Annotated in this window: 49 protein-coding genes and 1 pseudogene (2 of these 50 running past the window's edge); 24 read left to right on the top strand and 26 right to left on the bottom strand. The window is 70.9% G+C overall.

All coding sequences use genetic code 11. The annotated features are described in order from the left end of the window. The 6 genes in view from ACFSDF_RS07815 to ACFSDF_RS07790 are tightly spaced (at most 37 nt apart) and all read right to left on the bottom strand, a layout consistent with a single transcriptional unit that may run on beyond the window. Positions 1-1,916, bottom strand: the 5' portion of a protein-coding gene (locus ACFSDF_RS07815; RefSeq protein WP_167251689.1) for an Ig-like domain repeat protein. 10 nt of this gene lie to the left of the window's left edge; the window shows 1,916 of its 1,926 coding nt (coding positions 1-1,916); it begins with the start codon at positions 1,914-1,916; its stop codon lies beyond the left edge, outside the window. Positions 1,917-1,953: 37 nt separating this feature from the next. Next, positions 1,954-4,101: a hypothetical protein gene (locus tag ACFSDF_RS07810; RefSeq protein WP_377156980.1), complete on the bottom strand. Its 2,148-nt coding sequence runs from the start codon at positions 4,099-4,101 to the stop codon at positions 1,954-1,956. After that, complete coding sequence (locus ACFSDF_RS07805) at positions 4,098-5,249, bottom strand: hypothetical protein (protein WP_377156978.1); 1,152 nt, start codon at positions 5,247-5,249, stop codon at positions 4,098-4,100. The genes ACFSDF_RS07810 and ACFSDF_RS07805 overlap by 4 nt, the downstream gene beginning before the upstream one ends. Next, complete coding sequence (locus tag ACFSDF_RS07800; RefSeq protein WP_167005291.1) at positions 5,246-6,046, bottom strand: heme ABC transporter ATP-binding protein; 801 nt, start codon at positions 6,044-6,046, stop codon at positions 5,246-5,248. The genes ACFSDF_RS07805 and ACFSDF_RS07800 overlap by 4 nt, the downstream gene beginning before the upstream one ends. Further along, the gene (locus ACFSDF_RS07795; RefSeq protein WP_167005288.1) at positions 6,043-7,113 is read right to left on the bottom strand and encodes a FecCD family ABC transporter permease; all 1,071 of its coding nucleotides are present in this window, start codon (positions 7,111-7,113) and stop codon (positions 6,043-6,045) included. Before ACFSDF_RS07795 ends, ACFSDF_RS07800 begins: the two co-directional genes overlap by 4 nt. Further along, positions 7,110-8,207: a heme/hemin ABC transporter substrate-binding protein gene (locus ACFSDF_RS07790; protein ID WP_377156975.1), complete on the bottom strand. Its 1,098-nt coding sequence runs from the start codon at positions 8,205-8,207 to the stop codon at positions 7,110-7,112. Before ACFSDF_RS07790 ends, ACFSDF_RS07795 begins: the two co-directional genes overlap by 4 nt. Before the next feature lie 220 nt (positions 8,208-8,427). Here ACFSDF_RS07790 and ACFSDF_RS07785 point away from each other — a divergent pair, with 220 nt between their 5' ends. Both ACFSDF_RS07785 and ACFSDF_RS07780 read left to right on the top strand, forming a co-directional pair. Then, a complete protein-coding gene (locus ACFSDF_RS07785) occupies positions 8,428-9,078 on the top strand; it encodes a biliverdin-producing heme oxygenase (RefSeq protein WP_167005281.1) in 651 nt (216 codons plus the stop codon). A gap of 103 nt (positions 9,079-9,181) precedes the next feature. After that, positions 9,182-10,555 carry an NAD(P)H-quinone dehydrogenase gene (locus ACFSDF_RS07780; RefSeq protein ID WP_167005278.1) on the top strand — a complete coding sequence of 458 codons (1,374 nt, stop codon included), beginning with the start codon at positions 9,182-9,184 and terminating at the stop codon, positions 10,553-10,555. A gap of 89 nt (positions 10,556-10,644) precedes the next feature. On the opposite strand, the gene ACFSDF_RS07775 is transcribed toward ACFSDF_RS07780, so the two are convergent. The 7 genes from ACFSDF_RS07775 to ACFSDF_RS07745 form a co-directional block, all read right to left on the bottom strand. Next, positions 10,645-11,562 (bottom strand): DUF559 domain-containing protein, encoded by a 918-nt coding sequence (locus ACFSDF_RS07775; RefSeq protein ID WP_167005275.1) that lies wholly within the window; start codon positions 11,560-11,562, stop codon positions 10,645-10,647. A 155-nt stretch (positions 11,563-11,717) separates the two neighbouring features. Further along, entirely contained in the window at positions 11,718-15,095 is a 3,378-nt protein-coding gene (locus ACFSDF_RS07770) for a pyruvate carboxylase (RefSeq protein ID WP_377156969.1), read from the bottom strand. 65 nt (positions 15,096-15,160) lie between these two features. Further along, positions 15,161-15,571 (bottom strand): universal stress protein, encoded by a 411-nt coding sequence (locus ACFSDF_RS07765; RefSeq protein ID WP_167005269.1) that lies wholly within the window; start codon positions 15,569-15,571, stop codon positions 15,161-15,163. A 48-nt stretch (positions 15,572-15,619) separates the two neighbouring features. Further along, positions 15,620-16,810: a hypothetical protein gene (locus ACFSDF_RS07760; protein WP_377156966.1), complete on the bottom strand. Its 1,191-nt coding sequence runs from the start codon at positions 16,808-16,810 to the stop codon at positions 15,620-15,622. Then, positions 16,807-17,481 (bottom strand): hypothetical protein, encoded by a 675-nt coding sequence (locus tag ACFSDF_RS07755; protein ID WP_167251696.1) that lies wholly within the window; start codon positions 17,479-17,481, stop codon positions 16,807-16,809. Before ACFSDF_RS07755 ends, ACFSDF_RS07760 begins: the two co-directional genes overlap by 4 nt. After that, complete coding sequence (locus tag ACFSDF_RS07750; RefSeq protein ID WP_377156964.1) at positions 17,478-18,800, bottom strand: hypothetical protein; 1,323 nt, start codon at positions 18,798-18,800, stop codon at positions 17,478-17,480. The genes ACFSDF_RS07755 and ACFSDF_RS07750 overlap by 4 nt, the downstream gene beginning before the upstream one ends. 6 nt (positions 18,801-18,806) lie before the next feature. After that, positions 18,807-20,588, bottom strand: a complete 1,782-nt coding sequence (locus ACFSDF_RS07745) for an acetyl/propionyl/methylcrotonyl-CoA carboxylase subunit alpha (RefSeq protein ID WP_377156962.1) — start codon at positions 20,586-20,588, stop codon at positions 18,807-18,809. A 93-nt stretch (positions 20,589-20,681) separates the two neighbouring features. Here ACFSDF_RS07745 and ACFSDF_RS07740 point away from each other — a divergent pair, with 93 nt between their 5' ends. Then, the gene (locus ACFSDF_RS07740) at positions 20,682-21,140 is read left to right on the top strand and encodes a helix-turn-helix domain-containing protein (RefSeq protein ID WP_377156960.1); all 459 of its coding nucleotides are present in this window, start codon (positions 20,682-20,684) and stop codon (positions 21,138-21,140) included. Continuing rightward, complete coding sequence (locus ACFSDF_RS07735) at positions 21,133-22,140, top strand: serine/threonine-protein kinase (protein WP_377156958.1); 1,008 nt, start codon at positions 21,133-21,135, stop codon at positions 22,138-22,140. Before ACFSDF_RS07740 ends, ACFSDF_RS07735 begins: the two co-directional genes overlap by 8 nt. Before the next feature lie 18 nt (positions 22,141-22,158). Here ACFSDF_RS07735 and ACFSDF_RS07730 read toward each other — a convergent pair whose 3' ends face one another. Then, positions 22,159-24,138: a vWA domain-containing protein gene (locus tag ACFSDF_RS07730; protein ID WP_167251698.1), complete on the bottom strand. Its 1,980-nt coding sequence runs from the start codon at positions 24,136-24,138 to the stop codon at positions 22,159-22,161. 324 nt (positions 24,139-24,462) lie between these two features. Here ACFSDF_RS07730 and ACFSDF_RS07725 point away from each other — a divergent pair, with 324 nt between their 5' ends. The 5 genes and pseudogenes from ACFSDF_RS07725 to ACFSDF_RS07705 all read left to right on the top strand — a co-directional run bounded on the left by ACFSDF_RS07725 (position 24,463) and on the right by ACFSDF_RS07705 (position 29,153). Then, positions 24,463-25,605 carry a glycosyltransferase family 4 protein gene (locus ACFSDF_RS07725; RefSeq protein WP_167005249.1) on the top strand — a complete coding sequence of 381 codons (1,143 nt, stop codon included), beginning with the start codon at positions 24,463-24,465 and terminating at the stop codon, positions 25,603-25,605. A 19-nt stretch (positions 25,606-25,624) separates the two neighbouring features. Then, positions 25,625-26,794 carry an acyl-CoA dehydrogenase family protein gene (locus tag ACFSDF_RS07720; RefSeq protein ID WP_167005246.1) on the top strand — a complete coding sequence of 390 codons (1,170 nt, stop codon included), beginning with the start codon at positions 25,625-25,627 and terminating at the stop codon, positions 26,792-26,794. Between the two features lie 11 nt (positions 26,795-26,805). Continuing rightward, on the top strand, positions 26,806-27,369 hold the full coding sequence (locus ACFSDF_RS07715) for a GNAT family N-acetyltransferase (protein WP_167005243.1): 564 nt from the start codon (positions 26,806-26,808) through the stop codon (positions 27,367-27,369). 16 nt (positions 27,370-27,385) lie between these two features. Continuing rightward, positions 27,386-27,718 (top strand): annotated as a pseudogene (locus ACFSDF_RS07710) (GNAT family N-acetyltransferase); the annotation flags it as partial. A gap of 34 nt (positions 27,719-27,752) precedes the next feature. Further along, entirely contained in the window at positions 27,753-29,153 is a 1,401-nt protein-coding gene (locus tag ACFSDF_RS07705; RefSeq protein WP_167005236.1) for an HNH endonuclease, read from the top strand. Positions 29,154-29,183: 30 nt separating this feature from the next. Here ACFSDF_RS07705 and ACFSDF_RS07700 read toward each other — a convergent pair whose 3' ends face one another. From ACFSDF_RS07700 to ACFSDF_RS07685, 4 genes are read right to left on the bottom strand one after another with little or no spacing between them, the layout of a single operon-like run. Then, positions 29,184-29,777: a Maf family protein gene (locus ACFSDF_RS07700; protein WP_167005233.1), complete on the bottom strand. Its 594-nt coding sequence runs from the start codon at positions 29,775-29,777 to the stop codon at positions 29,184-29,186. 22 nt (positions 29,778-29,799) lie between these two features. Further along, a complete protein-coding gene (locus tag ACFSDF_RS07695; RefSeq protein ID WP_377156954.1) occupies positions 29,800-30,414 on the bottom strand; it encodes a hypothetical protein in 615 nt (204 codons plus the stop codon). A gap of 10 nt (positions 30,415-30,424) precedes the next feature. Then, on the bottom strand, positions 30,425-30,688 hold the full coding sequence (locus ACFSDF_RS07690; RefSeq protein WP_167005227.1) for an acyl-CoA carboxylase subunit epsilon: 264 nt from the start codon (positions 30,686-30,688) through the stop codon (positions 30,425-30,427). Beyond that, entirely contained in the window at positions 30,685-32,283 is a 1,599-nt protein-coding gene (locus ACFSDF_RS07685) for an acyl-CoA carboxylase subunit beta (protein ID WP_243843020.1), read from the bottom strand. The genes ACFSDF_RS07690 and ACFSDF_RS07685 overlap by 4 nt, the downstream gene beginning before the upstream one ends. A gap of 66 nt (positions 32,284-32,349) precedes the next feature. Between ACFSDF_RS07685 and ACFSDF_RS07680 the strand changes: the two genes are divergently transcribed. Genes ACFSDF_RS07680 through ACFSDF_RS07670 form a run of 3 tightly spaced genes read left to right on the top strand, consistent with a single transcriptional unit; the run spans position 32,350 to position 34,675 of the window. Next, on the top strand, positions 32,350-33,180 hold the full coding sequence (locus tag ACFSDF_RS07680; protein ID WP_167251701.1) for a biotin--[acetyl-CoA-carboxylase] ligase: 831 nt from the start codon (positions 32,350-32,352) through the stop codon (positions 33,178-33,180). A 12-nt stretch (positions 33,181-33,192) separates the two neighbouring features. Beyond that, a complete protein-coding gene (locus ACFSDF_RS07675) occupies positions 33,193-33,696 on the top strand; it encodes a PH domain-containing protein (RefSeq protein ID WP_167251702.1) in 504 nt (167 codons plus the stop codon). A 1-nt stretch (position 33,697) separates the two neighbouring features. After that, entirely contained in the window at positions 33,698-34,675 is a 978-nt protein-coding gene (locus ACFSDF_RS07670; RefSeq protein ID WP_167005219.1) for an adenylate/guanylate cyclase domain-containing protein, read from the top strand. Between the two features lie 4 nt (positions 34,676-34,679). On the opposite strand, the gene ACFSDF_RS07665 is transcribed toward ACFSDF_RS07670, so the two are convergent. Continuing rightward, positions 34,680-35,141, bottom strand: a complete 462-nt coding sequence (locus ACFSDF_RS07665) for a GtrA family protein (RefSeq protein WP_167005216.1) — start codon at positions 35,139-35,141, stop codon at positions 34,680-34,682. Positions 35,142-35,245: 104 nt separating this feature from the next. Here ACFSDF_RS07665 and ACFSDF_RS07660 point away from each other — a divergent pair, with 104 nt between their 5' ends. From ACFSDF_RS07660 to ACFSDF_RS07650, 3 genes are all read left to right on the top strand, one after another. After that, positions 35,246-36,442 (top strand): 5-(carboxyamino)imidazole ribonucleotide synthase, encoded by a 1,197-nt coding sequence (locus tag ACFSDF_RS07660; protein WP_167005213.1) that lies wholly within the window; start codon positions 35,246-35,248, stop codon positions 36,440-36,442. Then, a complete protein-coding gene (purE, locus tag ACFSDF_RS07655; RefSeq protein ID WP_167005210.1) occupies positions 36,324-36,947 on the top strand; it encodes a 5-(carboxyamino)imidazole ribonucleotide mutase in 624 nt (207 codons plus the stop codon). Before ACFSDF_RS07660 ends, purE begins: the two co-directional genes overlap by 119 nt. 129 nt (positions 36,948-37,076) lie before the next feature. After that, positions 37,077-38,078 (top strand): lipase family alpha/beta hydrolase, encoded by a 1,002-nt coding sequence (locus tag ACFSDF_RS07650; protein WP_167005207.1) that lies wholly within the window; start codon positions 37,077-37,079, stop codon positions 38,076-38,078. 10 nt (positions 38,079-38,088) lie between these two features. Here the strand turns inward: ACFSDF_RS07650 and ACFSDF_RS07645 are convergent, their stop codons facing one another. Next, positions 38,089-38,730: a pyridoxamine 5'-phosphate oxidase family protein gene (locus ACFSDF_RS07645; protein WP_167005204.1), complete on the bottom strand. Its 642-nt coding sequence runs from the start codon at positions 38,728-38,730 to the stop codon at positions 38,089-38,091. Between the two features lie 73 nt (positions 38,731-38,803). Between ACFSDF_RS07645 and ACFSDF_RS07640 the strand changes: the two genes are divergently transcribed. After that, positions 38,804-39,958, top strand: a complete 1,155-nt coding sequence (locus ACFSDF_RS07640) for an acyl-CoA dehydrogenase family protein (protein WP_167007067.1) — start codon at positions 38,804-38,806, stop codon at positions 39,956-39,958. A gap of 185 nt (positions 39,959-40,143) precedes the next feature. After that, positions 40,144-40,569, top strand: coding sequence for a peptidoglycan-binding domain-containing protein (locus tag ACFSDF_RS07635; RefSeq protein WP_167005201.1), 426 nt, complete (start codon positions 40,144-40,146; stop codon positions 40,567-40,569). Between the two features lie 28 nt (positions 40,570-40,597). On the opposite strand, the gene ACFSDF_RS07630 is transcribed toward ACFSDF_RS07635, so the two are convergent. Next, complete coding sequence (locus ACFSDF_RS07630; RefSeq protein ID WP_377156948.1) at positions 40,598-42,397, bottom strand: hypothetical protein; 1,800 nt, start codon at positions 42,395-42,397, stop codon at positions 40,598-40,600. Positions 42,398-42,534: 137 nt separating this feature from the next. Further along, the gene (locus tag ACFSDF_RS07625; RefSeq protein ID WP_377156946.1) at positions 42,535-43,749 is read right to left on the bottom strand and encodes an LCP family protein; all 1,215 of its coding nucleotides are present in this window, start codon (positions 43,747-43,749) and stop codon (positions 42,535-42,537) included. Positions 43,750-43,886: 137 nt separating this feature from the next. Between ACFSDF_RS07625 and ACFSDF_RS07620 the strand changes: the two genes are divergently transcribed. Beyond that, on the top strand, positions 43,887-45,347 hold the full coding sequence (locus tag ACFSDF_RS07620; RefSeq protein WP_167005197.1) for an LCP family protein: 1,461 nt from the start codon (positions 43,887-43,889) through the stop codon (positions 45,345-45,347). Positions 45,348-45,353: 6 nt separating this feature from the next. Here ACFSDF_RS07620 and ACFSDF_RS07615 read toward each other — a convergent pair whose 3' ends face one another. From ACFSDF_RS07615 to cofD, 3 genes are read right to left on the bottom strand one after another with little or no spacing between them, the layout of a single operon-like run. After that, positions 45,354-46,061, bottom strand: coding sequence for a TIGR03089 family protein (locus tag ACFSDF_RS07615; RefSeq protein ID WP_167005195.1), 708 nt, complete (start codon positions 46,059-46,061; stop codon positions 45,354-45,356). 9 nt (positions 46,062-46,070) lie between these two features. Next, positions 46,071-47,057, bottom strand: a complete 987-nt coding sequence (gene cofE, locus ACFSDF_RS07610; RefSeq protein WP_167005193.1) for a coenzyme F420-0:L-glutamate ligase — start codon at positions 47,055-47,057, stop codon at positions 46,071-46,073. Further along, a complete protein-coding gene (cofD, locus tag ACFSDF_RS07605; protein WP_377156942.1) occupies positions 47,054-48,031 on the bottom strand; it encodes a 2-phospho-L-lactate transferase in 978 nt (325 codons plus the stop codon). The genes cofE and cofD overlap by 4 nt, the downstream gene beginning before the upstream one ends. Positions 48,032-48,163: 132 nt before the next feature. Between cofD and ACFSDF_RS07600 the strand changes: the two genes are divergently transcribed. The 4 genes from ACFSDF_RS07600 to ACFSDF_RS07585 all read left to right on the top strand — a co-directional run bounded on the left by ACFSDF_RS07600 (position 48,164) and on the right by ACFSDF_RS07585 (position 54,397). Continuing rightward, positions 48,164-49,465 carry a hypothetical protein gene (locus ACFSDF_RS07600; RefSeq protein WP_377156940.1) on the top strand — a complete coding sequence of 434 codons (1,302 nt, stop codon included), beginning with the start codon at positions 48,164-48,166 and terminating at the stop codon, positions 49,463-49,465. 245 nt (positions 49,466-49,710) lie between these two features. Beyond that, a complete protein-coding gene (locus ACFSDF_RS07595; RefSeq protein ID WP_167005184.1) occupies positions 49,711-49,959 on the top strand; it encodes a WhiB family transcriptional regulator in 249 nt (82 codons plus the stop codon). A gap of 110 nt (positions 49,960-50,069) precedes the next feature. Continuing rightward, positions 50,070-52,880 (top strand): glycosyltransferase family 2 protein, encoded by a 2,811-nt coding sequence (locus ACFSDF_RS07590; protein WP_377156938.1) that lies wholly within the window; start codon positions 50,070-50,072, stop codon positions 52,878-52,880. Further along, positions 52,877-54,397 (top strand): DUF5719 family protein, encoded by a 1,521-nt coding sequence (locus ACFSDF_RS07585; protein WP_377156936.1) that lies wholly within the window; start codon positions 52,877-52,879, stop codon positions 54,395-54,397. The genes ACFSDF_RS07590 and ACFSDF_RS07585 overlap by 4 nt, the downstream gene beginning before the upstream one ends. A 42-nt stretch (positions 54,398-54,439) precedes the next feature. Here the strand turns inward: ACFSDF_RS07585 and ACFSDF_RS07580 are convergent, their stop codons facing one another. Beyond that, positions 54,440-54,895, bottom strand: a complete 456-nt coding sequence (locus ACFSDF_RS07580) for a metallopeptidase family protein (protein WP_167005176.1) — start codon at positions 54,893-54,895, stop codon at positions 54,440-54,442. A gap of 107 nt (positions 54,896-55,002) precedes the next feature. Here ACFSDF_RS07580 and ACFSDF_RS07575 point away from each other — a divergent pair, with 107 nt between their 5' ends. Both ACFSDF_RS07575 and ACFSDF_RS07570 read left to right on the top strand, forming a co-directional pair. After that, positions 55,003-55,353: a DUF3499 domain-containing protein gene (locus ACFSDF_RS07575; RefSeq protein ID WP_167251707.1), complete on the top strand. Its 351-nt coding sequence runs from the start codon at positions 55,003-55,005 to the stop codon at positions 55,351-55,353. Positions 55,354-55,356: 3 nt separating this feature from the next. Then, a protein-coding gene (locus tag ACFSDF_RS07570) for a phosphomannomutase/phosphoglucomutase (RefSeq protein WP_208322430.1) crosses the window boundary here: on the top strand, positions 55,357-56,046 show its 5' portion. It continues 702 nt past the right edge of the window; the window shows 690 of its 1,392 coding nt (coding positions 1-690); its start codon is at positions 55,357-55,359; its stop codon lies beyond the right edge, outside the window.

The raw sequence follows: 56,046 nt of genomic DNA, 5'->3' as shown, positions 1-56,046 counted from the left end.
ACCTTGACCTTCACGGTCTTCTTGGAGCCCGCGTGGGTGCCGGTCGTGGCGAACGTCGCAGTCACCTTGTAGGTGCCCTTCTTCGCCAGCTTGGGCAGCTTCACGACGACCTTGCCGTTCTTGACGGTGGCGCGGACGGTCTTCTTGATGCCCTTGCCCTTGATGACGAGCGTGACCTTGCCGTTCGCCTTCGGGGAGCCCGAGACGGTGACCTTGGCCTTGCCGGCCTTCTTGCGGGTCGGCTTCTTGGTGACCTTCACGGCGGTCTTGGTGGCGACCTTGGTGATGGTGAGGGTACGAGCCGCCGAGGTGGACGGCTTCACGACCGCCGCGTTGCTCGAGACGAAGCGCGCCGACAGACGGTGCGCGCCGACCTTGAGGTTCTTCGGGAGCGCGAACGACGCCTTGCCGGAGGCGACCGGACGGGTGCCGATGACCTTCGCGCTGTCGAGCAGCTGGATCGAGCCGGCGACGGCCTTCGGCGCCTTCACGGCGACCGTGGCGGTGCCGGTACGGCCGTACACGAGCTTGGCGGGGGCGGTCAGCGTCGTCGTGGAGGTGACGGCGGCAGGCGCCGGGTCCTTGAACGCGATCGGAGTGAACGTCTCGTACGCGGCCTGGGTCGCACCGCCGGCGGCGTAGGTGTAGACGCCGAGGTTCGCCAGCTTGTCAGGCGCGGCGTCGACCGCTGACTTGGAGACGGTGAAGGTCGTCGAGAACGTGCCGTCGGCCTTCAGCTCGATCGCGCCCGCGCCAGGACCACCGATGGTGGCCATGTCGCCGGCGAGCACGGCCCACTTCTGGGAGATGGCCTTGCGGGCGGAGGACGTCGCGCCCGCACTGGGCTTCCAGGTGTCGGCGACGGTGCCGAGGATGACGTAGGTGCCGACAGGCTTCCCGGCGAGCGGCGGACGGGTGCCGGTAGCCAGCGACGGATCGAAACCGGAGCCGGTGACGGTGATCTCGTGCTCACCGGTCGTCGGGATCGTCGTCTTGCTGACCGTCACCTTCGCCGGTGCCGGGTCGGGCGCGACGGTGTAGTCGACGGCGATCGGGTTGGCAACCTTCGCGATGTCGCGCTGACTCCCCGTCGAGTACCAGTACGACGACTGGCCGGTGAGGCCGTGGAAGTCGACGAAGCTCTGCGGGAACGAGCCCCACGACGCGCCGGTCGTCGTCTGCGCCGCGGCCCCTGCCGGAGTGGTGACCGAAACGCCTCGATAGGTCGGCGTGATGTCGATGCCGGACGCGGTGACGTCCACGCCCGCGAGTGTCGCCAGCGTGACCGTGCGCGACGGCACCGCCGTCCACTGGGTGGGATCGTCCATGTCCGCGGCGTACCCGGAGGCGGTCGCGGTGACCGTACCGGTGCCGTCGGTAGCGACGGTCAGCTTCGGGTCGGTCGCCGTCCAGTACGTCCTGCCGGCGTAGAAGGCGACGGTGAAGGCGCCGTCCCACTGGATCGTCGCCGTACCCGCGGCCGGGTCGACGGTGCCCTCGCCGTCGGTGATGACGACCTTGTTCTCGCTCGTCGATGCGGGGTTGGCCGCGATGACGGGGGCGCCGGTGCGATCCAGGCACTTGGTCGCCCAGGTGGGAGCGACTTCATCGCCGGCGGCGTTCGGCTTGACGATCGAGACGTTGCCGGCGGTCGTCTGGTAGAAGCTGTCCGTCTCGGTCCAGGGACGCGAGGATCCCGTGCTGCCGGCCTCACCGGCCGAGAGGAAGTTGCAGCTGCCGTCGTAGGCGCCGCCGCCGGCCTCGTTGGACAGGGCCCACGTGAACGTGGCGTCGTCGATCAGCTTCGGTGCCGCGTGCGCGGGGCCGGCTGCGAGAGCCAGGGTGCCGGCCGCGAGGGCGGTCGCGGCGGTGGCGGCGACGAGGCGCCGGAACCGCCGGGGGAGGGACGTGGACATGGGTGGTGCTTCCCTTCGTGTGGGGGGGTGAGACAGATCAGGAGGCGCGTCGGGTCAATGCGCGCGAGCCGGCGGTGACGAGCAGCGCGCAGAGAGCCATGGCGCCGCCGGCCCACCAGGGCCAGGTCGAGGATGACCCTCCGAGGGGTTGGGCGACCGGGCGGATGCCTTTGGTGGTGCCGACGGGCACCGTCGGGCCGACGACCGTACGGGCGCCTGTCGCGGCCGGCGGCAGAGCTGCGGATCCGAACGGGGCGGCGAGCGTGCCGAGCCCCGAACCGGTGGAGCCGGTCGACGTCCCGGAGCCGGCGTCGTCCTCACCGCCGGTCGGGCCGCCCCCCTTCGGAGCGCTCGCGGGCTTGTCGGCGTCGTAGCTGAAGGTGATCGGCAGGGCCGACTTGAAGCGATCGGTGGAGGCGCCGCTGCTGTACCAGTACGAGGCCGTCCCGACCTTCTCCTGGAAGCGGACGAACGACGTCGGGAAAGCCCCCCAACCCGACGCGTCCCGGTTCTGAGCGACGGCGCCGCCCGGAGCCTCGTACCGGACACCGGTGAACCGCGGCGTCACCGTGAACCCGCGGGCGTTCGACAGGCCCCGGACCGAGGCGTCGGCGAGCCGGGCCGACGTCGGCAGCAGCGGCTTCCAGACGGAGGTGTCGTTGCGGTCGGAGGCGTACCCGCCGAGCGTGCCGTCGAGACGGGCTGCGCCCTTGCTGACCGTGAGCACCGGATCGGTGATCGTGAAGTAGGACATGCCGCTGTAGAGCAGCACCGTGAAGGTGCCCGTCCAGCGGATCATCGCCGTCTTCTTCGTCGGGTTCACCGTGCCGGTGCCGCCGTCGATGACGACCGTGTGATCGCTGAGGAGGCCGTTGGTGGTGGCGCCGAGGGGCTGACCGTTCGGCGTCGTGCGGAGGCCGTCCCAGGTCGCCAGGTGGTGGCCGCCGTTCGCCGTCTCCTTCTCGATCCGGACGTTGCCCGCGCGTGCCTTCCAGCTGCCCTCGGGCACCGTCTGGCCACCGCGACCGGGGTTGGGAACCGTGCCCGCCGAGAAGAAGTTGTACGTCCCCGGGGCGAATGCGGAGTTGCTCATCTCGCTGTTCAGGCCCCAGCGGAGCTGTGCGTCGGAGACCTTGAACGTCTTGGTCGCCTTGTCGTCTCCTGAAGGAGCCGGCGACGGTGCCGGGTTCTCGGGTGTCGGGGTGGTCGGTGTCGGGACCTGAGGATCGGGATCCTCCGGCACGCCAGGGTCCTGCGGATCCGTGTCGAGCACGTCGCCGAGCTCCCACGCGACGTGGACGGGCAGCGGCGGCTTGTTGGCATCGACCGCACCGCCCGAGGAGTACCAGTACGAGCCGGAGCCGGCACCGGCGAGCCACGCGACGAACGACGTCGGCCACGAGCCCCAGCCTGGCTTCGTGACGTTCTGGTCGACCGCGCCGTTGCGCACCCCTTCGTACGAGGGCGTCGCCGTGGTGCCGTCGGCGCCGAGCTGGACCTTCGGGAGCGTCGCGAGCGTGACCTTCTTCGCCGCCACGGGCTTCCACACCGACGGGTCGGCGAGGCTGGAGCCGAAGCCGCTGAGCGTTGCGGTGAGCACGCCCGTACCGTCCCGGTCGACGCTCAGTGCCGGGTCGGACACGGAGAAGAACGACATCCCTGAGTAGAAGACGACGGTGAAGGATCCCCGCCACGAGAGCGAGGCACGACCGGTGTCCGGATCGACCCAACCGGAGCCCTCGGACAGCACGATCTGGTGGTCGGTGAACGTGCCGCTGGTCGGCGAGGCGATCGGGGATCCGCTTGGGGAGGTCGTGAGCCCGCTCCATGTCGCGGGTGCGTACGAGCCCGAGGCGGTCTTCTTCTCCAGCGCGACGTTGCCCGACGAGGCCTTCCAGCCCGCAGGCTTCCCGTTCGACCACGAGTCGGAGGAGATGATCGTCTGGCCGCCCTTGCCGGGGTCAGAGATCGTGCCTGCGGACATGAAGTTGAAGGATCCGGGAGCGAACGCCCTGTTGTTCACCTCGTTCGAGAGGCCCCAGCGCAGGGTGGCGCCGGTGACCTCGCGGGCGGTGGTCTGGCTCGCGCCGTCGGCGCCGTCAGCGCCGTCAGCGGCGGCCGGGACGAGCGGGGTGGCGAGGGCGACGAGAGCGATCGAGGCGGCCACGGCCAGACGGCGGGTCATCGGACCGCCTCCGCGGGATCGGTCGACGGTGCCTGTGCTGTCGACGACGCCTGGGTCGCCTGGGCGCGACGCGCGCGCCGTACGCGCAGGACCGCGCCGACGACGGCGGCGAGCAGGAGGACGCCGGCGACCGCGAGGAAGACCCAGGCGGCAGTCGTCGGGCCCTCGTCAGCTGCCTCGGCGGCCGTCGCGTCCACGACCGGCGGCGCCGCCGCGATCGCGAAGGTGACCTCCGGGACGGCTCCGCTGGCCGCGCCGGTCAGCCGCAGGACGTGCGTGCCGGGCTCGATCGTCGCCGGGAGCTGGAGGACGCCGGCGACCTCGCCGGACTGGCCCGCGGCGAGCGGACCGACCGCGGCGACCCCGTCGTCGAGCGTCGCGACGACCTGCTCGCCGGGCTGGAACGACGTGCCGGTGAAGGTGAGGACACGGCCGACGACGGCGGTGGCGCGATCGACGGCGACCGCCGCCGTGCCCGTACGCGCGGGCGCGGTCGGGGTGGCGACGGTCGGAGCGGCGTCGGCCGGCGTCGCGGCGCCCGCCGACGGCTGGGTCACCGTGCTCCCGGACGAGGCCGCGAAGCGTACGGGGGTGAAGGTCTCGTTGCGGGGGCTCTTGATGCCGTGGGCGCCGATCGTGAGGACACCGCACGTGACTTCGGTGCAGTCCACCTCGACGGCCTTGCCGGAGCGGTCGACCGACGAGAAGCGTGCGCCCGGCACGCTGAGCGTCGTCGTGAACCCGCCCGAGGCGCTGAGGGTGCCGTTCGCCGACGACGCCGTGTCCGAGCCGGGGAAGGCGAGGAAGCGCTGGTGGCCGGCGTTGTCGGCGGACTCGCTGTCCGGCACGTAGCGGTAGTCGTCGCCGGTCGCACCGCCCTGCGACGGTTTCCAGGAGTCGCCCGTCGGGTCGGAGACCCAGCCGAACGCGACATAGATGCCGCCGGCGCCGCCCTCGATCGACTGGAACCCGCGACCCTTGACGGTCAACGTGGTCGCGCCGTCGGTGGCGGCGGTCGCCTTGCCTCCGGAGCTGGTGACGGTGATCCGGGCGGCGGCGTGGGCGGGCGCCGCGGTGAGCGCGACCATCGGGCCTGCCAGCGCGAGCGCGGTGGCGCCGGCGAGGCCACGGCGGAGCAGCGGGTTCATCGGACGACCTCCTCGACGGGGGTACGGAGCGGCGTGACGATCAGGTCGCCCGTCCGCGGGTGGGTGAAGACGTCGACCGGGTGGCCGTACACGTCGCTGAGCAGGTCCGGACGCAGCACGTCGGCCGGAGGTCCGTCGGCGCGGACCTGGCCGCCGGCGAGGATGCAGACGCGGTCGGCGTACGCGGCCGCGAGCGACAAGTCGTGCAGCACGGCGACGACCGAGTGGCCCTCGCGTGCGAGTCGGCGCGCCTCGGTGAGCAGGGCTTCCTGGTGGGCGATGTCGAGCGCGGCGGTCGGCTCGTCGAGCAGCACGATCGGCGCCTCTTGGGCCATCACCCGTGCGAACGAGGTACGGCCCTTCTCGCCGCCGGAGAGCGTGGGGAACTTGCGTGTTGACAGCCGCTCGACGTCCGTACGGCGCATCGCGTCGGCGACCACCGCGTCGTCCGAGTCGGACTCGTCACGCCCGTGCCACGGTGCGCGGCCCATCGCGACGACCTCGGCGACGGTGAAGGGGAACGACAGCCGGTGCTCCTGCAGGAGGACCGAGCGGCGCCGCGACAGCTCTCCGGCGCGGCGCGACCCGAGGGGCTCGCCGTCGAGGAGCACCTTGCCCTGCGACAGCGCCACGTCGCCCGCGAGGACGCCGAGGAGTGTCGACTTCCCCGCGCCGTTGGGGCCCACGAGCACGAGCAGCTCGCTCGGGTGCACGTCGAGGTCGACCTCGCGCAGGATCGTGGCCGGCCCGTACGAGACGGAGCCGCCGAGGACCTGCAGCGTGGCGCGCGCGGTCATGCCCAGCCTCCCGAGGTACGACGGGTGCGGCGCAGCAGCCAGAAGAACATCGGGCCTCCGATGAGCGACGTCAGCATCCCGATCGGCAGCTCGGCGTAGGGGACGGCGGTGCGGGCGACGAGGTCGGCGGCGAGCAGCAGAACCGCGCCGCCGAGGACGCTGGCCGGCAGGAGCAGCCGGTGGCCGGGACCGACGACCATGCGCATGAGGTGCGGGACGACCAGGCCGACGAAGGCGATGATCCCGCAGAACGCCACGGCCGCCGCGGTGAGCAACGCGACCAGGGTGATCGCCCCGATGCGCAGGCGCTCGACGTCGACTCCGACGTGGCGCGCCGCGCGGTCGCCGAGGGCGAGCAGGTCAAGCTTGCGGCTGAGCAGGAACGCCCCGGCGATGCCGATGACGGCGAGCGGTGCGACCACGCCCACGTACTCCCAGCGGGTGCCGTTGAGGCTGCCGAGCTGCCAGAACACGATCTCCTCGCGTGCCTGCGTGTCGGCGAGGAACATCATCAGCGCGAGCAGGGCTCCGGTGACCGCGTTGACCGCGATGCCCGTGAGTACGAGGGTGACGACCTCGGTACGGCCGTCGGAGCGCGACAGCAGGTAGACCGCGACCGTGGTGATGAGGCCGCCGACGAAGGCGAGCGCCGGCACCGTCCACGTACCGAGTGCGGTGAAGCCGAAGACCATCGCGCAGGCAGCGGCGACCGCCGCACCCGAGGAGACTCCGATCACGCCCGGCTCGGCGAGAGGGTTGCCGAACACGCCCTGCATGAGCGCCCCGGCCGCCGACAGCGCTGCGCCGACGAGGATCGCCATCGCGACCCTCGGGAAACGGATGCTCCACAGCGCGGCATCGCCTTGCGGGTGGGCGGGCATCGGTCCGACGTCGATCCCGAGCCGGTGCAGGAACGAGCCGAGCACCTCCGCGGGCGGGATCGCGAGCTGGCCGGTCCCTGCCGAGACCAGCGCGAGCACGACGAGCGCGACCGCGAGGCCGGCGAAGAGGATGACAGTCGCGCTGAGGCGGAACCGGGCCGAGATCGTCGGGTCGACGGTGGTCATTGCAGCGACTCCGGGGCGTACATCGCGACGGCGAGTGCGTTGATCACGTCGGCGCTGCGCGGCCCGAAGCTGAGGATCTGGCTGTCCGGCATCGTGAGGAAGCGACGGTTCTTGCCGGCGGGTGTGTTGGCCAGCGACGGGTAGCGCTCGAGCAGCCCGTCGACGCCGCCGGCGGACTCCAGGCCCTTGGTCATCATGATGATGGTGTCCGGCTGGGCGGCGACGATGCCCTCGTCGTTGAGCGGTTTCATGCCCTTCCAGCCGATCTCCGCGGAGACGTCGTACGCTCCTGTGGCCGAGATCAGCGCGTCGGCCCCGGAGTCCTCGCCGAACATGTAGTAGACGCCGCTCTGCCCCCGTACGTACAGGAAGATCGTGCGGAGCTTGTCCTGGACGGCGCTCGGCGCCTTCTGGTCGACGACGGTGCGCACGGCGGCGACCTCGTCGGCGGTCCGCTTGGCGAGCGCCTTGCCGGCCTCGGGCACGCCGAGCGGCGAGGCGACCTGGGCGATCAGCGCGGCGATGTTGTCGAGGTTGCGCTTGCTGTCGACGACGACGACCGGGACACCGGCGTCGCGGACCTGCTCGATGACGTCCCACGGGCCGAGCGAGGTGTCGGTGATGATCAGGTCGGGGGAGAGGTCGAGGATCGCCTCGCCGTTGAGCTCGTGACCGTTGTGGGTCACGAGCGGGAGATCCTTGGCCTGGGTGAACTGCGTCGAGACGTCGCGTCCGACGAGTGTGTCGCCGAGACCCAGCTCGTACACGATCTGCGACAGCGTGCCGTACTGGTCGAGCGCGAGGACGCGGTCTGCGGACTTCACCGCGACGCGTGTGCCCTGGCTGTCCTTGACCGTGACGGGGAGTGTCCGGGTCGGATCGGTGGTGACCGGCTCGGGCTCGTCGGCACCGAGGTCGACACTGATCTCGCCGGTCAGGTCCTTGGGCGACGCCGAGACCTCGACGTCGGCGAGGGAGGGGATGGTGGTGATCGCGTCGATCGCGCCCGCCTCGCCGTCGACCCCGGTGGCGCAGCCCGAGAGGAGTGCGCCGGCGCACAGGAGCGAGACGAGCGAGAGAAGGCGGCGACGCACGGGGGCACTCCGATCTGACCACGAGGCTGCCTCTGAATGAGGCTCACCTAACCTCGCTGGTATCCAGCATAGGTAAGCCTTGCCTGGCTGTGATCTCCGGGGTTAAAGTGACGCATCGTCAGGTTGGTTCTGACGCGATGTCCTATCGATTCTGACGGTGTGTCATATTATTGGGACTGCTCGACGACCGTCCCTCGAACGCCCCGTGGAGGCCCTCCCCATGACCGTCACCGCCGCACCCGAGACTCTTGCGCAGGACGCGCTCTCGACGTTGATGCGTGAGGGGTCGCGCGCCGAGCACACGTCCGCGGAGAGCTCGACGTTCATGAGCGAGCTTCTCGAGGGCCGCTCGTCCGTCGAGGCCTACACGGTGTTCCTGCGCCAGCTCGCTTCGGTGTACGACGCCCTGGAGACCGTTGGTCTCGATCTGGCCGGTGATCCGGTCGCCGCTGCAGTCGTCGACGAGGCGCTGATGCGTGCCGACGCGATCGACGCCGATCTGCGTGTGCTGGCCGGTGACTCGTGGCGCGACCTGCCGGTCGGCCCGGCCGCCACCGCCTATGCCGAGCGGATCGCGGCGACCCGCGACGACGCCGTGCTCTATCTCGCGCACCACTACACGCGCTACCTCGGTGACCTCTCGGGCGGGCAGGCGATCGGGCGCATCCTGCAGCGGGAGTACGGCCTGGTCGAGGGTGGCGTGTCGTTTTACGACTTCCCGGAGATCCCGAAGCCGAAGCGCTTCAAGGACGGCTACCGCGCGAACCTCGACGCGCTCCCGTTCGACTCCGCGACCAAGCAGCGCGTCGTCGACGAGGTCAAGGTCGCGTTCGCGCTCAACGAGGCGTTGTTCGCGGAGATGTCCGCCTGACCTTCGCCGGTCTCCCGACCCCCGCTGTGGCGTACGCGACAGCGGGGGTCGTCCGTACCCGGCCGCGACGTGCCCGACGTCCCGGGTGCGAGACAATGACCACGTGAATCGTGTCGTGATCGTCGGTGGTGGACCTGGTGGGTACGAGGCTGCGCTAGTCGCGGCACAGCTCGGGGCGGAGGTCACCGTCGTCGAGCGCGACGGGCTCGGCGGCTCGACCGTCCTCACCGACTGCGTCCCCAGCAAGACGCTGATCGCCACGTCCGACCTCATGACCGACGTGTCCGGTTCCAGCGAGCTCGGCATCCGTACGACGTCCGCGTCGGTCGTCGATCTGCGCCAGGTCAACCAGCGCGTCAAGCGGCTGGCCGTGGCCCAGTCCGACGACATCCGCCGCCGGATCGAGCGCGAGAACGTCCAGGTGATCGCCGGAACCGCTCGGCTGGACGGGCCCGAGACGGTGGTTGTCGAGCGTGCCGACGGTGGGACGGAGGAGCTGTCGTCCCAGATCGTCCTGCTCGCCACGGGCGCGCACCCGCGTGTGGTCGACACGGCGATCCCCGACGGGGAGCGCATCCTCACGTGGGAGCAGGTCTACGAGCTCGACGAGCTGCCGGAGCACCTGATCGTCGTCGGGTCCGGTGTGACGGGCGCGGAGTTCGCCGGGGCGTACAAGGCGCTCGGCTGCGACGTGACGCTGGTCTCGAGCCGTGATCGCGTGCTCCCCGGCGAGGACCCGGACGCCGCAGTCGTGCTCGAGGAGGTCTTTACGCGTCGCGGGATGAACGTCCTGTCGCGCTCGCGGATGGAGTCGGTGGAGCGCAAGGGCGACCGCGTCCTCGTACGACTCACCGACGGGCGCGAGGTCGAGGGCTCGCACTGCCTTCTCGCGCTCGGCTCGATCCCCAACAGCGAGGGGCTCGGGCTGGACACGGCCGGAGTCACGGTCGACTCCGGCGGGTTCATCCAGGTCGATCGCGTGTCGCGGACGTCGGTGCGCGGTGTGTATGCGGCCGGTGACTGCACCGGTGTCCTGATGCTGGCCTCGGTCGCGGCGATGCAGGGGCGGATCGCGATGGCGCACGCGCTCGGCGACGCGGTCCACCCGCTGCGCCTGCGCACGGTCGTGAGCAACGTCTTCACCGCTCCCGAGATCGCGACCGTCGGCGTGACCCAGAAGGAGGTCGACGCGGGCGAGATCGACGCGGAGGCGGTGACGCTGCGGCTGTCGGGCAACCCGCGGGCCAAGATGCAGGGCGTGCGCGACGGTTTCGTGAAGCTCTTCTGCCGCGCCGGCGGTGGCGCGGTGATCGGCGGCGTCGTCGTCGCACCGAGGGCCTCCGAGCTCATCCACTCGGTGTCGCTCGCGGTCTCGACGGGACTCACGACCGACCAGGTCGCGAACGCGTTCACGGTCTATCCGTCGATGAGCGGGTCCGTCGCCGAGGCCGCCCGCCGCCTCCACCAGCCCCGCTGAGGCCCCGTCCGCGATTCGGGCAGTTCTCCACCCATCCGGCGGATCAGTTCGGTGCGGAACTGCCCGAATCGGGGACGGGACATCGGGTGTCACACGAACCAGCGGGTCCACATGGCGTTGAAGTGCGGGCGCGGTCCTTCGTATCCGTTGTCGCGGAGTGCTCCGTAGACGCGCCATACGATCGCCTTCTTGTTGGTGAGGTCGTCCTCGAGGACCACGATCACGGTCCAGCCGAGTCGCTCGAGTGCCTCGCGCCTCGTACGGTCGCGTGCGCGCTGCTTCTTGGAGCGTTCGTGCCACGCGCCGTCGTACTCGACGATCACGCGGTAGTCCCAGTAGACAAGGTCGCAGCGTGCGACGAACCGGCCGAGGTTGTCGAGGATGTCGGGGTTCGGGTTGGGCTCGGGGAGACGGGCGAAGACGAGCATGAGCCGTACGAGGGTCTCCATCGGCGACTCGACACCTTCGCGGACGTAGGTGAAGGCGCGCCGTGCGCGGACGACCCCGTCGATGTGGGTCGCTCCGACGTACGTCGAGAGCTCCGCGAGCGTGGTGTGGCCGGCGTGGATCAGATGTTCGGCGGCCTGGACGAGCTCGACAGCGTTGAGGATCGTGGCGCAGTCGACGTATGTCCGGTCAGGCCCCGTGCACGCGAGGAACTGGCGTACGTACGCGCGCAGTCGGCCGCGGCGGCGGTGGAGGCGGATCTCGTCGCGTCGGATGCGCGCCACGGTGTTGGTCGAGAAGTGGAGCGGAAGCAGCGAGCGCAGCTCGAGGCCCCAGAGACGCAATGCGGTCAGGTGGCTCGCGACGGCGTCGTCCGGGAGCAGGAGCAGTGCGGCACGGATCCAGACGACGAGTGTGAGCCTCGTCCCGGCGGTGACGTATGCGCCACGGAACAGTCGTACGAAACGGTTCCCGTCGAGCTGGCGTCGTGACACTCCGACGGACTTGGCGTCGCGCGGGGTGAACGGACGTTCGAAGAGCAATGCGGGGATGGCTTTCACGCATGCAGGGTGGGTCCGTTCGCGCGGTGCCGACGCCGCTCTCCACAGCCCCGCCCGTCCCGTCCCCGATTCGGGCGGATTTCCACCGTCTTCCCTGGACGAAAGAGTGGCGAAGTGCCCGAATCGGGGACGGGACGGGGCGGGGGCGGGGCGGGCTAGCCGAGGACGAGGAGGAGGTCGCCGCCCTCGGACTGGCGCGGGCCTTCGATCAGGAGCCGCGAGACCGTGCCGCCGTTCGGCGACGTGATCGAGGCCTCCATCTTCATCGCCTCGATCGTCGCGACCTGCTGTCCGGGCTCGACCGTGTCGCCGACGGCCACGGAGGGCGTGACCACCCCGTCGAACGGCACCGCGACGTGCAGCGGGTCGGACGGATCAGCCTTCTCCGCAGTCACGACGTCGCTGGCCACTGAACGGTCGCGCACCATGACCGGACGCAGCTGCCCGTTGAGCGTGCACAGCACGTTGCGCAGACCGCGCGCATCGGCGTCGGAGATCGCCTCGAGCCCGAGGATCAGCGTCTTGCCCTCCTCGAGCCTCACCTCGACGTCGGCGTCGGAGCGCAGTCCGTACCAGAACGCGTCGGTCGGCAGCACCGACACGTTGCCGTACTCCCCGCGTGCGTGCTCGAAGTCGCGCGTCGGCCCTGGGAACAGCAGCCGGTTGAGCGTCGGCCGCGGATCCGCCGCGAGCCCCGCGCGGTCCTCCGCGCCCAGCTCGGTCTCGCCGATCTTGACCGTACGGCCTTCGAGCGCGCGGGTACGGAACGGCTCGGGCCATCCGCCGGGCGGGTCGCCGAGCTCGCCGGCGAGGAAGCCGATCACCGAGTCCGGGATGTCGTACGCCTGTGGGTTCTCGGCGAACTCCGCGGGATCAGCGCCGACCGCGACGAGGTGCAGCGCGAGGTCGCCGACGACCTTGGACGACGGCGTGACCTTCACGATGTCGCCGAGGATGTCGTTCGCGGCGGCGTACATGTCCTCGATCTGCTCGAACCGGTCGCCGAGCCCGAGCGCGATCGCCTGCTGCCGCAGGTTGGACAGCTGCCCGCCCGGGATCTCGTGGCGGTAGACGCGCCCGGTCGGCGACGGCAGTCCGGCCTCGAACGGCGCGTACAGCTTGCGGACGGCCTCCCAGTACGGCTCGAGGTCGTTGACGGCGCGCAGCGACAGCCCGGTCGTCCGATCGGTGTGGTCGGTGCTCGCCACCAGCGCGGACATCGGCGGCTGCGAAGTCGTGCCCGACAGCGACGCCGAAGCGGTGTCGACCGCGTCCACACCGGCGTCGATCGCCGCGAGCAGCGTGGCGAGCTGACCGCCGGCGGTGTCGTGGGTGTGCAGGTGGACCGGGAGGTCGAAGCGCTCGCGCAGCGCCGTGACGAGACGCGCGGCCGCGGGAGCGCGCAACAGCCCGGCCATGTCCTTGATCGCGAGCACGTGCGCGCCCGCGTCGACGATCCGCTCGGCGAGCCGCAGGTAGTAGTCGAGCGTGTAGATCGGCTCGTCCGGGTTCATCAGATCGCCGGTGTAGCAGAGCGCGACCTCGGCGACGGCCGTCCCGGTCGCGCGCACGGCCTCGATCGCCGGCCGCATCTGCGCGACGTCGTTGAGCGCGTCGAAGATGCGGAACACGTCGATGCCCGTCGCGGCCGCCTCCGTGACGAAAGCGTCGGTGACCTCGGTCGGGTACGGGGTGTAGCCGACCGTGTTGCGGCCGCGCAGCAGCATCTGCAGGCAGACGTTCGGGATCGCCGCGCGCAGCTCGGCGAGCCGCTTCCACGGGTCCTCCTTGAGGAAACGCAGCGCCACGTCGTACGTCGCGCCGCCCCACGCCTCGATCGACCACAGCTGTGGCGTGGACCGCGCGACGACGGGCGCCGCGGCGAGCAGGTCGTACGTGCGCACGCGGGTCGCGAGCAGCGACTGATGGGCGTCGCGGAACGTCGTGTCGGTGACGGCGACCTGCGTCTGCTCGCGCAGCGCCCGCGCGAACGCCTCGGGCCCGACCTCGAGGAGCTGCTGGCGCGTGCCCGAGGGTGCGGCTGCGCCGAGGTCGACGGCGGGCAGCTTCTCGCGCGGGTCGAGCACGTCCGGCGAGACGCCGTGCGGACGGTTGACGGTCACGTCGGCGAGGTAGGCGAGCAGCTTCGTGCCGCGGTCGGCCGACGGCGCGCCCTCGAGGAGCTCGGGGTGCCGGTCGATGAACGACGTCGTGACGCCGCCGGCGACGAACTCCTCGTCGTTCAGCACCGCCTGCAGGAACGTGAGATTGGTCGTGACGCCACGGATCCGGAACTCGGCGATCGCGCGCCGCGCTCGCTCCACGGCCGCCTCGAAGTCGCGACCGCGACAGGTGAGCTTGGTGAGCAGCGAGTCGAAGTACGCGCCGATCTCAGCCCCCGCGTACGTGGTGCCGCCGTCGAGGCGGACGCCGGCGCCGCCGGGGGAGCGGTACGTGGTGATCCGGCCGGTGTCGGGCCGGAACCCGTTGGCCGGGTCCTCGGTCGTGATCCGGCACTGCATCGCCGCACCTCGTACGGTGATCGCGTCCTGGCGCAGCCCGAGGTCGGTGAGGGTCTCGCCGGACGCGATCCGCAGCTGTGCCTGGACGAGATCGACGTCGGTCACCTCCTCGGTGACGGTGTGCTCGACCTGGATCCGCGGGTTCATCTCGATGAAGACGTACGACCCGTCGGGCGCCAGCAGGAACTCCACCGTCCCGGCGCAGGTGTAGCCGATCGCGCGCGCGAACGCGACGGCGTCGGCGCACATGCGCGCGCGGATCTCCGGGTCGAGCCGCGGCGCGGGCGCGATCTCGATGACCTTCTGGTGGCGCCTCTGGACCGAGCAGTCGCGTTCGTACAGGTGCACGACGTCGCCGGTCGCGTCCGCGAGGATCTGCACCTCGATGTGGCGCGGGTCGACGACGGCCTGCTCGATGAAGCACGTCGGGTCGCCGAACGCGCCCTCCGCCTCGCGCATCGCGGCCTCCACCGCGTCGCGCAGCTGCGTCGGGTCGTCGACGCGCCGCATCCCACGGCCTCCGCCGCCGGCGACGGCCTTGACGAACAGCGGGTACGGGAGGGCGTCCGCGGCGGCGACGAGCGTGGCGGCGTCGCGGCTCGGCGGCACCGACGCGAGGACCGGGACGCCCGCCGCGCGGGCAGCCTCGATCGCCCGGGCCTTGTTGCCCGTCAGGCGCAGGACCTCCTCGGACGGCCCGACGAACGTGATGCCGGCCTCGGCGCAGGCGCTCGCGAGGGCGGGGTTCTCGGACAGGAACCCGTAGCCGGGATAGACGGCGTCGGCACCGGCGCGGACGGCGGTGGCGACGATCTCCTCGGGGTCGAGGTAGGCGCGGACCGGATGGCCGACCTCGCCGATCTGATAAGCCTCGTCCGCCTTCAGACGGTGCTCGGAGCCGCGGTCCTCGTACGGGAACACGGCGACGGTGCGCGCGCCGAGCTCGTACGCAGCGCGGAAGGCACGGATCGCGATCTCGCCTCGGTTGGCGACGACGACCTTGCGGAACATGGGGAAACTCCGATCGGGAGCGCGTCAGGTCCGGTCGGTCGCCTCCTTGGTGGGACGACCGGACCTCACCGTAACGGGTGCTGTCCCGGCTTCGCCGCGAAGACCGGCAGCTGGGCATCGAGCAGCAGCTGCTGGGCGACGCTCCCCATGATGAGCTTGCCCACTGCCGACCGGTGGCGGATACCGATGACGAGCAGGTCGGCGTTCTCCTCGGCCGCGGTCTCGAGCACGAGCTCGGCGACACCGGCCCCCACAGGCTGGCGGACATCGTGCTCGCGCAACCCCTCCGACCCGAGCCGGTGCTGGAGCTGCTCGAGGTCGTATCCGGAGACGACGTCGTGGTGCTCGTGGAACTGGGAGTCCTTCGCCACGTTGATCACCACGAGACGTGCGTCGCGGTCGCGCGCCCACGCGATCGCGTGCTCCAACGCAACCTCGCCGTACTCGTCAGGGGTGTAGGCCACAGCGATCGTCATGGGGAGCACGATGGCACAGCGGCGGTGTCACGTCGCGTCGGCGCGCGGTCAGCGGCGCGTACGGTGCAGCTGCGTGACGAGGTCCGGCTCGAGCGCGCCGTAGCCGGTCGACGCCCAGGGCTCGACGCCCGAGTCGAAGTAGTGCACGGGCCTGCCGTCACGCACGACGTCGAGGATGTCGGGGCGGCGGTGGGCCTTGAGATCGCGTCGGCACTGCGTGCAGAGCGGGACGACCACCTTGCCGCTGTCGGTGGTCAGGGGCGTCATGGCGGCGGCGGTGCCGTGGAGCGGATGGAGATAGCAGGGACGCGCCGGAGCGTACGGCCTGCCTGCAGAGGCCGCCTCGAGCGCGTCGCGGCCCCGTCCCACCAGGACCAGCGCGCCGACGACGTCCAGGACGTCGGGGCGCGCGGACTCGCCCCGTACGCGCTTGGCAGCGTCGTAGTGGTCCAGCGCCGCCTGCCACGCCGCGGTGTCGCCGGCGAGGTCCGTCTCGTCGATCGCCTCGCCGAGTGCGAGCAGCTCGCGGTCCGCGCGGGCGATCAGCGCGCTGTCGTGAGCATCGCGGACGCGTTCGACGACCGAGGCAGGGAGGGTGAACGCCTTCGTGCGGTTCGGGATGTCGCCACGCTCCCTCTTGAAGCGTCGCCACGACAGGGCGAGCCAGACGGCCACGACGACGAACGCGACCGCCAGCGACGCCCCGACGATCACGCCGGTGCTGCCGCCGTCGTCGTACGAGGTCGAGGAGGTCGACTGCGAGGACTCGCGCCTGGCGGCGGCCGCCTCCTCGAAAGCCGCGTAACCCTCGGCGACAGTCCCGTCCGCCATCATCTGCGTCGCGGCGACGAGCTGGTCGCCGAGGTTGTCCGGCTCCTTGTGGCCGGCTGCGTAGCCGGCCTGGGAGACGCCGTAGTCGTCGGTGTCGGTGTCCCACGACTTGCCCCCGATGCGGACCTCGCCGAACTTCGTGTCGGTCGCGAGGTAGATCCCGGGCTGCGGGTCATGGTCGTGCAGCGTGGCGACGAGGTCGTCGACGCCGCCGTTGAACTCGTCGTCGTAGTTGAGCGGGTACGCGATGACGAAGACCGGCTCGTCGATCCGCGCGACGTTCGCCTGGATCTGGCTCACGTGCTCCGGCGTGACCTTGGAGGCCAGCGAGGGGTGGACGTACACGCCGGAGTCCGTCAGCGCGGCCCAGATGGCGTCAAGGTCGGCACGCGAGGATTCTGTGGTCATGCGGTGCTCCGGAAGAAGTCGCGCCAGCGTCCTGGCAGGAGGAACGAGGCGCCGCCGAGGGCGCGGACGGTGCCGAGCAGCAGCATGAGTGCCGCGTAGCCGCCGGACACCATGAGCAGACCGGCGGTGAATCCACCGCCGGGACCTCCCCAGTAGTCGAAGCGCTCGAACGGCCTGATCTCGTTGCCGTCGACCGAGTCGACGTAGCGCATCAGCGCGGCCTCGGTCTTGCCCGCCATGTCCGTCTCGGCCATGTCGTCGAGCTGGCCGCCGCGTGTCTTCTCGTCGGCGTACAGGCTCTCGCCGTCCCACACGAGGTACGACCCGTCGACCGCGACGCCGTCGAGGAGATACTCCTGGAGGTCGGCGTCGAGGTAGTAGCCGGCCTGGCCCTTGCCTGCGAGCGCGATGAACGCCGCCGGCTCCGACGCCGCTGCTGCGGCAGCAACGCGTGCCTGCTCCTCGGGCGTGAGGAGGCCCTGCAGCTCCGGAGCGACGTACAGGTGGCTCTCGGTCAGCGCGGCGACGGCGTCCGTCGCCCGATCACCTGGACGCGGCAGGGGTCCGTCGGAGTCGGGGTGCCTGCCCTCGTAGACCTGGACGGCGAGGACGGCAGCGCTCGCTGCCACGGCAGTGACGACGACAGCACCGATCGTGCGCACCCACGTCATCGGCCGGCCCCTGCAGACTCGGCGGTCACGGTAGCCCACAGCTCACCGTCGAGGGCGCCGTAGCCGGAGCGCGCCCACACGGACTTCTCCTCGTAGTACGGCTTGGGTCGGCGCGACGGGTACGCGAACACCAGCGCGTCGGGGAGCTTGCCGTGCTTCGCAGCGTTGGCGCACTGCCGGCATGCCGGGACGACGACGGCGCCCCTCCCAGGGACTTCGAGCGAGGTGTCCGCACGGCCGTGGAGAGGGTTGAAGAAGCAGGTGACGTAACGACCGCGGTCGTTCTTGCGACCGTCGCGGTCGAGCTCGTACAGCCCGGAGCGGGCGAGCACGAGCGCTCCGACGGCGTCGCGCAGCTGGCGCCCGTACGCACGGGGGGCCCGGGGCTCGACGAGCGGATCGAGACCGCGCAGCACGGCCTCGGCAGCCCCGAGATATCCCGTCGCGGTGTCGGCGTACGACGACGAGCGTGCGTTGGCCAGCGCCTCCGCGAGACGCGTGGTCTCGCTGTTCGCTCTCACGACGAGGTCGCCAAGGTCGAGGTCGGACACGGTCAGCGGAGGAGTCTTCGCCTTTGCCGGGTCGCGGCGCGCGGTCGTCCACAGGAGGGCGCGCAGACCGACGAGCAGGACCCCCAGCCCGGCGACCGTCGCGATGACGGCTCGGCCTCCGGGTGTGGCGGCGTCGTAGTCGCGGGGGAGCGAGTCCGGCCGCACTGCCCACGGCGCGCTCGCGATCTCCCTGAGCGTGGAGTCGTCGATCCCCCAGGGATCTCCGCCCGCCGCGATCGTCGCAACGATCTGGGCCTCGGCGACATCGGCGAGCCCCTTGTCGGAGTCCACCATCGGGTGGGCCTTCTCGAGAGCGTCGTACCGGGCACCGGAGAGCCCGAGAGCGTCGGGCGCCCCCCACGCCTCGAGCGCGAGCACCTCGCTCGGCATCCCGACGATGAAGATGCCGTCTCCGACACGCGAGTGGAGGCGGATCGCGAGATCCTTCGACGCGGCGCTCGCCGAGAGTCCGCCGGGCTTGGTCACCAGGGCCACGTACACCGGGACGTCGGCGTCGGCGATCGCGTCGCTGATCCGTTCCTCCGCGCCCGCAGCGTCGCCGTTGCCGAGGACCTGCTGGACGAGGACCGGGTCCTCCTTCAAGGCTGCAGCGATCTCGTCGACCGTACGGGCGGCATCGCGCGATGACGCAGGCTCTGCGGAGGCGAGGGCGGGGGAGGGGATGAGCACGACGCCGAGCACGAGCACGGCACCCGCCGTCCGCACAGCCTCCCGTGCGACGCGTCGCCGCGCCGCGTCCCCCCGCACCGCGGGTCAGTCCTTGATCTCGACCACGACCGCACCGGCGGAGATGGTCTCGCCCGCAATCGCCACGAGTCCGGTGACAGTGCCGGCCTTGTGGGCGTTGAGGGGCTGCTCCATCTTCATCGCCTCGAGAACGACCACGAGGTCGCCCTCAGCGACGACCTGGCCGTCGGTGACGGCGACCTTGACGATGGTGCCCTGCATGGGCGAGACGAGGGCGTCTCCGCTGGCGGCGGCGCCGGCCTTCTTGGCGGTCCGCTTCGGCTTCTTGGCGGCACCTGCGGCGGCTCCTCCGGGGACGGCGCCGAGCCCTGCGGGCAGGACGACCTCGAGGCGCTTGCCGCCGACCTCGACGACCACCGTCTCGCGCTCGGCCGTCTCGGACGCCTCCGCGGCGCCACCGGCGTACGGGGCGATGGTGTTGTCGAACTCGGTCTCGATCCAGCTGGTGTAGACGTCGAAGCGCTCGCCGTCACCGAGGTACGCGGGGTCGTCGAGGACGCGGCGGTGGAACGGGATCACGGTCGGCATGCCGTCGACGGCGAACTCGTCGAGCGCGCGGCGCGAGCGCTCGATCGCCTGCTCACGGCTGTTGCCGGTGACGATCAGCTTGGCGATCAGGGAGTCGAACGACCCCGGCACGGTCTCGCCCACGACGTAGCCCGAGTCGACACGGACGCCCGGGCCGGCCGGCGGGTCCCACACGGTCAGCGTGCCCGGGGCAGGAAGGAAGTTGCGTCCGGCGTCCTCGGCGTTGATGCGGAACTCGATGGAGTGCCCGCGGATCTCAGGGTCGTCGTAGCCGAGCTCCTCGCCGGCGGCGATGCGGAACATCTCGCGGACGAGGTCGATGCCGGTGACCTCCTCCGAGACCGGGTGCTCGACCTGAAGGCGGGTGTTGACCTCGAGGAACGAGAGGGTGCCGTCTCGGGCCACGAGGAACTCGCACGTGCCGGCACCGACGTAGCCGGCTTCGCGCAGGATCGCCTTGGAGGAGGCATAGAGGCGCTCGATCTGGTCGTCGGTCAGGAATGGCGCGGGCGCCTCCTCGACGAGCTTCTGGTGGCGGCGCTGCAACGAGCAGTCGCGCGTGGAGACGACCACGACGTTGCCGTGGGAGTCGGCGAGGCACTGGGTCTCGACGTGGCGTGGCTGGTCGAGGAACTTCTCGACGAGGCACTCACCGCGCCCGAACGCCGTGACCGCCTCGCGGACGGCGGAGTCGAACTGCTCGGGGATCTCCTCCAGGGTGCGTGCGACCTTGAGCCCTCGCCCACCGCCGCCGAAGACCGCCTTGATCGCGACCGGGAGCCCGTACTCCTTGGCGAAGGCGATGATCTCGTCGGCGTTGGCGACCGGATCCTTGGTGCCCGGGGCCAGGGGGGCTTCGGCCCGCTCGGCGATGTGCTTGGCCTTCGCCTTGTCGCCGAGGGCATCGATCGCGTGCGGCGGCGGGCCGATCCAGATCAGCTCGGCGTCGATGACGGCCTGCGCGAAGTCGGCGTTCTCGGCGAGGAAGCCGTAGCCGGGGTGGACGGAGTCGGCGCCGGCGCGCCGGGCGACGTCGAGGATCTTGTCGATCGACAGGTAGGTCTCGGCCGGGGTGGCGCCCCCCAGGGCGTACGCCTCGTCAGCGAGCCGGACGAACAACGCGTCACGGTCGGCGTCGGCGTACACCGCGACGCTGCCGATCCCCGCGTCCTTGCAGGCGCGGATGACACGGACCGCGATCTCGCCACGATTGGCGATGAGGACCTTGGTCAGTGGACGGATGCCCTGGGTGTGGGTCACGGAAGCTCCTCATGGTGCCTTGGCTGCCCGTCGAGTCTAGAGCGCCCGCCGCACGCCCCCGGCAGGAGTCCATCCCCGGCTAAGGTGCGGAGCATGAGCGGACCCGACGTGGAGGCGAACCAGCGCGCGCAGGCGGCGTTGTACGGGGAGCCGCTCGGGGTCATCATCCGGCGCTGCGCGGAGGTGCTCGGGCTGACCCAGGCGAGGGTCGCGGCGGCGCTCGGCATCTCCGCGCCGATGCTGTCGCAGCTGGCCAACGGGCACCGCGTCAAGATCGGCAACCCGGCTGCGGTGTCTCGGCTGCAGGCGATGTACGCCGCGGCACAGGGGGTCGCGTCCGGTCGGGCGACCCGTGAGGAGGCGCTCGCCGGTCTCGCGTCCCAGGAGGGGGTCGCGGTCGTGACCTCGTGGACGACGCCCGAGGCGAGCGCGGTGCGCGCGTTGTTCCGTACGGAGGGCTCCGCGTCGGACTTCGAGGAGGCGGCCGCCCTCGTCGCGGACGCCCAACCGCGGATCGCGGCGCTGCTGCGCAGGTACGGCGCCGATGGGTGAGGTTTTCGCCGGCCGGTACGAGCTCCTGGAGCCGATCGGGTCCGGCGGCATGGGCACGGTCTGGCTGGTCCATGACCGACGTGACGGCGTCCGTCGTGCAGCAAAGATGATCCGGCAGGCCGATGCAGCCCTTCTGCTGCGGTTCGTGCGCGAGCAGAGTGTGCGGATCGACCATCCGCACACCGTGACGCCGCGTGGATGGGCCGGTGCGGACGACACCGTGCTGTTCACGATGGACGTCGTCCGGGGCGGATCGGTGCACGACCTGCTGCGCGACTACGGCAGCCTGCCTCCCGAGTGGGTCGCCTGCCTGCTCGACCAGCTGCTCGACGCCCTCTCGGCTGTCCACGCGGCGGGCGTGGTGCACCGGGACGTGAAGCCCGCGAATCTCCTCCTCGAGCCCACCGGTGCCGGGCGGCCGTACCTGCGTCTCGGTGACTTCGGAGTCGCCGCCCCGGTCCATGAGCCGCGGATGACCGCCCCGGCGGTCGTACTAGGGACGAGAGGCTATCGAGCACCGGAGGTCCTCGTCGGCGCCGAGCCGGACCCCGCGCAGGACCTCTGGGCAGCGGGCGTCGTCCTGGTCCAGATGCTGACCGGCGACCGCCCTCCGGACGGCGCCGGACGCCTGGTCGAGAAGCCGCCGCCCGGTGTCGACCCCGCGCTCTGGAAGGTGGCTGTGGCGCTCACCGCTCCCGATCCCGGAGCCCGACCGGCCTCGGCCGGTGCCGCACGGGCACTGCTGGCCCGTACGGCACTGGTGCCTGCGGGCGACGCGATCCCGGACGACGAGGGTCGCGAGATCGAGGTGCTCGAACACGTCGCTCGCGAGTCCGTCGGTACGGGGCCTGAGCCGGTGGAGTCCGGCACGCCGCCGCCGGAACCCGTACAGGCTCCGGCGACGACGCGTGGGCGTGCCCCGTTGAGGAGCGCGGGTTATGCCTCGATCGCGCTCGGGATCGTCCTTCTCGCGGTCATGGGCGTGCTGCTGCTCGGCTGAGCCGCCACCAACCAGCCGTCACCAACCGCCGGGACCTGGTCCGTTCCAGGGCTGGTGCGGAGGTGGGGTCGGAGGCGTGGTGGGCTTGGGGCGCCGCGTCAGCAGCACCGCAAGGCCGCCGCCGGCGACCAGCAGCAGACCGGCGAAGCCGACACCGACTGGCAGCCAAGGGAAGTCGTCGCCGTCGTCGCGCGCCGCCGTTGCCGTGAGGTCCCCGTCGTCATCGGTCGACGTCTCGGTGGGTGCCGGACCAGAGTCGTCCGTGTCCGGCGTCAGCAGGCTCGCGTCGTCGGCGTACTCCGGTGCACCCGCGCCTTCCTCGCCGAAGACCTTCACCGTGAGGTCGTACGTGATGACGGCCGAGTCGTTGGCCCGGTTGACGAACCCGACGTCGACGTACCGGTAGCCGGGCAGCGTCGACGCGCTCACCTCGCCTTTGGCCGAGGCGCGGTTGAGGTAGGTGACCGGCACCGTCGTGGCGCCGCGACGCCAGTGCTTGTCGTCCTCGATCCACATGTTCCCGAACGGGATCCCGGCTCGCCAGTCGTCCGGCGGGTTGGGGAACAGCGTCGCCGTGGCGTCGGAACGGGTCGGGCCGACCACGTGGACGTCGAAGCCGCTCCAGGCGCCCGCGCCGTCGTACGCGGGCTTGGTCAGCGTCGCGTCGATCTGCGCCTGGAGGTGCTGACCCCACGCGAGCGGGACGGCGAGCACCTGGCGCTCGCCGGACCGGATGTCGAGGCGGTACGTGCCGGCCTGGATGACCGGCGCATTCGCGATGCTGCTCCCGGGGATGACCTCAGCCGTCGCGGTCCCGGGCTCCATGTGCTCCCACTGCGGGGTCCCCTCCTCGGCGGGGAGCTGCGCAAGCGTCCCCTCGGCCAGCGGCGGCTCCTCGTACACGACGATCTCGACCGGAGCGCCCGCGAGGCTGTCGTCGACGGAGATCTCGATCTTGAGAGTCAGTTCCTCTGCGTCGTCGCAGACCGGCTTCGGTGCCCTCGACCAGCTGTTGACGCTCCCGCTGACGAGGTTCGTGCCGCCGATCGCGCTCTCGAACGCCGTACCCCTGCCGCACGAGGTCGTGCCGTCCGTGCCGGTCAGGTCGAGCACCAGCCCGCTGCCGAGGCTGTCGCCCGGGGTCTGGGTCGTCGCCCCGACGTGGATCGTCGAGCCGGGGATCGTACGGGGGATCTTGTAGAAGGCGACGGTGTCGCGGATCGGGACCTTGTCCAGCCACTGCCCGACTCCGATCTCGGGAGCGTCGAAGGCACTCGCGGTGCCGGTCACGGGTGTGCCGGTGAAGTCGAAGGGGCGGAAGGCGCGAGTGGACGTGACTTCGAGGCGTTCGGTGAGCGACGCGGCGTCGTCGGCGTCGTAGTAGGTGCCGTGCCCGGCGTCGGCGATGCAGCGCAGCTGTTTGCGGGTCTTGGCGTCGACGGACAGACCGACGACGTCGATCTTGAGGTCGATGCCGTCCTTGGACAGGTCGCGGGCGACCTTGCAGGGGTCAGGGTCACAGGTGGACTCGCCGTCGGAGACCAGGACGATGGTGCGCTTGCCGTCGGTGCCGAGGTCCTTGCCGGCCTGCGCGAGGGCGTAGCCGATGGGGGTCTCGCCGAGGGGTTTGTAGTTGCCGACGGCGGTGCTCAGTGCGTCGCGGTTGTCGGTGCCGGGTTCAACGACCTGTTGGGAGTCGGTGCAGGCGCCCTTGCCGGTGTCGATGGTGGCGCCGTAGACGCGCATGCCGACGACGGCTTCGTCGGGGAGGGTGTCGACGACGCGGGTGAGGGCGGTGCGGGCGGCGGTGATCTTGGTGCCTCCGCCCTTGGCGTTCTCGGCCATCGAGCCGGAGGCGTCGAGGACCAGCTGCATCTTCTGCGGCGTCTCGCCGTCGGCGGCTGCCGGCTGCGGGAGGAAGAGCAGCGTCGAGGCGAGAAGGGGTGCCGCTGTGCCCGCGAGGAGACGCAGGGCGCGGGGCGAGGTGGGAGAGAGCACGAGGAGGTTCCTTCCGTTTGCTTTCGCAAACATCTTTATTTGCGATCGCAAACCTGTCAAGTCTTCAGGCGGAGAACACCTTAGGGAGATTCGGTGTCACGAACGGGGGGTGTGGGTGCGTGCTAGTGTCGAAATACCTGCAGGTGCCGACGATGGGGTGCTGCAGGTTCGCTGCTTCGCAGAGCTTCGTCCACGCCGAGACCCGGGTCGCGGATCGCCGGCGTGATGCTCTCTCCTCATGTGTGGGGTCCGAATCCGACCCGCGGCCGCGGTCCTCTCGTCCGCCACCCGATTGAGCTCGTCGCAGACACATGGGTGGTACGCATGATCTCCTTCATCTGGTCCCCAGGGAACCGACTGCCGGCAGGCACCGGCGGTTCTGAGAACTACACCGTCGGTCAGGTCCGCGAGCTGAACCGCCGCGGCGTGCCCGCGCAGGTGGTCACGATCGGACTCGACGACGCCGATGGTCGGGAAGAGTTCGCCGACCTCCCCTTCCACTCTCTGTCGACCCTCGCCGAGGTCGGGAGTCTCGACGGGACGGTCGTCTTCGTCAACGAGCCGCATGTCGTACGCACGCGCGAACCGGCCTTCCTGATCCTGCACAACCCGCCGCCCCTGCGAGCGCACGAGCGGGCGTTCGCGGTCGACGGCACGCGCGACCTCACCCTCATCGCCACGAGTCAGTACGCCGCTGCCTTGTGGGCGCACTTCCTGGACGTCGACGTGGCGACGATCAGCGTCGTCTATCCGTTTGCGGAGCCGTGCTTCGCAAACGAGCCGCGTCCGGTGAACATGACCGGCAAGACGCGGATCCTCTTCGCAGGCAGGCTCAGTCCCGAGAAGGGCGTCTACACCCTCCTGTCGATGCTCCACATCGACGTCATCGAAGACGACGTGGAGCTCCTGTTCACGGCGACGGCAGCAGGGGCGGACAAGCCGCAGGGGCGGATCATCGAGCAGATGCTCGGCGTCCACCCCGGGATCTCCGTCGTCGCGAGCCGCACCACCCCGGAGACGATGGCCGCGCTGATGGCGGCGCACGACGTCGTGGTGATGCCGTCCAACGGCCAGTACTGGCACGAGACCTTCGGCATCGTCTCCATCGAGGCTCAGCACGCAGGGTGCCGGGTCGTCGCCTCGGACGACGGCGGTCTGCCCGAGACCGACTGTGGGGGAGTGCTGCTCGTCGCCCCCGACGATGCCGAGGCACTCGCGTGGGGCTTGCGCCGCGCGATCGAGAGCGGGGCGCTCCCGGACGCCACGCGGCGAGCCGCGGGAGCGATGTTCACCGTCGCTCAGTCGGTGGATGCGCTTCTCGAGGTGTTCGACCGCCCGAGGCCGATCTCGCCGGCGACGATCGTCCGCGAGCTCGAGAAGCTGATCGCGGCGCCCGCGGTGACCCCGACCCGCGCCGCGCCGGCCATGAACGACGGGACGGCCGGCACGGGTGTACCCGTACGTTAACGACTGTTAACATCAGCGGATGGCGTACAGCACTCTCTCTTCCGAGCACGAGGCCTTCCGCAAGGTCGTCCGTGACTTCGCCCAGGCCGAGATCGCCCCCCACGTCGCCCAGTGGGACCGCGACCACCACTTCCCGGTGGACCTGGTCGCCAGGATGGGGGAGCTGGGGCTCTTCGGGCTCACCGCGCCGGAGGAGTACGGCGGCTCCGGCGGCGACTTCACGAGCCTGTGCGTCGCCATCGAGGAGCTGGGGCGCGTCGATCAGTCGGTCGGCATCACGCTCGAGGCTGCTGTCGGACTCGGTATCAACCCGATCCTCACCTTCGGCACAGAAGAGCAGAAGGCGCAGTGGCTGCCCGACCTCGTCGCCGGACGGACGCTCGCGGGCTTCGGGCTCACCGAGCCGGGCGCAGGGTCTGACGCCGGAGCGACCGCGACCAGGGCCGAGCTCGTCGACGGGGAGTGGGTGATCGACGGTGCCAAGCAGTTCATCACCAACTCCGGTTCCGCGATCACGTCGCTGGTGACCGTGACCGCGCGCACTGGCGTCCGTGACGGCGGTCGTCCGGAGATCTCGACGATCATCGTCCCGTCCGGCACTCCGGGCTTCGTCGCCGAGGCTCCGTACGACAAGCTCGGCTGGCACATCTCCGACACGCACCCGCTCAGCTTCAACGGATGCCGCGTCCCCGCAGAGAACCTCCTCGGCGAGCGCGGCCGCGGCTATGCGCAGTTCCTCGCCACCCTCGACGACGGCCGCATCGCCATCGCTGCGCTCGCGGTCGGCTGCATCGAGGCGTGCCTCGACATGTCCCGCGAGTACGCCCTCGACCGCCAGACGTTCGGCGGCCCGATCGGGCGCAAGCAGGGGGTCGCCTTCCAGATCGCCGACCTGGCCGTCGCCGCACGGGCCGCGCGCGCCCTCACGTACGAGGCGGCCGCGATGAAGGACGCCGGCATCGGCGGGCAGGAGCTCAAGCAGGCCGCGTCCATCGCGAAGCTGTACGCCACCGAGCAGGCCGTGACCGCTACGCGGATCGCGACGCAGGTGTTCGGTGGGTACGGCTTCATGGAGGAGTACCCCGTGGCCCGGTTCTACCGCGACGCCAAGATCCTCGAGATCGGCGAGGGGACGTCCGAGGTGCAGCGCATGCTCATCGCGCGAGGGCTCGGCCTGCCGGTCGAGTAGGGTCGGCGATCATGGCGTACGAGGTGTTCCGCTCCGTCGAGGGCGACTGGGAGCGGGTGCGCGAGCTGCGGCTCCGGGCTCTGAAGGACACGCCGATCGCGTACGGCGAGCGGTACGACGACGCGGTGGTCGCAGGCGAGGAGGACTGGCGTGACCGCGCGGCGCGGAGCGCCTCTCCGGGCAACGTCCAGGTCGTCGCGCGATTCGTCGACGGCGACGACGCCGGTCGCTGGATCGGGTCGATGGCGGGTTTCGTCTCGCCTGGGCTTCCGGCGTACGCGACCGGCGGCGCAGGCACCGACCCGGACGCACCGCCACGGGCCAACCTCGTCGGTGTCTTCGTCGACCCCCAGGTGCGTGGACGCGCCGCGGGTGTGACGGACGCGCTCCTCGATGCCGTCGCCATGTGGGCGCATGACGAGGAGGGTCTCGACCGGCTGTTCCTGCACGTCCACGAGGACAACGTCCGGGCCGCGGCGTACTACCGACGGCGGGGGTTCGTCGCGACCGGGGAGTCCTTCCCGGCCGTCCTGCACGACGGCGTGGAGCAGGAGATGGTGCTCGCCCTGCGGTGAGCGGTCACCCTTCGAAGAGCGTCGGTTCCGACGGCTCCTGGAGCGAGACGCCGACGCGCTCGTGGTCGCCGAATGGGACGAGCGGATCGTTGGCTCGCTGATCGTCGGATGGGACGGGTGGCGTTTTCATCTCTACCGGTTGGCCGTCGGCCCGGAGGTGCGACGGAGCGGCGTGGCACATCGCTTGATCGCGTACGCAGAGAAGCGTGCGCGGCAGGTAGGTGCTGGCCGGATCGACGCGATGGTGCTCGAGGGCAACGAGCAGGGGGCTGCGTTCTGGGACGCGGCTGGTTTTCGTCCACAGGGCGAGTGGCGGAGATGGATACGCACAGCCCCGTACGAGGGGTAGCCGACGGACCTCGTGCCGCAGTAGAATCATACTTGTGTTCGATCCTGAGGCGATGGACCTGCTGGACGCGGCGCTGGACGCGCTCGCCGACCAGCCCGCGGGTCTGGCCTCGGACGAGCAGACGTGCGAGATGCAGCGTCGGCTGGCGGCGGCGACAGACCGCTTGGGTGGGCTGCAGGCCAGGTGGTTCGACCAGATGCAGGAGCGACGTTCATACGAGGTGGAGGGCGCCTCGTCGACGGCCGCATGGGCGCGCCGCGAGCTGCGGTGGGACGTGAAGCAGTCGCGCGCGGCGGTCGCGGCAGGACGCACGATGCGGGTCCTGCCGGCAGTCGGTGCGGCGCGTCGGGCGGGAGAGATCCGTGGTGGACACGTGGACGCGTTCACGGTCGCCCTCAAAAAGGCTGATCGAGAGATCGTCGAGGCTGCCGAGGACGTGATGCTCGACGTCGCGCGCGTCTGCGAGCCGGCCGAGCTGACCCGGCAGCTCACGATGCTGGTCGACACGGCTCACCCGGAGGAGCTTGACCGCGCTTATGCCGCGGGCATGGAGAAGCACGACCTGACCATCGCTCGCTGCGGTGAGGGCTTCCACGTCAACGGGTTCCTCGACGCCGTCGCCGGCACGCGACTCAAGACGTGGCTGACGGCAGCATCGGCGCCACGTGGATCCGACGACCCCCGCACGCCTGCGCAGCGCCGGGTCGACGCGATCGGGGACCTCGCTGCGTCCGCGCTCGAGCACGGCCTGCCGGCCGATCGTGGGGTTCGACCACAGGTCGGTGTGATGGTCGAGGCGTCGTGGCTCGCCGGACAGCCCGCTGCCGAGCCGCCCGTCCTCGCGGGGTGGGGGCCTGTCGGACCCAAGCTGTTCGACTACCTGAGCTGCGACGCCGATCGCACCGACTTCCTTGTCGCCGGCGACACGACCGGCCCGACCCCACAGGCCGACGTCCTCAATGTCGGGCGCACCCACCGGCTGGCGACCTACAAGCAGCGGCAGGCGGTTCACGCGAGGCAGGGCTGGGTCTGTGCCAACCCGGGTTGCGGGGGCACTCACCTGGAGCTGCACCACGTGGCGTGGTGGGATCGTGACGGCGGCCGGACCGATCTCGACAACCTCGTCGGGCTGTGCCCCCGGTGCCACCAGCTGATCCACCTCGGCAAGCTCTGGGTGGCGCCTGACGGCGAGCGAGGGTTTGTCTTCAGCCGCCGCAAGGGCGCGAGGATCCTCGAGATCGAGGATCGTCATCGCGTGCAGCGCCAACGGTTGAGCGATCGCCTGCGCGAGTTTCGCACGCCGCAGGGCTCAGGGGTCCACGAGCGCGCTCGGACTCGTGACCACGCGAGGACCTCCACGCTCCACCGACCGCGACCCGATCGTCGCTCGCCGGTGGAGACGCACCTCGATCGGCTCCTGCACCTGCGGAGCTGAGCCGGACGCCGCCAGCTCAGACGAGCGTCATCACCACAGGTCGGTCCACCGGACACCGAGTCCGGCCAGCATCGTGCGCAGCAGTGGGAGCGAGAGGCCGACCACGTTGTGGTGGTCGCCCTCGATCCTCTCCACGAACGCGCCGCCGAGCCCGTCCACGGTGAACGCGCCCGCCACGTGCAGCGGCTCTCCGGTCGCGACGTACGCCTCGATCTCGGCGTCATCGAGGTCGGCGAAGTGCACCGTCGTTGCTGCGTCGTCGGAGACTTCCCGCTCGCCGAGACGTACGCAGTGTCCGGTGTGGAGCACCCCTGTGCGTCCGCGCATCATCCGCCATCGTTCGATCGCCGTCTGAGCGTCGGCGGGCTTGCCGAGGACCTCGCCGTCGAAGGCGAGCACCGAGTCGCAGCCGACCACCAACGTGTCGTCGGGACTGTTCAGCCGGTGGGCGACCGCCCGGCACTTCAGTCGCGCGAGCTCCGTCGCCACCACCACCGGATCGTCCGACACGATGACCGACTCGTCGACACCGGAGACGATGACCTCTGGTTCGAGCCCAGCACTCCTCAGCGTGGCCAGACGAGCGGGGGACTGGGAGGCGAGGACGAGGCGGGGTCGAGTCACGCGAGCCAGCGTACGGCGGCCGTCACCGGTAGGGATGCGGATGGTCCGGGCCTGTGTGCTCGAGCTCGAACCGACCGTCGGCGCGCAACGCCTCGATCAGGGCGGAGGTCCCGCCGACGCCGACCCACCGGATGTCTCGTTCGCTGCCGTCGCCGTCGACGTCGGAGGCGACGCACCATGCGTGGTCGGCCGGCCAGAACAGGTGCGGCCCGCCGATACCGCCGTGCCCGGGGTCGTCTCCCCATTGGCCGATCTCGCCCAGTGCGCCCCCGAACATCAGATAGCAGCGCTCCCCGAACATGCCGAGGGTCACCCGTGGCATCCGCGTGACCGCAGGTGGGAAGGCATCAGGGAATCCCTGGGCTCCCGACCCTTCGAGCCCGCCGCCTTCCCACAGGCAGAAGTACGCCTCGGCGGCCGACGTCGTGTGCAGGGCGAGCACCTCGACGAGCGCGGCCCGCACGTCCTCGTCGTCGAGGTCGCCGCCCTCCGCGCCCTGCGCCGTGCGACCGCGACCGACCAGCCGCACGTACGAGGCGAAGCCTGGCGGTCCGTACGAGGCGAGGTCGAACCAGTGGGCGCCCGACGACACGAGCCAGTCGGCGGCACCGACGTCGGCGAGCGGACGAAGGGTCACGCCTTCGGTTCTAGCGCGAGAACGCCGACCTGCGCCACCCGTCGTGCCCATGCGTGTGCGTCGGGCGCGTGGCGCGGGCGGGGTCTCCCCATGCCGAGCGGCGCGCCGCGGGCGCTGCGGCGACCGCCGCTCCACGCGCCGCGACGACCGCGATGAGGGCAGCGAGCTCCTCGGGGGTGGGGTCGCCCTTGACGACGCGGAGGAGAGGAGTGGTCTCGACAGGCTCGACCGACGAGGTTGCGGTCTCGACAGGCTCGACCGACGAGGTGCTCACAGCGGGATGTTCCCGTGCTTCTTGGGTGGGAGCGTCTCGCGCTTGCTGCGCAGCAGGCGCAGCGCACGGACGATCTCGGTGCGGGTCTCGTGGGGCTGGATGACGGTGTCGATGTAGCCGCGCTCTGCCGCGATGTAGGGGTTGGCGAGCGTCTGCTCGTACGCGTCGATCAGCTCCGCCCGCGTCGCCTCGGGATCGTCCGCGGCAGCAAGGGTCTTACGGTGCAGGATGTTGACCGCGCCCTGGGCGCCCATGACCGCGATCTGCGCCGTCGGCCAGGCGATGTTGAGGTCGGCGCCGAGGTGCTTGGAGCCCATGACGTCGTACGCGCCGCCGTACGCCTTGCGGGTGATGACGGTGACCAGCGGGACGGTGGCCTCGGCATAGGCATAGATCAGCTTGGCGCCGCGGCGGATGATGCCGTTCCACTCCTGGTCGGTGCCCGGCAGGAAGCCAGGCACGTCGACGAAGGTCAGCACGGGCACGTTGAACGCGTCGCAGGTACGGACGAAGCGTGCGGCCTTCTCAGAGGCGTCGATGTCGAGGGTGCCGGCGAACTGCATCGGCTGGTTGGCCACGACGCCGACCGAGCGGCCCTCGACGCGGCCGAAGCCGATGAGGATGTTCGGCGCGAACAGCGGCTGCACCTCGAGGAACTCCCCGTCGTCGAGCACGGACTCGATGACGGTGTGCATATCGTACGGCTGGTTGGGGGAGTCCGGGATCAGCGTGTCGAGCGAGCGGTCCTCGTCGGAGATGTCGAGGTCCGCCTCCTCGACGTGGACCGGAGCGTCCTCCATGTTGTTCTGGGGGAGGTAGGACAGCAGCGCCTTGACGTACTCGATCGCGTCTTCTTCGTCGGCGCCCATGTAGTGGGCGTTGCCCGACTTGGTGTTGTGCGTGCGCGCGCCGCCGAGCTCCTCCATCGTCACGTCCTCGCCGGTGACGGTCTTGATCACGTCGGGGCCGGTGATGAACATGTTGGAGGTGCCGTCAACCATCACGGTGAAGTCGGTGACCGCGGGGGAGTAGACGTGACCGCCCGCGCACGAGCCCATGATCAGGCTGATCTGCGGGATCACACCGGAGGCGTGGACGTTGCGGCGGAAGATCTCGCCATACAGACCGAGCGAGACCACACCCTCCTGGATGCGGGCGCCGGCGCCCTCGTTGATCCCGACGATCGGGGAGCCGGTCTTGATCGCCAGATCCATGATCTTGGTGATCTTCTCCCCGTAGACCTCGCCCAGCGATCCGCCGAACACGGTGAAGTCCTGGCTGAAGACGCAGACCTGACGGCCGTCGACCGTGCCATAGCCGGTGATCACGCCGTCGCCGTACGGGCGGTTCTTCTCCAGCCCGAACGCTGTCGACCGGTGCCGCGCCAGCTCGTCGATCTCGACGAAGGAGCCCTCGTCGAAGAGCATCTCGATCCGCTCGCGCGCGGTCTGACGGCCCTTCGCATGCTGCTTCTCGACGGCCTTCGCCGATCCCGCGTGCACCGCCTCGTCGAGGCGACGGTCGAGATCGGCCAGCTTGCCGGCCGTCGTGTGCGTGTCGATCTGACCCGGCTCGGGTACCACTGCTTCGCTCACGGGGTCAGGGTAGCCGCCGGGCGTCACCGGTCCGCCGAAGGGCGCGGATCGTGGGACAGTGGCCCCATGAGCGACTTGCCACTCGACTCTCCTCTCGTCCGACGCCCCCTCGATGCCGCGGGGCTCGAGCAGGCCCTGATCACCCTGCGGTCCTGGTGGCAGGACGTCCGCGTCGTGCCCGAGACCGCGAGCACCAACGCCGACCTCGCCGCGCTCGCGCGGGCCGGCGCGCCTGAGGGCACGCTGCTCACGACGGACCACCAGACCGCGGGTCGTGGTCGGCTCGACCGCAAATGGGAGATGCCGCCGTACTCGGCCGTCGCGGTGTCGATCCTCGTCCACCCGCGCGTCGAAGGGCACCGCTGGACGTGGCTGCCGCTGCTGGCCGGACTCGCTGCGGTCGCCGCCGCACGTCAGGCGGGGGTGATCGCGGAGCTGAAGTGGCCCAACGACGTCATCGTCGAGGACCGCAAGCTCGGTGGGCTGCTTGTCGAACGCGTCGACACCCCGAGTGGTCCCGCCGCCGTGGTCGGCTGCGGCATCAACGTCTCGGTGACGCCTGAGGAGATCGGCGTCCCCAACGCCACGTCCCTCACCCACGAGGGATCGCCGACGGCGGAGCGGACGGGGCTGGTGAGCGAGTACGCGAAGGCGTTCGAGGCGCTGTACGACGGGTGGACCAAAGCCGGCGGTGACCCCGAGGCCGGACTGCGCGCCGCGTACGAGAACGTCAGCGCGACGCTCGGGCGCGAGGTGTCCGTGCTCTACCCCGACGGCACCACGCTCGAGGGCACCGCGGTGGGGCTCGACGAGAGCGGGCGGCTCCAGGTCAGCCACGACGGCGAGGTCACGGCAGTCAGCGCCGGAGACATCACCCATCTGCGCACCCCGGCATGACACGATGACCCCGTGGGTGTCTCAAAGAAGCTGCTGATCGAGGGTGAGCACGAGATCCTGACGGTCCGTACGCACGTCAAAGCGCTGTTCGGCGCCTTCCTGGTGCTCGTGGTCGTTGCCGGCGCGGGCGGGTTCGGGGCCGCCGTGACCGACGGCGTCGTGCGTACGGGGGTGCTCGTCGTCGCGCTGATCGTGATCGTCGTCTGGGCTGTGCTGCCGTTCCTGCGGTGGTTCACCTGGACCTACACGATCACCAACCGCCGTCTGATCGAGCAGAAGGGCATCCTGACCCGCACGGGCCGGATCATCCCGCTCAACCGGATCAACGACGTCTCGTACGAGAAGCACCTCAGCGACCGCATCCTCGGCTGCGGCACGCTGATCGTCCACGACGCGAGCGAGCAGGCCGGGCTCCGCATCCGGGATGTCCCGCGCGTCGAGGACGTCCACCGCGAGCTGACCTCGCTCGTCTTCGCCGCGCACCATCCGACCACCATGAGCGACGAGCAGATCTGACGTGGCAGACGACCTGGCCCGCGCCATCCTCGGTGCGGAACCCACCTTCACCAGCGACGAGATCGCGGCCGCCGCGGGGCTGTCGTACGAGGAGACGCGCCGGCTGTGGCGGGCCCTCGGGTTCCCCGACTCCGCAGGCACGAAGGCGTTCGTCCCCGCCGACCTCGACGCGCTGCAGACGGTGCGCGCGATCGTCGGCACGGGCGTCATCGACGAGGACACAGTCGTCCGCCTCACGCGTGCGCTCGGCTCGACCATGTCGCGTCTGGCCGACTGGCAGGTCTCGACGATCGCCGAGGTGCTCGAGCGACGGACCGGCTCCGGTGAACTCGAACGTGTGGCGTGGTCGACCTCGGGTCGCGCTGTCGCGGAGGCGATGGGCCCGGTCTTCGAGCGGCTGCTCGTCTACGCATGGCGCCGTCACCTCGCCGCGTCGGCCAGCCGCGCAGAGGCGTTGGCCGCGGACGAGGAGGACGTCCTCCGCATGGTGGTCACGGTCGGGTTCGCCGATCTCGTCGCGTTCACCAAGCTGTCCAACGGCCTCGACGACGACGGCCTCGCCGACCTCGTCGAGGAGTTCGAGAGCCGGTGCATCGACATCATCACCGAGGGTGGCGGGCGTCCGATCAAGACGCTCGGTGATGCGGTGCTGTTCGTGGCCGAGACCCCGGAGCTCGCGGCCGACATCGCCTTCGCCGTCGTCGCGGAGATCGGTGGAGACCGAGACCTGCCCGACGTGAGGGTCGGCCTGGGGACGGGGCCGGTCATCTCCCGTCTCGGCGACGTCTACGGCCCGCCGGTCAACCTGGCCTCACGCCTGACCGCGGTGGCCCGACGCAACCGCGTGATCATCGATCGCGCGACCGCTGACGGCCTCAGCGACCGGTTCGAGACTCGGGCGATGGCGCAACGTCATCTGCGTGGCTTCGGCACGATGGAGCCGTTGACCGTACGCCACCGCTGGTCCTACAACGGTTGACGAGTCATTCCGCGGGTGCTCGCGAGTCACTCTCGGGGAACACGAAGGTCCGGTACGCCCAGAACCGGAACAGCGTGCCCAGCCCCAGGCCCACGACGTTCGCCGAGATGTTGTCGGCGAGGGCGCTGTCGAACCCGAGCACGTAGTGGGAGAACGCGAGGCACCCCACCGCGATGAGCATCCCGATGCCGTTCATCACGACGAACAGCGCGACCTCGCGGTGTGCGGTGTGCCGGCCGCGCCCGCGCCATGTCCACTGCCGGTTGCCGAAGTAGGTCACGCACATGGCCACGGCCACCGAGATGACCTTGGCCGTCAGCGGCTTGTGCTCCAGAAGTCCGGGATCACCCGCGTACCGGAGCAGGTTGAACACCACCACATCGGTGACGTATCCAGCCAGGCCCACGATCCCGAAGGCGCCGACCTCGCGGACCCGCTCCTTGGCACGCCCCGCCGTCGTCGTCATCACCCGAGCCTACGTGGACAGGGAGAAGGCGCCGGACCGTCCACGCGCTCCGGCGCCCGCGTCCCCTCCGGGCTCAGCCCTTGCAGCCGTAGCCGCCCGTTAGCATGAGGCCCGTGGACAGCCCCATCGACAGCCCTGTGCTCGCGATCGTCGGAGGCGGGCAGCTGGCCCGGATGATGGAGCAGGCCGCCGTGTCGCTCGCGGTCCCCGTGAGCCTGCTCGCCGAGGCGCCTGGCGTGAGCGCCGCCCAGGTGAACCCGAGGACCACCGTCGGCGACTACCGCGACCTCGAGACGCTCCGTACGGTCGCGGCCGAGTGCGCGGTCGTCACCTTCGACCACGAGCACGTCCCACCGGAGCACCTGCGCACGCTCGACGCGGAGGGTCACGCCTGCAGGCCGGGCCCGCACGCGCTGCTGTACGCCCAGGACAAGCGCGAGATGCGCGAGCGTCTCACCGCGCTCGGCGTCCCATGCCCCCGGTGGGCGCCTGTGGCCGATGCTGCCGACCTGGAGCGGTTCGCCGCCGCCGGCGACGGCTTCCCCGTGGTCGTGAAGACGACCCGTGGCGGCTACGACGGCAAGGGCGTCTGGGTGGTCGATGACGCTGCTGCTGCCGCCGAGGCCTTCGCCGCGGGCGTGCCGCTGATCGCCGAGGAGAAGATCGACTTCCGCCGCGAGCTCTCCGCGCTCGTCGCGCGCTCGGTGTCAGGCCAGGTCGCGGCGTACCCGGTCGTGGAGTCCCGCCAGGAGAACGGCGTCTGCCGCGAGGTGATCGCACCGGCGCCCGGCCTCGCCCCAGAGCTCGCCGCCGAGGCCGAGATGCTGGCGATGAAGGTCGCCGCCGCGCTCGACGTCGTCGGGATCCTCGCGGTCGAGCTGTTCGAGACCACCGACGGGCGCATCCTCGTCAACGAGCTGGCGATGCGTCCCCACAACACCGGGCACTGGACGATGGACGGCGCCGTCACGAGCCAGTTCGAAAACCACCTCCGGGCCGTGCTCGATCTGCCACTCGGGTCGCCGCGTGCGCGTGCCCCGTACACCGTGATGGTCAACATCCTCGGCGGCGAGGTCGGACGCCTGTACGACGGATACGCGCACGTGATGGCGCGGGACCCCGACCTCAAGGTGCACCTGTACGGCAAGGCCGTGAAGCCCGGCCGCAAGGTCGGGCACGTGAATGCGTACGGCGACGACCTCGACGACCTGCTCGAGCGTGCGCGTCACGCCGCGGCGTGGTTCGAGGGACGGCTGGACGACGAGATCGAGGACGAGGCTCAGGAGGCCCCGCGTGACTGAGACACCGAAGGTCGGCATCGTGATGGGGTCGGACTCCGACTGGCCGACGATGAAGGCAGCGGCGGAGGCGCTCGAGGAGTTCGGCGTCTCGTACGAGGCCGACGTCGTGTCGGCGCACCGCATGCCCGACGAGATGCTCGCGTACGGTCGCGAGGCGCATGCCCGCGGTGTGCAGGTGATCATCGCCGGAGCCGGGGGAGCGGCGCACCTGCCTGGCATGCTCGCGGCGGTGACCCCGCTCCCCGTGATCGGTGTCCCGGTCGCCCTGAAGTATCTCGACGGGATGGACTCGCTGCTCTCGATCGTGCAGATGCCGGCCGGCGTCCCGGTCGCGACCGTCGCGATCGGCAACGCCCGCAACGCCGGCCTCCTTGCGGTCCGGATCCTCGCGGCCTGCGACCCGGCGCTGAGTGAGGCGATGGTGGCGTTCCAGGAGCGCCTCGCCGACGCCGCCCGGGCGAAGGGTGCAGTCGTACGAAAGGCGCGCGGCGACTCGGCTACGTAAACCGTAGTTTCACGATCCGTTGCACACGTGAGGTGCGTCACAGTACAGTCCTGGTGACGCCCGTTCCTCCTGCGTCTGGCCGCCGGTCCGGCGCTGGCGTCGCCATCTCGCACCGTGAGGTGACGCACCGTGAAGAAGCTCTCTCGACTGCTGGCCGTGGTGGCCACCACGATCCTCTGCCTGACCGCTGTGCCCGGGCCTGCCGAGGCGGCCTGGGTCAATCCGCTCCCGCGCCCGATGCGGTTCGCGCCGCTGGGCGAGGACTCCTCGTTCCCCGCCGCCTTCGCCCGTACGCTCGTCCAGCCGAACCGCAACCCGATCGGCGCCAACGACTGGAGCTGCCGGCCGTCGAGCCGCCATCCGGTCCCCGTCGTCCTGGTCCACGGCACCTGGGAGAACGCCTACAACAACTGGAACGGGCTCTCGCCAGTGCTGAAGGACCAGGGCTACTGCGTCTTCGCGCTCAACTACGGCAACTCCACGGGCATCGCGTTCCTCAACGGCACGGGTGACATGATCGCGAGCGCGCAGGAGCTTGCCCCGTTCGTCGACCGGGTCCGCGCCGCGACCGGCGCGTCGAAGGTCGACCTGATCGGCCACTCGCAGGGCGGTGCCGTCGCGCGCTACTACGCCAACAAGATCGGTGGCGCTGCAAAGGTCGACCAGGTGATCGGCATCGCCCCGTCCAACCACCCGACGACGTTGTCGGGCATCACTGAGCTCGGCAAGACGCTGCGCCTGTTCGGCCTCGCGATGGGCCTGCTCGAGCTGGTCGACATGCCGGCCGCGCAGCAGCAGGCCGACAAGAGCCCCGCGCCGCAGTCGCCGTTCTACCGGCAGCTCAACGACGCGGGTGAGACGGTGCCGGGCATCGACTACACCGTGATCGCGACGCAGTACGACGAGGTCGTCACGCCGTGGGAGCGCGCGTACATCCAAGGTGGCGGCTCGGCTGTCGACAACATCCGCCTGCAGGACGTCTGCCCGATCGATCTCTCGGAGCACGTGTCGATCACGTACTCCAAGAACGTCGCGCAGATCGTCATGAACGCCCTCGATCCGACCAGGCAGCACCGTGTCTGGTGCTATCCGCAGGCACCGCTGACTGGCAACATGCAGCTGATCGGTTGAGCCGCGGCGGTCAGTAGAGGTTCTTGGAGTACGCCTCGCCGTAGTAGGCCTCCAGTGCCTCGAGCGAGTCCTGAGGTCGCTCGAGGCGCTGGGCCACCTCGGCGCGGCTGGCGAGGACCTCGGGGTGCCAGGACTCCTGGTTCCACAGGCGTGAGCGCAAGAACGCCTTCGCGCAGTGGAAGAACACCTCCTCGATCGCGACCTCCAACGCGAGGATCGGTCGGTGGCCCTTGACCGTCAAGGCGTCGAAGTACGGCGCGTCGGTCACGATCCGCGCCCGCCCGTTGATCCGCAGCGTGTCCCCGCGGCCGGGCACGACGAACAGCAGACCGGCGTACGGGTTCTCGAGGACGTTGAGGAATCCGTCGACCCGGCGGTTGCCGGGGCGCTCCGGGATCGCGACGGTGGTGGCGTCTACGACGTGGCCGATGCCGGCGGGGTCGCCCTTGGGCGAGACGTCGCAGCGGCCCGACGTGTCGGACGTGGAGACCAGGCAGAACGGCGACGCGGCCAGCCACGCCACGTGGTCCTCGAGCAGCTCGGCGCGCACCTTGTCGCGGACACGGGGGAGCGGATCTCCGACGAGAGCGCGGAGCTCGTCGACGGACGTGATCTCGGTGACTGGTGCGGAGGGCTGGGTGCTCACGGGCATGGCGCAAGCCTAGGGCCCTGCGGGTAGCTGGTTAACCGTCATTAGCATGGGGGGTGTGACCACTGACCAGCCCATGTTCGCTCTGTCCGAGGAGCACCAGGCCATCCGCGAGGCCGTCCGCGCCGTCTGCGACGCCAAGGTTGCTCCGTTCGCCGCCGCCGTCGACGAGGAGGCGCGCTTCCCGCAGGAGGCGTACGACGCGCTGGTCGCGTCCGACTTCCACGCGCCCCACATCGGTGAGGAGTACGGCGGCGCCGGAGCGGACGCTCTCGCGACCGTGCTCGTCATCGAGGAGGTGTCGCGTGCGTGCGTCTCGTCGTCGCTGATCCCCGCGGTGAACAAGCTCGGCAGCCTTCCGGTGATCCTGTCCGGCAGCGAGGAGCTGAAGCAGAAGTACCTCCCGGCCGTCGCTGCGGGCACGTCGATGTTCTCGTACTGCCTCTCGGAGCCGGACGCCGGCAGCGACGCCGCCGGCATGAAGACCCGCGCGGTCCGCGACGGCGACCACTGGGTCCTCGACGGCGTGAAGCGCTGGATCACGAACGCTGGCGAGTCGGACTTCTACACCGTCATGGCGGTGACCGACCCCGAGAAGCGGTCGAAGGGCATCAGTGCGTTCGTCGTCGAGAAGTCCGACGAGGGGGTGTCCTTCGGTGCTCCGGAGAAGAAGCTCGGCATCAAGGGTTCCCCGACGCGCGAGGTTTACCTCGACAAGGTTCGCATCCCCGCCGACCGCATGATCGGCGCCGAGGGTACGGGCTTCGCGACCGCGATGCAGACCCTCGACCACACCCGCGTGACGATCGCCGCACAGGCCGTCGGCGTCGCACAGGGGGCGCTCGACTATGCCCTCGGCTATGTCAAGGAGCGTCAGCAGTTCCGCAAGCCGATCGCGGAGTTCCAGGGTCTGCAGTTCATGCTGGCCGACATGGGCATGAAGGTCGAGGCCGCGCGTCAGATCACGTACGCAGCCGCCGGGCGCAGCGAGCGCGGCGACAAGGACCTCACCTTCTTCGGTGCTGCCGCCAAGGCCTTTGCGTCCGACACCGCGATGCAGGTCACGACCGATGCCGTCCAGCTGCTCGGCGGCTACGGCTTCACGCGCGACTACCCGGTCGAGCGCATGATGCGCGACGCCAAGATCACGCAGATCTACGAAGGCACCAACCAGGTGCAGCGCATCGTGATGGCGCGCCAGCTCCTGGCCGGGATCCAGTCCGAGCTCTGACACGCTCTGGGGGCTGTGGTGTGTCAGTGGGCGGTCGGTCGCAACCGGCCGCCCACTGACGTTCCGGGCTGGGCCGGCCTCTGCCTTCGAACCTGATCGAATCGTGTGGCGGGAGCGGGCTCGGTCGACCGAGGCTCGATGCCCAAGGGCCCCTCAGGGTCCACGGCAGAAAGGAGCCTCGCATCATGCGACATCGAACCCGGCTGCTCAGCACAGCCGCCGCAGCAGTGCTGGTGACGACTCTTGGAGGCATCGTCACCACACCGGCTCACGCGGCCACGCCGACCTGTACCGAGGCGGTCCGCAAGTACAGCGCCAGCGGCGAGCGCATGTTCATCCCCGTCCAGTACTCCACGCTCAGTCCCACCTGCGTGATGAAGCGCGGGCACAAGAACAACGCGGTCAAGTACCTCCAGCAGGTCATGCGGGACACCTACGACTACAACATCGCGGTGGACGGTGACTTCGGCCCGGCGACGCAGAGCGCGCTGACCAGTCTTCAGCGGCGCCTAGGAATCAAGGCCGACGGCATCTACGGGTCTCAGACCCGTGACGCGATCTGCTGGCCTCTCTACTACGAGGACAACGCCTGCTGGTGGTACGACGAGTAGGTCGCCGCTCCTGGCCGTCGGCCCAGGGTCACGACGTGAGGTCGTACCTGCGGTATCTGACGACGACGCGGTCCAGCCGTGCGGGCTTCGTGCCCTTCCACTGCACCGCGAACCGGAGGCGGCCGTCGGCACGGACCCATCGCTCGGGGACCGCGACCTCGAGGTGCCGTCGGTTGCGGGTGAGGGCGCGGCGCTGGAGGGTTTCGCCCCACGGCGCGATCACCGCGATCTTGACGTCGCCGGGGTTGTCCCAGGCGCCGTGCAGCCGGATGCGCATCCGGCGATCCTTGAGGCGATCACGCGGTATCCGGACGGAGTGCACGGACGTGACCCGCGCCGCGCCCTTGCCGGCGGCCTTGCGCCGGAATCGCAGTACGCCGTGCTTGCCGCGTTGGACGCGGGCGTTTTGCTTCACCGCGGTCCGCTGCCACGACGAGCGCGCGGAGGCGGCGACCGAGCGTGTGACCGAGTCCGGATATCCGCGACGCAGGGTGAAGGGGGCGGACACCGGCCCGTACACGTCCGACTCGTCAACGCCCGCCCCGGTCCTGATCGTCCTGATCAGCTCGATGCGGTAGGTGCCCTCAGGCGCTGTCGTCGCGGGCCGCCCTTCCCGACGGATCGCTCCGTCCCAGGCGATCACTGGTTGGTCCCAGCCGATCCCGCCGATCGGGTCGCCCAGAGGTTTGCCGTCGGCCGTGAGCACGCGATAGCGGAAGCCTGTCATCCTCGCCTCGTAGGAGTCGATCCGAGGACTCAGCTCCATCACCCGCGGCACACCGGTCGCGGCGACGGCCTGCGGGTAGAACACCGAGGTCTTCGGGGTGAGCCTGGTCATCGGCGCGGCGTTGCTGATGAACAGCGTCTCGCTCTTGCGGGTGGACTTCTTGAAGTCGGGTGCCGTCGCGGTGGTCTCGACCTCGAACCGGTACTCACCGGCTGGCAGCGGACGACCCAGACGTTCTTTCGGGTCGATCAGGATGCGCGTGCCCCACGGGGCTGGGTTGCGTGCCTCCCTGATCTGGTCTGCACTGAACTCGTACGGGCCGGCAACTGTCGCACCGGCAGCGGAGATGATCCGCCAACGGGCTGTGAGCGGAGTACGGGAGTCCAGGCTCACCTGGCTGGTCGCGGTCTCCCATAGACCGTCGCCGTTCTGGCTCAGCAGCATCGTGCTCGGCCCCCACAGGGTGAGGTCCGGTTCCTTGCGAACCGTCAGGGAGAGCCCGGTTCTCTCGCACACCTGCCCGTTGAGCGAATTGCACTGCCGCAGCGACACGAAGAGGTCGACACTCGACGTGCTCGAGATGGCGACATCGATCACGTCGCCGTCATGGACCTGCCTGCTCGTGACGTCACCGTCGACCGTCGCCGGGGACCCGCCGAGACCTGTGACCCGCAGCGAGACCTGTTTGGTGACCGACGGGTCGATCACCGAAGGCAACGGTTTCGTGGGCGTAAGCGTCGGCCGCGGTCCCCGTACCGGGACGGGCTCGCTGACGGTCGTGCACGACTCCAGGCTCGCATCGGAGCATGCCCGGACCCACGCGACGAACCGTGGGGGGAGCCCGGCTGTCGGCAGGGTGTCGCGGAAGATGCCGTCCGGGCCTGCAGCCACCGGCGTGCGCCGGACGATCCACGTCGAGCTTGCCGACGTCGCCAGCTCGAAGACCACGTACGGCGACTCCGACGTCGCGGTGAGCTCGGCCGTCCCTGTGAGCAGCGTGTCCGGGGCCGGCGACGTCAGGACGGGTGCTGCCCAGTCCTCCGCTGCGCCCGCAGAAACTGGCCCTGCACCGGAAGCCACCAGCACGGCAGCGGTCAGCACCCCTACGACAGCTCGACGCACCACAGCGATTTCCGATCAGTCCGAGGCATCGCTGCCCGCCGGTGAGACGGCTGAAATTAGCAGAGATCTCCGGGCTCGGACGGGGCCTCCCGCAGATTCGCTCGCTAACGACCGCGTCAGCTCGCCGGCAGCCCGTCCTTGGTGCAGACGGCCTTGGTGATCTTGTCCGTCTTGTCGGTCTTGATGTACTCGAAGAGCTGCAGCGCCCGCTCCTTGTCCCAGCGCACCGACGCGTCGGCGATCGGGACGGTGCAGTTGTGGCCGGAGCCGCCCATCGCACCCGAGAGGTTCCAGGCGAAGCGGCCCAGCGACAGCGGGCCGACGTTGCCGCCGATGCGCAGCGACCCGGTCGCCGAGCTCACGACGCCGGCGTATCGGAACGGGTTGAGGAACGTCGACGGCGACTTCACCGCACCGGCGATCGCCCCGAGCACCTCGCGCTGAGACTGGACGCGCTGCAGGTCCTGCGTTGCGTACGTGTGCCGTGAACGCGCATAGCCGAGCGCGGTCGCACCATCGACCTCCTGGCACCCCTTCGCGAGCTTGAGGCCGGCGTCCTTGTCCTTGATCGCCTTCTTCGGGCAGATCTCGACCCCGCCGACGGCGTCGACCATGTTCACGAAGCCGCCGAACCCGATCTCGACGTAGTCGTCGATCCGGACGCCGGTCGTGTTCTCCAGCGTCTCGACGAGCAGCTTCGGCCCGCCGTACGCGAACGCGGCGTTGATCTTGGTCCGGCCATGGCCGGGGATCGGGACGATCGAGTCACGGGGGATCGACACGAGCGTCGTCGGCCCGCTGCCGACGTGCATCATCATGATCGTGTCCGTGCGGCGCCCCTCGGCGTCACCGGTCGCGAGCTCCTTGCGCTGCTCCTTGGTGAGGCCTTCGCGGCTGTCGGAGCCGACGAGCAGGTACGTGGTGCCGGGCTGGTCGGCCGGACGCTCACCGCCGGGGGAGGCGTCGACCTTCTCGATGTTGCCCCACGCCCACACCGGAACGGCGATCAGGAAGACCAGCCACGCCACGAGCAGGAGCGTGATGATCCGCCCCGGCCGCAGCCAACGCCGTCCGCCGCCACGCGTCCCTGCGCCGCGCCCGCCGCCGCCCTGCGAGGGCGGTGCGGCATCGGGGTACTGCATCGGCGGCAGATCCGAAGGCCGCTGGTGTGGCTCGTTCGGCGGCCCCTGGGGCGGGGGAGCGGAGTACGCGCCGGGTCCGCCAGGAGGGTATGACGACGAGGCTCCCACGACCTGCGTGGCATCGTCGTCGGGGCCGTAGAGCCAGCCGTAGCCGGCCTCGTCCCGGGGGTTCGGATCGCGTTCGGGCATGCGTTCGAAGGTACCGGACGACGTCGCGCGTGCTGCGCCCTCCTCGGCGCGTCGTCCCGGTCGAGGCCGGTCCGCTGGTGATACTGGCGGGGCGTCCAGGGGTGGGCGCCGCACCGACAGCGACATCACGGGGGTACATGTCCGACCGCGAAGACTCGTACGGACGAACGCAGGCAGAGGTGGACTCGGCCCGCGTCCGATTCCGCAGAGCGCTCTCGTTGATGGTCATGACGCTCGTGGCCCCCGGCTCGGCGCAGCTGCTGGCCGGCAACAAGCAGGTCGGACGCGTGGCGCTGCGGATCTGGGCCGGCCTGTGGGGTCTCGTCCTCCTGCTCCTCCTGCTGGCATGGATCGACCGGGGCATCGTGATCTCCCTCCTCACGTCGACCGGCCTGCTGTGGCTCATGCGCTTCGCCCTCATCGCGCTCGCCCTCGGGTGGGTGGCCCTGTTCGCCGACTCCTGGCGTCTCGGAACCCCGCTGCGGCTCGAGCGCAAGCACCGCCTCGCCGTCAGTGGGGTCAGCGGCCTGCTGTGCTTCGTGACCGCGGGTGCCCTGTTCGTTGCCTCCAACCTCATGGCCGTCCAGCAGGACTTCATCAGCACGGTCTTCGGCTCCTCGGTCGTCCGCGAGGCCGAGCATGGGCGCTACAACGTGCTGCTCCTCGGAGGCGACTCGGGCAAGGGCCGTGACGGTCTGCGACCGGACTCGCTGACCGTCGCGAGCATCGACACCGAGACCGGGGACACCGTGCTCGTCGGCCTGCCGCGCAACCTTGCCGACGTCCCGTTCCCCGACGGGCACCCGATGAAGGAGGAGTTCCCGCGCGGCTTCGACTGCGACGGTTGCTACCTCAACAGCGTCAACACGTGGGCCGACGACCACCCCGACCTGTTCGAGGGCAGCGACCACGAAGGCATCGACGCGACCCGGGCAGCCGTCGAGGAGATCACCGGGCTCAAAATCAGCTACCACGTGCTCGTCAACATGAAGGGCTTCGCCTCGCTCGTCGACGCGGTCGGCGGCGTGAAGATCCGGGTCCGTGAGCGCACCGCGATCGGTGGCATCGGTTCGCCGATCACCGACTGGATCCCCAAGGGGCGCCAGAAGCTCGACGGTCGCGAGGCGCTCTGGTACGCCCGCAGCCGCGTCCAGAACTCCGACTACTCGCGCATGGCGCGCCAGAAGTGCCTGATGAGCGCGATGCTGACCCAGCTCGACCCCAACACCGTGCTCCTCAAGGCGACCAGCATCGCCGACTCGAGCAAGAAGATGCTGAGCACCGACATCCCCGCCGCGGACCTCGACACGTTCGTCGAGCTGGCGCTGAAGGCGCGGGGGGCAAAGGTGTCGACGGTGTCGCTGGTCCCGCCGGCGATCCAGACCGGCGACCCGGACTTCGACAAGATCCGCCGCATGGTCGACAAGGGGATCGCGCGCTCGGAGAAGCCCCCGGCGAAGACATCCGAGGCGGCCGGCACGTCGGGAGACGGCGAGGCGAATGAGAAGACTGCGAAGTCGGAGAAGGCCGGGGCCGATCCCGACAAAGAGCGTTCGGCTCGGATCAACGACGCCGAGGACCTCGGCGACGTCTGCTGACCCGTGTCACGCGACGGTGACGCGCTCGGTCTCGGCGATCGCGGCGAGCTGGTCGCGGTGCGCGTCGGCGTCCGGCGTCCGGACCAGCACGAGCGATCCGTTGGCGTCGAGCGCGGCGAGGACCGCATCGACCAAGGGGCCGAGGTCGCGGTCTCCGACGATCATCACGCGCGCGCCCGGGGCGTACGTGCCGCTCGCGCGGTCCGTGAGCTCCTCGTGGCTGAGCACGCCGTCGTCGGTGATGAGCGCCGGTGAGCCGTGGGCGGGTGGGTAGTACGCGGTGAAGTGGTCGCCGTGCGCGGGCACCTCGGCGTTGTAGTCGAGGACGCCGCCGGGCAACGGTGTGGTGAAGCGGCCGCCGAGCGGGCGCAGCGAGAGAGCGACGACGTCGTCGGCGCTCGCCGCCTCCTCGAGCGTCGCCGGGTCGACGACAGCGAGCCGGTCACCCGGGCGCAGGCTGACGGTCGCCCCTGCGACCCACGTCGCCAAGAACCAGATGACCGTCTCCCAGTGCACCGGGAGCAGAACGTCGACGGTGGTGTCCTCGTCGCACCCGAGGGTGTCCTGGAGCATGTTGGCGGTCTTGGCTACCCAGTTGGTGCAGGTCGTCAGGCTCAGTTCCACCCGCTCGCCGGTGGTCAGGTCGTAGAACGTGACGGCGGGCCGCGACGGATCGACAGTGGTGGCCCGTGCAAGCAGGTCGGCGATCGTCACGGTGCCACCCTAACGGCCGCGGGCACCTGAGGGTCGCACCTCGATCGCGACGTCCACCCCGTGGGCACGCGCAGCCACGCGCAGCCGCTCGGAGACGCGACCGGCCTCCACGAGCGCCTCGTCGGAGTCGTCCTTGACCGCGACCACGAACGTCGCGGGGTCGGTCGCGGTCACCTCGACAAGAGCCTCCGCGGGCGCGGCGAGCGCGAGGACCCGGTCGTACGCGTCTGGCTCGGGTGCGGGGAACCCGACAGGCCTCCCGGTCCCGACGGCCACCTCGACCGCGTCCCGTGCGCCGAGCCCGAAGAGGTCCTCGTCGTCGGGGCGCAGGAGCGTGGCGGCGCCTGACTGCGGGTGGGCCCAGTGATCGCCGACCCAGTGCCGGGGGAGCCCCCGTACGACGACGAACGGTGCTTGGCTCGTCTTGCCGGCCACGAGCTCGGCGGCACCCGCGATCTCGTCGGCGACGGCCGGCTCGGTGACGTGGAGGGCGTTGCCGAAGGTGTCTTGCGTCCCCGACAGCGAGTTGACGACCTTGAGGCCGGCGCTCCCGATGGCGATGTCGGTCTGCCCGCGGCGCCACGCACGTCCGGCCGTGTCGGAGAGCACGACGGCGATCTCGACGCCGGCGCGGCGGCGCAGCCGCACCCGCAGGTCGCGCGCGGCCGCGTCCGGGTCGTGAGGAAGCCAGAGCGCGGTGCCGGGTGCGGTGTTGCTGGCGTCGACGCCGGCAGCGGCCATCGTGAGGCCCGCACGGTTGCGGACGATGCGGGTCGCACCGCGGCGCGCGACGACCCGTACGGTCTCGGCGTCGATGACGCAATCGCGGTCGGCGGCCGTCGAGAGCCCGAGCGCCTTGCTCACGATCTTGCTGGTGACCACCACGACGTCGCCGTCCCGCAGCGGCTCGTCGAGTCGCTCGAGAAGGAGGCTGACGAGGTCGTCGCCGGGCCCGACCTCGCCGACGCCGGTGACCGGCCACAGGGTCAGGCTCACGGGCGCGACCCGATCTCCTGGGCGAGCCCGAGCGCGTCGGCGGCGAGCGTACGGGTCGTGGCGGCGTCGGACATGTAGAGAGGGACGGCGCGCCCCTCGATGCCGGCGTCGGCGACCGCCGCGAGCTGTGACGCGTCGGAGGTGTCGACGAGCCAGCCGTCGAGCACGCCGCCGCGTGAGCGGGCGCCGTACCGGGCGGCGACGGCACTGGCGCTGACCTCGACGCCGAGACCGGTCAGGAGCTGGTCCGCCATGCCTCGTACGGCACCGGGGCCGATGATCGGCGACACCCCGACGACCGGGGCAGACGTCGACCGCAGCGCGTCGGCGATCCCCGGAACCGCGAGGATCGGGCCGACCGAGACGACCGGGTTCGAGGGAGGCACGAGGACGACGTCGGCGTCGGCGATCGCCTCGACGACGCCGGGCGCGGGCTTGGTGTCGTCGATCCCGATCATCACGACGCCGTGCGCGGGGACCGAGGCGCGCAGACGCACCCAGTACTCCTGGAAGTGGATCGCGCTGCGCTGTCCGCCTTCCTCGACCACGACGTGGGTCTCGACGCGGTCGTCGGTCATCGGCAGCAGCGTGACCCCCGGCTCCCACCGCACGCACAGCGCGCGGGTGACGTCGCTGAGGGAGTAGCCCGCCTCGAGCATCTGGGTCCGGACCAGGTGGGTGGCCACGTCGCGGTCGCCCAGGCCGAACCACGTCGGCTGTGCGCCGTACGCGGCGAGCTCCTCCTTGACGCTCCACGTCTCGTCGGCGCGGCCCCACCGGCGCTCGGTGTCGATCCCGCCGCCGAGGGTGTACATCAGCGTGTCGAGGTCAGGGCACACCTTGAGCCCGAACAACCAGATGTCGTCGGCGGTGTTGCCGACGACGGTCACGTCGGCGTCGTCGCCCACCTCGTCGAGCAGTCCGCCGACGAAGGTCGCGCCGCCGATGCCTCCGGACAGAACCGTGATCCTCATGCAGCCATTCTCCCCTCCGGGGACGAAGAACCCGCACGCCCGGGGGAGACCGATGAGCCGGGGACTGCGTAGGGTAGGCCCGTCCACTGGGACAGGGCATGGCTCTGCGCCCGAACCAGGAGATGGGGATCCGTGACCGACTCACTACGCAAGTACCGCGACATCCTGTCGTACTCGCTGCTCGGCGTCGTCGCCGTTTCGCTGCTCGCGGCGCTCATCGCGCTGATCGACGACGGACCGTTCGAGACACGCCTGAGCGTGGGTGTGGTGGCGGTCGTGGCCGCCGTGGCGCTCGCGACGCGCAAGGACGACCTGAGCCCCCACGCACGCCTCATCACCTTCGTGGGCCTCGGTGTCCTCGGTGTCGCGGCCGTCCTGACGCTGTGGGGCCTGATCAAGGTCCTCGGCGAGGATCTCCTGCCGGCCAAGGCGTCCTACGTGCTCGACATGCTCGCGGCGCTCGGGTTCGTCGGAGTCGCGCTCTTCTACACGGTCGTCGTCCTCCGGGAGCTGCCGGCGCCCGTCCGTCAGCCGCAGTGGTCGCCCGCCCAGGGCGGCCAGGGTGGCCAGTGGGGTGGTCAGCCGCAGCAGGGGCAGCAGCAGGGCGGCTGGCCCGCAGCGCCGGCCCAGCAGTGGGGCGGTCAGGCGCCGCAGCAGGGTGGCTGGCAGCAGCAGGCGCCGCAGGGGCCGCAGCAGAGTGCGCAGCCGGCCGCGCCGCAGCAGGGCTGGCAGCAGTACGGCGGGTACGCCGCCGGCGCCGCGGGTGCCGCGGCGGCAGGCGCTGTGGGAGCCGAGGCCGCAGGGTCGGCCTGGGGCTCGCCCGCTCCGAGCACGCCCGCACAGCAGCCCGCGCAGCACGAGGCGCCCGCGCCGCAGGTGGAGGCCGCTCCCGAGGTGGAGCCCGCTGAGCAGTCCACCGCGGTGTGGAGCCCCCCCGCCGAGGCCGCGGCCCCGTCGGCGTGGCAGCCGCAGGAGCAGTCCTCCTGGGTCGCACCCGCCGCCGAGCAGCCGGCACAGCCCGCGCAGTCGGGCTGGGGTGGCCAGGAGTCCACGTGGGCGCGTGACGCGCAGTGGGGTTCTTCCGAGCCCGCACAGCCGCAGGCGTGGGCGCATGAGGCGACCGAGCAGCCTTCGTGGCAGGCGCCGACCGAGTACGGCTCCTCGTGGGCGCCGCAGGCCGAGCAGCCCACCTACCAGCCTGAGCAGCCCACCTACCAGCCTGAGCCGGCGAGCGAGCAGCAGCCGTGGGGCGGGGGCGATGTCTCGTGGGGCGGGTCCCGTCTGGGTGACGCCACGTTCGACAACGCCGATGCCGCCGACGCCACGAGCACGGACCCCGGGTCCGAGTCGGCGAGCGATGCCGAGCAGGGCGACGGACGCGACGACGGCCAGCCCGGCCCGAGCTCGTGGTGGTCGCCGGGGAACGGCGCCTGAGCAACCCCGATCTGCACGCGTTGGCCCGTACCACAGTGGTGCGGGCCTTCGCATTAGCACTCTTCGGCTTGACGGATCGGTATTGACAGGCTTGTAATTTCATTAGTGTCGTCCTTTTCTTGGACGGCCGGATGCAAGTCGGGGGCGATGTCGTCACCGGCAGTGGGTCCTCGAGGGGTCGGGGCCCGCGTCCGGTCAAGGGCGGCGCTGACCACGGGGATCACGAGGGGCAGGAGGCGAGACTGATGGAAGATCTCTTCCACGCAGACGCCGAGGAGATGGGCTGGCAGGACCGCGCACTGTGCGCGCAGACGGATCCGGAGGCGTTCTTCCCAGAGAAGGGCGGCTCGACGCGAGAGGCAAAACGGGTCTGCCTGACGTGCGACGTGCGTGGCGAGTGCCTCGAGTACGCGCTCGAGAACGACGAGCGCTTCGGGATCTGGGGCGGGCTGTCCGAGCGGGAGCGTCGCAAGCTCAAGAAGCGCGCGATCTGACGCGGCGGGCGCCGCAGCGTGGCGCCCGGCCCTCGCACGGCGGCGATCGGGCGCCGCGCGGTGGTGCCGGGACGTCCGCGCACCAGGCGGATGGCTAGACTCCAGCACCTATGATCGAAGGCGTCGACGAGGGCCTTGTCCCCTCCCGGAACTGGCTCGCCGCCCCACCCAGCGTCACGGCCGTCATCGTGTGCCGCAACGGTGCAGGGTGGCTCCCACAGGTGCTCGATGCGCTCGCGTCGCTCGCCCACCTCCCGCAGGCAGTCGTGGCGGTCGACGTGTCGTCGACCGACCAGACACGCGAGATCCTGGCGCGCTACCTGCACCCTGCATCGATCCGTACGGCGCCGCCGGGCACCGGCTTCGGCGATGCGGTCCGTGTGGCGCTGGAGGGGTCGGCGCCAACCGATTGGGTCTGGCTGCTGCACGACGACTCGGCGCCCGGTCCTGACGCGCTCGCGCACCTGCTCGACCAGGCGACGCAGTCGGAGGACATCGGCATCGCGGGGCCCAAGCTCCGCGAGTGGCCGTCCCTCAAGCGCCTCCTCGAGGTCGGGGTCACGATCAGCGGGACGGGTGCGCGCGAGACAGGTCTGGAGCGCGGCGAGCCCGACCAGGGCCAGCACGACCGCCCACGCGACGTCCTCGCCGTGAGCACCGCCGGGATGCTCGTACGCCGACGCGTCCTCCAGGACCTCGACGGCTTCGACCCCCGGCTCCCGCTGTTCTTCGACGACATCGACCTCGGGTGGCGCGCCGCACGCCGCGGCTACCGTGTGCGCGTCGCCCCGTCGTCAGTCTTCTTCCACGTCGAGGCCGCTGCCACCGGGCTGCGTCCGGGATCGCTGGCGCCGAGGCCACGCCGCGAGATGCGCCGCGCCGCGACGTACACGCTGCTCGCCAACGCGAGCCGGCCCGGTTTCTTCTGGCAGTCCGTACGCCTGTTCCTCGGCACCCTCCTGCGCGCCCTCGTGCTGCTGCTCGCCAAGGCCCCGCGCGAGGCCGCCGATGAGATCTTCGGTGTCCTGGCGGTCTACCGCAGGCCATTCGCGATGCTGGCGGCTCGACGGCGTCGTGCCGCCGCTGCCCGCGTCGACGCGCGCAGCGTCCGTGAGCGCCTGCTGCCCTCGCCCCTGATCCCGTACCGGCACGGCCTCGACGCCCTCGGTGAGCTCGTCAACACCCTCGTCGGCCCTGCGCCAGAGATGACCGGCCGGCGCGCCGCGGTCGAGCTGCGCCCGGAGGACGACGACGAGGAGCTCCCGACCACCGGCTCGTACCTGTCACGGCACCCGTGGCTGACGGCGATGCTCGTCCTCACGCTCGTCGCGTTCGTCGCCTCGCGCAGCGTCATCGGCTCGGGCTTCCTGATGGGCGGGGCGCTCTTGCCCGCCCCCGACGGGGCGGGAGCGTGGTGGTCGTTCTTCACCGCCGGCTCGCACGATGTCAGCATCGGCAGCGACGTGCCCGCACCCGGTTACGTCGTCCCGCTGGCCCTCCTGGCCACCCTCCTGGGCGGCAATGCGGACCTGGCCGTCAGCATCGTGGTCCTCGCCGGCGCCCTGCTCGCCGCGCTCACCGCGCACCGTCTCGGCCGCCGCCTGTTCGCCTCCCCGGGGGTCCGGCTGTGGTGGGGAGCCACGTACGGCCTGCTGGTCGCGACGTCCGGCGCCCTGGTCCAGGGACGGATCGGGACGGTCGTCGCCCTCGCGGCGGCCCCGGCGATCGTGAACTCCGCCTACCTGCTGATGACGCGGCCGCGGGTCACGGACGGTCTGCGTCTTGGGCTGTGGCTCACGCTCGCGACGGCGTTCGCCCCGGTCACGTACCTGCTCGCGGCGGGGCCGCTGCTCGTCGCCGGCGCCATCTTGCTGCGCCGCCGCGGCTGGCCGAGCATCGCGACCGCGCTGCTCCTCCCCTGGCTGCTGCTGGGCTCCTGGATGTGGCGGCGCGCGCTCGACCCCGGTGCCTGGTGGTGGGAGGCGGGGCGCGCCAACGCCGATGTCGGCGACCTCGACCCGCCGACCTGGCAGCTCGCCCTCGGGCACGCGGGCGGTCCGGGCATCGCCACGTACGCCACCGCGGGTCTTCTGCTGCTCGGTGTGTTGGCCCTGCTGCGCAGGGAGACCCGGTCTGCCGTCCTCGTCGCGTGGGCGACCGGGCTCTGGGTGCTCGGGTGGGCGAGCTTCGGCGCCGGCGCGACCTTCACCGACGGCATCTCGGGCGGCCCGGTCTGGGTGGGAGTGCCGGCCACCTTGTGGATCGCTGCCCTCGCCGCAGCGGCAGGGAGCGCCGCCGACGGCCTCCACGGACGCCTCGCCGACCGTCCCGTGCGACGGCGCGCGTTCGCCGTGCTCGTGGTCCTCGCCCTGGTCGGCCCTGCTGTCGCCCTCACGTGGTGGGCGGTCCGCGGCGACGGCGACCCGCTCGAGCGTGGCACGCCCGACGAGATCCCTGCCTACCTCGCGGCGCGGGCCGAGGACGGCAGGTCCACGCTCGTCCTCACCGGCACGCGCGAGGAAGGCGTGACCCAGCGCGTCGTGTCCGGCGACGGCACGCGCCTCGGCGACGAGGCAGTCATGCCGTCGCCCGAGGACCTGCGCTCCCTGGACGTGGACGTCCGCCTGCTGCTGTCCAACCCCTCGACGGGTGTGCTCGAGCGGCTCGGCTCGTACGGGATCCAGTCGATCTACCTGCCCGCCCCCGCTGACCCTGATCTTGTCGACGCGCTCGAGGCCGCGCCCGGCCTGGAGCCCTCTGGCAGTCCCGAAGGGTCGCGGGTCTGGACCTTCACCGTCGCCGGCGAGCCGCACGAGCCGCCGTCGTCGGCGGTGCGTCCGTGGGTGGCGCGCGGCCAGTTGGCGCTGCTGCTCGTGGCCGTCGTCGTGGCCGCACCGGGACGAGCGAGGGAGGTGCGATGAGTCCGAAGAAGAAGTCACGACGTCAGACCGGTGGTCGGCGCGTCAAGGATCAGGTCGTCGAGACGACGTCGGCTGCGCTCGCGCTCGGAGCTCATTCGGGCCGCCTGGTGATCGGTGCCGTGGTGATCGCTGGGCTGCTGCTCGGTGTCGGCGAGCTGCGGACGGCGTCTCAGCAGACGACCGGCAGCGGTCCGTCGGCCCAGGAGGTCAGCACGGTCGCGTACGGCTGCCCGTCCTTCGTCCAGCGGGGTGCGGCCTCGGCCACGACCGTCGCCGTGACCAGCCTGCCGGGAGACTCCTCCGACGGGGGAGCGCGCGAGGCCGTCCGACTTCCGGGTGCCAACCCGGTCGCCGCGCTCGTCGGCGCCCCGCGAGGCACATGGGCGACGGCCTTGACCGGGCGGCGCGCACGTGCGGTGCTGGTTGAGGCGACCGGGGCCCAGGCGCCCGGAACGGTCGCGTTCAGCGCCTCCGTCGCCCAAGCGTCAGATGGTGGGGGAACCGCCGTGGGGGCGTGCCCGCGCCCCGCGCCCGAGCGCTGGTTCGTGGGCGCCGGCAGCACCGCGCAGCATCGCACGGCTCTGGTGCTCACCAACACCTCCAGCAACCCTGGCGTGGTCGACCTCTCGATGTACGGCACGGCCGGAGACGTCGACGGGGTCGGCGCCACGGGCATCGTCGTCGAGCCGCAGACCTCGCGTGTCGTCCGCCTCGAGGACGTCGCCGCAGGGGAGTCGGAGATGGCCGTGCGGGTCGTCGTCCGGCGCGGCGCCGTCGCCGTCGCCGCGACCGACGCCTCGTCGGTCGGGACCGCAGCAGCAGGCAGCGAGCTCATGCCGCCTTCGGCGCTGCCCTCGACCACGACGACGGTGGCCGGCGTCCCCGCCCACCGGGGTGCGCGCACGCTGCTCGTCGCCAACCCGTCCGACCGCACCGCGACGGTCGCGCTGTCGGTCGCGACGAACGACGGCGTCTTCACCCCGACAGGTCTGGAGAGCATCGACGTCGCCCCGCAGGCGCTGACGAGCGTGACGCTTCCCGCGAACGTCAGCGCGCGGGCGTACTCGGTCCGTCTCACCTCCGACATCGCCGTCACCGCGTCGGTGCGCACGACGATCGGTGCCGACCACGCGTACGCCGTCGCGACCGCGCCGTGGGAGGGCACCGCGGTGATGCCCGTCGGCATCGGGTCGGCGTTGCGTGCCGGTGGCGCCGGGCTCCTCGTGTCGCCCGACGGCGACGCGGCAGCCTCGCTCGCCGTGACCGCCCACGACGAGACAGGTGCCGAGGTCGGCAGCGCGCAGCTCGAGGCCCCGGCCGGGACGACGACGGCGCTCAACCCCTTCGGGTCCGGCGGCGTCGGTGTCGCGGCCGCACAGGTCTCGTACCTCACGGTCGCCTCCGAGGCGCCGGTCCGCGCCGCGGCGGTCTACAGCGGGCGCGGCCTCGCCTCCGTGCCGTTGAGCGCGGCACCCGTCCGCGAGGCGGCGCCGGTCGTCCGCCCCGGCGCCCCCTGAGCCGCCTCGTGGCTCACGCGCTCAGAGGCTCACGGGGCGCAGTCACATCCGGGGGTCGAGGTCGTCGGGGTCGCACCGCCACAAGGTCGCGAGCTGGTCGACGAGAACCGAGAGGACTAGGTCGTCGAGGTCGGCCCGCGACTCCACGCGGTGCTGGACGGGCTGTCGGAACAGGACGACCCGCGGCCGCTCACGATCGGGGACGACCGTGCCGAGCGGCACCTCGTCGCGCCATCGGCGCGGCAGCACCGGTACGTCCTCCACGGCGACGTCGAGCAGCTCCAACGCGGCTGCATGGCGGGGACGCAGGCGCGCGACCGCGCCGAGGACCGCGGTGTCGAACTGGGCACGGCGATCCCACCCGACAGGGATGCCCGACGGCGTCAGTGGCCCCGGCAGGGCGACCGGCCCGCGGAACCCACGCCCACGGCGGTCGCGCCGTCTGCCTCCACGCGGCTCGTCGAGCGGGACCACCCTGGGACTGCTCCGGCGCGCCATGCGAACGTCCTACCTCGCGTACCGAGTGCTGCGCAAGCCGAGGGGTCCGCCTGCATGGCGGTGCGCCGCGTCCCGGTCCGAGGGTGGGGCACGCTAATCTCGGCGGGGTGAGCCCCCTGCGTCGATGCACCCGCCCCGCGTGCCTGCGCCCCGCCGTCGCGACGCTGACCTACGTTTATGCCGACCAGACCGCCGTGCTCGGGCCGCTCGCGGTCTATGCCGAGCCGCACAGCTACGACCTGTGCGCGGCGCACGCCGAGCGGCTCTCCGCCCCCAAGGGGTGGGAGGTGCTGCGCCTGCAGTTCGACGCGACGGCGACACAGGCACCTTCGGCCGACGACCTGGAGGCCCTCGCCGACGCGGTGCGCGAGGCCGCCCACGTGCCACCACCGTCGTCGGACCGGCCCCCGGCGGGTCGTCGCGGGGGACACCTGCGCGTTCTCGGACCCCAAGACTGATCGATGGAGAAGACTTTGCTGGCTGAACGGCTCTCGCAGCTCGTCAAGGCGTACGACGTGCGTGGCGCCGCCCCCGACCTCCTCGACGCCGACGTCGCCCGTGCCCTCGGTGCGGCGTTCGCGCACGAGACCGGCGCGGCTCCCGGCGACGACGGAGCCGCGGGCTCGGTCGTGATCGGCCACGACATGCGGGTGACCTCGCCCGAGCTCGCCGACGCGCTGGCCGACGGCGTGACGAGCACCGGCGCTGACGTCGTGGTCATCGGCCTCGCGTCCACCGACATGCTCTACTTCGCCTCCGGGGCGTGGGAGCTGCCCGGCATCATGGTCACCGCCAGCCACAACCCGAGCGGAGACAACGGCCTCAAGCTGTGCCGTGCCGGCGCCCGGCCGATCGGGCGCGACACTGGACTCGCCGCGATCGCCGACCGTGCTGTCAAGGGCGTCGAGCCGGTCCTCGCCAAGGGCTCGGTCATCGCGCGTGACGCGCTCACCGCGTACGCGCTACGGGTCACCGAGCTTGTCGTGGTGCCGCCCGGGCCCCGTCCGCTGAAGGTCGTCGTCGATGCCGCGAACGGGATGGGCGGCCTCATCGTCCCGGCCGTGTTCGCCCACCTCGACGTCGAGCTGCACGGCATGTACATGGAGCTCGACGGCACCTTCCCGAACCACCCGGCCAACCCGCTCGACCCC

This window comes from Mumia zhuanghuii (assembly GCF_042681565.1).
Taxonomy (GTDB): domain Bacteria; phylum Actinomycetota; class Actinomycetes; order Propionibacteriales; family Nocardioidaceae; genus Mumia.
The sequence above is the reverse complement of the archived record's forward strand: the minus strand, read 5'-3'. Positions and strand labels throughout refer to the sequence as shown.

What these genes read in the sequence shown, in the direction of transcription:
- ACFSDF_RS07810 (WP_377156980.1), bottom strand. Translation starts at nt 4,101, where the DNA reads ATGACCCGCCGTCTGGCCGTGGCCGCCTCGATCGCTCTCGTCGCCCTC.
- ACFSDF_RS07805 (WP_377156978.1), bottom strand. Translation starts at nt 5,249, where the DNA reads ATGAACCCGCTGCTCCGCCGTGGCCTCGCCGGCGCCACCGCGCTCGCG.
- ACFSDF_RS07800 (WP_167005291.1), bottom strand. Translation starts at nt 6,046, where the DNA reads ATGACCGCGCGCGCCACGCTGCAGGTCCTCGGCGGCTCCGTCTCGTAC.
- ACFSDF_RS07795 (WP_167005288.1), bottom strand. Translation starts at nt 7,113, where the DNA reads ATGACCACCGTCGACCCGACGATCTCGGCCCGGTTCCGCCTCAGCGCG.
- ACFSDF_RS07785 (WP_167005281.1), top strand. Translation starts at nt 8,428, where the DNA reads ATGACCGTCACCGCCGCACCCGAGACTCTTGCGCAGGACGCGCTCTCG.
- ACFSDF_RS07770 (WP_377156969.1), bottom strand. Translation starts at nt 15,095, where the DNA reads ATGTTCCGCAAGGTCGTCGTCGCCAACCGAGGCGAGATCGCGATCCGT.
- ACFSDF_RS07765 (WP_167005269.1), bottom strand. Translation starts at nt 15,571, where the DNA reads ATGACGATCGCTGTGGCCTACACCCCTGACGAGTACGGCGAGGTTGCG.
- ACFSDF_RS07760 (WP_377156966.1), bottom strand. Translation starts at nt 16,810, where the DNA reads ATGACCACAGAATCCTCGCGTGCCGACCTTGACGCCATCTGGGCCGCG.
- ACFSDF_RS07755 (WP_167251696.1), bottom strand. Translation starts at nt 17,481, where the DNA reads ATGACGTGGGTGCGCACGATCGGTGCTGTCGTCGTCACTGCCGTGGCA.
- ACFSDF_RS07740 (WP_377156960.1), top strand. Translation starts at nt 20,682, where the DNA reads ATGAGCGGACCCGACGTGGAGGCGAACCAGCGCGCGCAGGCGGCGTTG.
- ACFSDF_RS07735 (WP_377156958.1), top strand. Translation starts at nt 21,133, where the DNA reads ATGGGTGAGGTTTTCGCCGGCCGGTACGAGCTCCTGGAGCCGATCGGG.
- ACFSDF_RS07725 (WP_167005249.1), top strand. Translation starts at nt 24,463, where the DNA reads ATGATCTCCTTCATCTGGTCCCCAGGGAACCGACTGCCGGCAGGCACC.
- ACFSDF_RS07720 (WP_167005246.1), top strand. Translation starts at nt 25,625, where the DNA reads ATGGCGTACAGCACTCTCTCTTCCGAGCACGAGGCCTTCCGCAAGGTC.
- ACFSDF_RS07715 (WP_167005243.1), top strand. Translation starts at nt 26,806, where the DNA reads ATGGCGTACGAGGTGTTCCGCTCCGTCGAGGGCGACTGGGAGCGGGTG.
- ACFSDF_RS07680 (WP_167251701.1), top strand. Translation starts at nt 32,350, where the DNA reads ATGAGCGACTTGCCACTCGACTCTCCTCTCGTCCGACGCCCCCTCGAT.
- ACFSDF_RS07665 (WP_167005216.1), bottom strand. Translation starts at nt 35,141, where the DNA reads ATGACGACGACGGCGGGGCGTGCCAAGGAGCGGGTCCGCGAGGTCGGC.
- ACFSDF_RS07660 (WP_167005213.1), top strand. Translation starts at nt 35,246, where the DNA reads ATGAGGCCCGTGGACAGCCCCATCGACAGCCCTGTGCTCGCGATCGTC.
- purE (WP_167005210.1), top strand. Translation starts at nt 36,324, where the DNA reads ATGCGTACGGCGACGACCTCGACGACCTGCTCGAGCGTGCGCGTCACG.
- ACFSDF_RS07645 (WP_167005204.1), bottom strand. Translation starts at nt 38,730, where the DNA reads ATGCCCGTGAGCACCCAGCCCTCCGCACCAGTCACCGAGATCACGTCC.
- ACFSDF_RS07640 (WP_167007067.1), top strand. Translation starts at nt 38,804, where the DNA reads ATGTTCGCTCTGTCCGAGGAGCACCAGGCCATCCGCGAGGCCGTCCGC.
- ACFSDF_RS07635 (WP_167005201.1), top strand. Translation starts at nt 40,144, where the DNA reads ATGCGACATCGAACCCGGCTGCTCAGCACAGCCGCCGCAGCAGTGCTG.
- ACFSDF_RS07625 (WP_377156946.1), bottom strand. Translation starts at nt 43,749, where the DNA reads ATGCCCGAACGCGATCCGAACCCCCGGGACGAGGCCGGCTACGGCTGG.
- ACFSDF_RS07620 (WP_167005197.1), top strand. Translation starts at nt 43,887, where the DNA reads ATGTCCGACCGCGAAGACTCGTACGGACGAACGCAGGCAGAGGTGGAC.
- cofD (WP_377156942.1), bottom strand. Translation starts at nt 48,031, where the DNA reads ATGAGGATCACGGTTCTGTCCGGAGGCATCGGCGGCGCGACCTTCGTC.
- ACFSDF_RS07595 (WP_167005184.1), top strand. Translation starts at nt 49,711, where the DNA reads ATGGAAGATCTCTTCCACGCAGACGCCGAGGAGATGGGCTGGCAGGAC.
- ACFSDF_RS07590 (WP_377156938.1), top strand. Translation starts at nt 50,070, where the DNA reads ATGATCGAAGGCGTCGACGAGGGCCTTGTCCCCTCCCGGAACTGGCTC.
- ACFSDF_RS07585 (WP_377156936.1), top strand. Translation starts at nt 52,877, where the DNA reads ATGAGTCCGAAGAAGAAGTCACGACGTCAGACCGGTGGTCGGCGCGTC.
- ACFSDF_RS07580 (WP_167005176.1), bottom strand. Translation starts at nt 54,895, where the DNA reads ATGGCGCGCCGGAGCAGTCCCAGGGTGGTCCCGCTCGACGAGCCGCGT.